Raw genomic sequence first — 55,328 nt, forward strand, 5'->3', positions numbered from 1 at the left:
GTTTTGTAAATCAAAAATATAGTTGTACTTTTGCGCACCTTTTGGCGAATAGCGTTTCCATTAGGAATCAATTATTTATGTAAAACACTGTTGATGTTTTCTCTTCGCATTAAGAAACGCAAGAAACCCAACATACAAATTTTTAATCAGCATGTCTGAAATTAACAAAACACAAGAAGAGTTTTTAGCGAATTTTAACTGGCATAATTATGCAGAAGGTATTGATCCAGTAGACGAAAAAAACTTACAAGAATTTGAAGATCTAGTAACTAAAACATTCATTGCTACAGACCAAGAAGAAGTAGTAGAAGGTGTAGTTGTTAGAATTACTGAGAGAGATGCAATCGTTGATATCAACGCTAAATCTGAAGGTGTTATTTCTTTAAACGAATTCCGTTACAATCCTAACTTAAAAGTTGGTGATAAAGTAGAAGTATTAATTGATGTTCGTGAAGACAAAACAGGTCAGTTAGTATTATCTCACAGAAAAGCTAGAACTATCAAAGCTTGGGATAGAGTTATCGCTGCTAATGAAACAGGAGAAATCGTTAATGGTTTCGTAAAATGTAGAACTAAAGGTGGTATGATCGTTGACGTATTCGGAATCGAAGCATTCTTACCAGGTTCTCAAATTGATGTAAAACCAATCCGTGATTACGATCAATATGTGAACAAAACTATGGAATTCAAAGTAGTTAAAATTAACCACGAATTCAAAAACGTAGTAGTATCTCACAAAGCGCTTATCGAAGCTGATATCGAAGTTCAGAAAAAAGAAATTATCGGTCAGTTAGAAAAAGGTCAAGTATTAGAAGGTGTTGTTAAAAACATTACTTCTTACGGTGTATTTATCGACTTAGGAGGTGTAGACGGATTAATCCACATCACTGACTTATCTTGGTCAAGAATCAACCACCCATCTGAAGTATTAGAATTAGACCAAAAATTAAACGTTGTAATCCTTGATTTCGATGATGAGAAAACAAGAATTCAATTAGGTTTAAAACAATTACACGCTCATCCATGGGATGCTTTAGGAGCTGAATTAAAAGTAGGTGATAAAGTTAAAGGTAAAGTAGTTGTTTTAGCTGATTACGGTGCTTTCATCGAAGTTGCTGAAGGTGTTGAAGGTTTAATCCACGTTTCTGAAATGTCTTGGTCTACTCACTTAAGATCAGCTCAAGATTTCATGAAAATTGGTGATGAGGTAGAGGCAGTTATCTTAACTCTTGATAGAGATGAAAGAAAAATGTCTTTAGGTATCAAACAAATGACTCAAGATCCATGGACAGATATCACGGCTAAATATCCAGTAGGTTCTAAACACACTGGAATCGTTAGAAACTTTACTAACTTCGGAATTTTCGTAGAGTTAGAAGAAGGTATCGACGGTTTAGTATATATCTCTGATTTATCTTGGACTAAGAAAATCAAACACCCATCTGAATTTGTAAACGTAGGTGATAAATTAGACGTAGTTGTTTTAGAGTTAGATGTTGAAGGTCGTAAATTATCTTTAGGTCACAAACAAACAACTCCAAATCCTTGGGATAAGTATGAAGATGCTTTCGCTGTTGGAACTATCCACAACGGAACAATTTCAGAAATCGTTGACAAAGGAGCTACTGTAGAATTTGGTGACGATATCGTTGCTTTCATTCCTACACGTCACTTAGAAAAAGAAGACGGTAAAAAATTGAAAAAAGGAGATACTGCTGACTTTAAAGTTATTGAGTTCAACAAAGAATTCAAAAGAGTAGTAGCTTCTCACACAGCTATCTTCAGAGAAGAAGAAGAGAAAAACGTTAAAACTGTAGCAGAAAACACTTCAGCTCCAGCACAAACATCTACTTTAGGTGATAACAACGATATTCTTGCTGAATTAAAAGCTAAAATGGAAAAAGGAGGCAAATAATCTCTAATTTTCTAAATATTTTAAATCCCGAAAGAAATTTCGGGATTTTTTATTGTGTATTATATTGGTTTATCGTAATATTGCAATATAATAATTTAAATAATTATGGGAGCATCAAAATCAGATTCTTTTTCAATAGAGCAAAACGAAATGGCAACTTTATTCAAAGCTTTGTCACATCCTGCTCGTATAGCAATTGTAGACTATTTATTAACCGTCGATACTTGTATTTGTGGTGATATTGTAAACGAATTGCCATTAGCGCAACCTACAATTTCACAACACTTAAAAGAATTAAAAAACGCCAACATCATCAAAGGGACTATCGAGGGAACCGCAATCTGTTATTGTATCAATCCAGATACCATTGATAAAATTGAAAATCACTTTGGTATGATTCGTCATAAGTTAAAAAACAAATGTTGCTAAGTGAAGCAACGTCACTTCGAGTGATTTTTAAAAGAGAAAATGCTAATTTTTGCTTTTAAAAATTGTATCGAGAACTTTTGAAAACAATTTATAAAACACAACTATGAGATTATCAGAAATCAAATCCGAATTAAAACAGCTTTCTCAAATAGCTTTTCAATTGCCTAATGGCGATTTAGTACCAAGTCATTTCCATGTTACGGAAGTAGGAAAAGTATCCAAACATTTCATCGATTGCGGTGGAACTGTTCGCACAGAAGAAGTAATCAACTTTCAACTTTGGGAAACCAATGATTACGACCACAGATTGCATCCAGAGAAGTTAATTCACATCATAGAACTTTCAGAAAAAACCTTAGACTTACCTGATTTAGAGATCGAAGTCGAATACCAAATGAAGGAAACCATTGGGAAATTTAATTTGGATTTTGATGGAACAAATTTCTTACTAACGACAAAACTTACGGATTGCTTAGCAAAAGACAATTGTGGAATTCCTCCAGAAAAGATGAAAGTTAAAATAGGCGAGTGGAAACCCAAACAAACTTCTTGTTGTACACCCGATTCAGGTTGTTGTTAATTTTAAAAAGCTAATCACTAATTACTTATCACCAGTCAATCGGATAACTATGTTAGAAAATTTATCAAAAACTATCAAGTCAATTGAAGAAATTGCAGTTTCAAACGAAAGAAAACAAGTGTTGAATCCTTTAGTAGATTACATTCAAAATAAAGTCAATGCTAACGAAGAAATTCGATTGAATTTCATTTGCACGCACAATTCTAGAAGAAGTCATTTATCCCAAATTTGGGCACAAACGATGGCATTTCAATTCGGAATAAAGAATGTATTTTGCTATTCTGGCGGAACGGAAGCTACAGCGATGTTTCCAAGAGTAGTAGAAACATTAGTGAATCAAGGATTTCAAATTCAGAAGTTAAGCGAAGAACAAAATCCCGTTTATGCGGTGAAGTTTGATGATAATCAACATCCTATAATCTGTTTTTCAAAAACGTATTTCAATGATTTTAATCCGAAGACTAACTTTGGCGCTATCATGACCTGCAATAATGCTGATGAAGGTTGTCCAATGGTTTTTGGTGCAGAAGCGAGATTCCCAATCAAATACGACGATCCAAAAGCATTTGACGGAACGGATGTAATGAACGAAAAATATGCAGAAAGAAGTTTGCAGATAGCTTCTGAAATGTATTATGTATTCTCACAAATTAAAAAATAATATCATGAGAACAATTAAAATTTTAGGAACAGGTTGTGCTAAATGCAAAGCCACCGAACAAGCAGTTAGAGATGCAATTGCAAAAAATAACATCGATGCAACGGTTGAAAAAGTAGAAGATATTCAGCAAATTATGGAATATAATATATTGTCAACCCCAGCAGTTGTAGTAGATGAGGTTGTCAAAATAAAAGGAAAAGTTCCATCTGAATCAGAAATTTTAGAAGCACTTTCATAAGATGTTCGACTGGCTACAAAACCTTTCTGATTGGCTGATTTACTCGGTTTTTAACATTGCTCAAGGCACAAAATTGGGCGATGCACTCAACTTTTTTGTATATGATACGATAAAGATTTTAATCTTATTGTTTATTATCACAACGGTTATGGGTGTTGTTAATTCTTATTTCCCAGTAGATAAAATAAGAAACTATCTTTCTCGAAATAAATTATTTGGCTTAGAATATTTGTTTGCCTCTACGTTTGGAGCCATTACGCCATTTTGTTCTTGTAGTTCGGTTCCGTTATTCATTGGTTTTGTGAAAGGAGGAATTCCACTTGGAGTAACCTTTGCATTTTTAATAACATCGCCTTTGGTAAATGAAGTTGCAATTGCAATGTTTATCGGTATGTTTGGTTTAAAAGCAACCTTAATTTATGTTTCTAGTGGAATTTTACTAGGTATGATTGGCGGATATATTTTAGGAAAACTAAAGTTAGAAAAACATTTATCGCCATGGGTGCAAGGAGTTTTAGCAAATGCCGAAAAGGAAAGTGATTTACAAGAAGAAAAACTGACTTTTTCAAAACGTTTACCTTCTATTTTTAGAGAAGCATTTTTAATAATTAAAGGTGTTTTTTTGTACATTATCATCGGAATAGGAATAGGAGCCATGATGCACGGATTTATTCCAACAGGATTTTTTGAAGCCTATATTAGTAAAGAGAATCCGTTTGCAGTTCCTATTGCTGTAATACTCGGAGTACCCATGTATAGCAATGCAGCTGGTGTTTTACCAATAATTCAAGTATTTGTTCAAAAAGGAATTCCTATAGGAACAGCAATTGCCTTCATGATGGCAGTTGTAGGCTTATCCATTCCTGAAGCTACAATGCTTAAAAAAGTGATGACTTGGAAATTAATAGCTATTTTCTTTGGAGTAGTGGCAACTTGCATCATAATTTCGGGTTATGTATTTAATTTAATTTTATAAAGATGAAAACAAAAATTATCATAGTGTTTGCGGTATTTACAACCTTTTTTTCGTGCAAAAACGAAGTAAAAGAAGATGTAAAACCAATTGTTGAAAATTCAAAAACTACTGAAGTTCAGTTAATTCAATTTCATACCGAACATCGTTGTGTAACCTGCAATAACATTGAAAAATTAAGCAAAGAAACTATCAAAGGAAATGATGCAATTTCTTTTGTTTTGTATAATGTTGACGACGAAAAAAACGCCAAAGTTGCCGAACAATTTGAGGCTACAGGAACGTCTTTATACTTATATAATTCGAAAACGAAAACGATTAAAGATCTAACTGAAATGGCTTTTATGTATGCCAAAAATGAAGGCGAAAAGTTTAAAACCGAACTTCAAAAGGAAATTTCCGAATTCAAATAATCTATGGATTTCATTCAAACCTTTGCCGAAAATAAAGAGTTTCCAGTTCTTGCCGCTTTTGCCCTAGGTTTATTGACTGCAATAGCTCCGTGTCCGTTGGCGACGAACATAACGGCGACCGCTTTTATTGCAAAAACCATCAATAACAAAAGAAAAGTAGTTTTAAGTGGATTGCTTTATACTTTAGGAAGAATGTTTTCATATACCTTTATTGGAGCATTGATTTATTTTGGAGCAAGTAAATTTCAAGTAGCAAAATTGTTTCAAGGAAATGGTGAAAAGTATATTGGTTATGTATTGATAATCATAGGATTAATTATGTTAGATGTAATCAAGTTGAATTTTATAAAAGGATTTAATTTAACAGAAAAACTATCAGAAACCTTCAAAACCAAAGGGTTGTTAGGTTCATTTTTATTAGGAGCTTTGTTTGCCATGGCATTTTGTCCGTATAGCGGAGCTTTGTTTTTTGCGATGTTGATTCCAATGACATTAGCATCGAGTGAAGGGTTATTATTACCTGTAGTTTTCTCAATTGGAACAGGATTACCCGTAATTTTCTTCGCTTTTGTGATTGCTTTTAGCATGGAAAAACTAGTAAATTATTTCAAAACCATTACTAAAATTGAAAAAGTAATGCGAATTATTGCCGCGTTAACTTTCATCATAACAGGACTGTATTACATTAATATTTATTTAAAAATTGTATAAATGAAAAAAAGATTAGGATTTTTAGACCGCTATTTAACGCTTTGGATTTTCTTAGCGATGTTAATTGGAGTAGGAATAGGCTATTTCATTCCCAATTCAGCTAATTTTATCAATTCCTTTTCATCAGGAACTACAAATGTTCCGTTGGCAATTGGTTTGATTTTAATGATGTATCCACCATTAACCAAAATCGATTTTTCTAAAGTGCCTCAAATGTTTGAAAAACCAAAGTTATTATCCGCTTCGTTTTTCATCACTTGGATTGTAGGGCCGTTTCTGATGTTTTTATTAGCGACTTTTTTCCTGAAAGATTATCCAGAATACATGATGGGATTAATTATCATAGGAATTGCGCCTTGTATTGCAATGGTAATCGTTTGGAATGAATTAGCAGAAGGAAACCGTGAATTAACAGCAGGTTTAATTGGAATAAACAGTTTGTTACAGGTGTTTTTTTTCAGTTTGTATGCCTATTTCTATTTGGAAATCATGTTGCCTTTATTCGGAATCAAAGGTTTAGAATTAAATATCACGATTGCCGAAATCGCTAAAACGGTTGGAATTTATTTAGGAATTCCGTTTGCATTGGCTGTGATTAGCCGTTATGCAATCAAAAAGTATTTGGGCGATAAGTTTTTCAATCAGAAATTCATTCCGTTTGTTTCTCCAATTACTTTGATAGCGCTACTTTTTACCATTGTAGTTATGTTTAGTTTAAAAGGCGAAATGATTGTTGATTTACCAATGGATGTGGTAAGAATTGCAATTCCATTAGTCATTTTCTTCGTAATTATGTTTTTCTTGATGTTTTTTGTAGCTAAGAAAATTGGAGCTGATTATAGAGACACAGTTGCATTATCGTTTACCGCTTCAGGAAACAATTTTGAATTAGCAATAGCAGTATCTATCGGGGTATTTGGAATTAATAGCGGACAAGCCTTTGCTGGTGTGATTGGCCCTTTAGTAGAAGTTCCCGCTTTGATAATTTTAGTGAATGTAGCTTTCTGGTTAAAGAAGAAATATTTTAAATAAAAAAACGCTCTGTTTAAGAGCGTTTTTTGTATTATTCTTTAATCACTTTTATTGTTTTTTGTTGGGAATCGTTTTCTAATACAATTAAGTAGATTCCGCTTTCTAAACTAGACAAATCTAATGTGTTAGAAGTTGCGTTTTCAAAAGTTTTAGTTTCTATTAATTGTCCTAATACACTATAAACGGTTGCTTTTGATAAAGTTATATTTTCTAAATTCAAAATATCTTTTACAGGATTAGGATAAAAAACAAATGATTCAAAACTAGTATCATCGGCACTTAAAGTAGTGGTAATGTTGAATTGGTAAGGTGTTGTATAATTGGTATTAGTTGGATTTGTGCTTGTAAGTTTTAAATAGTAATCTCCGGGTGCAAGCGTTCTTGTAAAACTAATTGTAGCACCACTATTATTTTGGGATGCTCCAACAGCTGTTCCTGCCGAATTTAAAATTGTACCGTTCATAGCTGAAGTTACAATACTACTTACATTTACTATCGCATTTACATTATCAGTTACTGTAAATTTAAAATAATCATTGTCTGCACCTGTTGGGTTTTGAACCGTTGTGTAGCCTATGTAGTTTTTATTTGTTTGGATTCCATAAGCTAATTCTTTGAAATTTGGTTCGTCTAAACCTTGCATCATTTGGTATGGATAGCCTGGTAATTCTGTATGATTTTCAATTAAGTCATAACCAGAATTAAAATAGAATAATTTGGCAGGATAAGTTAATCCGGTTAGATAAGTATTCATATTTGAAGATGGTTCAGGAACAACTCCGTCTGTGGTAACATTACTTCCGAAAGCATTGGTAATTCTTCCAATAACACATGAAAAATCAATAAGATTATCAATTGGTTTTTGGTTTAAACCTTGTATGTTTTCCCCTAAAATACCATTGCAATTTATGTCAGAATTGAAAAAATCTGGAGAATTTGAATTATCGTTCATGCTAGCACTATTCTGTACTTCTAAACCTCCAAATAAGAAATGACTACCTTCACCACTGTAATAATAGGTAGTTTTTAAATCTCTAATAGCTTCAGATTGAGGACTAACACTTGTAAAAAAAGCAATTGGATTGTCACTAGCGTTACTTCCTCCATGAGGAGTTCCAAGAGTCAATAGTTTGGCTACGTGATGTTGGTTATCCGATTGCCAATTATAGGAATTTTGGATATATTCTCTTGAAGCTAATCCCCCCATACTATGTCCTACTAAAATTACTTTATCTTTACCTGTTACTTCCATAACTCTTTGAACAGCAACTCTTACCGCAGTACCTTGTTTAGCAATTGCCGATTGGTTACTGAGTACTGTTGTTCCCACAGCTCCATTTGGGTTTACGTTGAAGTTTACATAATAATAATCACCATTTTGTACTAAAGATTCAAATGCAGCAATATCAGCTCCAGCTGTTGGGTAGAAATTTTTATTTGTTGTAGTGTTATTGTTGTCAGCATTTAAACAAAAATCAAAACGACCACCAAAAGTAAAACCATATTGGGTGTCATAATAATCAGTTGATGTATTCCAAGTTTCTGAACTTGAATTTAATCCGTGTATAAAAATAATAGGGTAGGGTAGTTTGCTTTCAAAAACTCTACTTGTTGTGTTTTGAATAGGAGTTTTTAAAGAGAAAATACTATCGTTTCTGTACTCAAAATATTCAAAATCTGCAGACCTTGGTTTGAATTCGATTCGCTCATTTTGAGAAAAAACGATCGAGGATATAAACATTAAGGCAAATGATGCAAACAAAGTAATTTTATTCATACACATTATTTTTGATTTAATAATGCGCAATATATAAATAAATTGTTAAATTACTATGAATGCATATAATTTTTGTTTTATTTGTTTGTTTAAATGAAAAAAGCTCTATGTTTTTCACATAAAGCTTAATATATTCATTATTTTAAAATAGTATTATTTGTCTATCGAACCTAAAACACGCTTCATAAAATCGTTTAAAGCGGTTTTTTTATCAGCGCCATTTTTGATGGCTTGATTCACCTCTAAGGCTCCATACATATTAGATATTAACTCAGCAATTACATCTAATTCTTCGTCTTTTAGCGATGAAACTTCACAAAGATTTTCTAAAACTTCTATAGTTTCTACTAAATAATCTTGATCGTTATCTTCAATAAATTGAGTTAACTGTTTTATAACGGGTAATTTCATAATTAAACTACTTCATTTACTAATTCCGCTAAAACTTCAGCTTTATTAGTTTGTGTTTGATTTACTAAAACACCATTTTTGAAAGTAGCAAACGTAGGTAAATTATCCACTTTTGCTAATTTTCTTGATTCTGGAAATTTTTCGGCATCCACCATTACAAAAGGAACTGCTTCGTTTTGAGAAGCCATCATTTTGAATTTTGGTTTCATAATGCGGCAATTTCCACACCATGATGCTGAATATTGCACTACAACTGTTTCGTTTGATGCAACAATTTCCGCTAAATTATCTTGTTCTATTTCTGTAAACATTTTTTTTAGTTTTCAATTAGACAATATATCAATGTGCCAATTATTGTCTAATTGACACATTGATTATTGACATATTATTTTAGTGAGAAGCTAAATAAGCAGCTGTAGATTTTCTATCAGCGTTCATTGCATCTTTTCCTTCTTCCCAGTTAGCAGGACAAACTTCACCTTTAGTTTGAACGTGAGTGTAAGCATCGATTAATCTTAAGTACTCGTTTACGTTTCTTCCTAATGGCATATCGTTAACGCTTTCATGGAATACTTTTCCATCTTCGTCAATTAAATAAGTAGCTCTGAAAGTAACGTTTGAACCTTCTAAGATTTCGTCATTTAAATCTTCGTTGTAAACCCATTCTGCATCTAAAATATCTAAAGCAGCAGCTAAATTTCTTGTTGTATCAGCTAAAAGTGGGTAAGTTACTCCTTCGATTCCACCGTTATCTTTAGCCGTATTTAACCAAGCAAAGTGTACTTCGTTTGTATCACATGAAGCACCAATTACCATTGTGTTTCTTTTTTCAAATTCTTGTAAAGCAGCTTGAAAAGCGTGTAATTCTGTTGGGCATACGAAAGTAAAATCTTTTGGATACCAAAATAAGATTACTTTTTTCTTGTTGTTAGCCGCTTCTTCTAAAACATTGATTCTTAAATTATCTCCCATAAAAGAGATCGCGTCTACTGTAATGTTTGGGAATTTTTTTCCAACTAATGCCATGATTTTGTATTTAAAATTATTGTTATTTTTCTGAGTGCGAAATTACAAATAGAAACAACAAAAAAACATGATATTTATTATATTTTTAGATATTGTGATAGATAAAAATTATGGAAGATTTTTCCATCAAAATTTAAAGCAATAAAATAAAAAAACCACCTGAAATTAGGTGGTTTTAGTGACTTTTATATTGCAATTATTTCAAATCAAATCGGTCAGCGTTCATTACTTTTGTCCAAACATTGATGAAATCATTTATGAATTTCTCTTTGTTGTCGTCTTGTGCATACACTTCAGCATAAGCACGAAGAATTGAATTTGAACCAAAGATTAAATCTACTCGTGTGGCGGTCCATTTAGTAACACCTGTTTTTCTGTTTACGATGTTATAAAGATTATCTCCAACAGGTTTCCATGAATAGTTCATGTCTGTTAAGTTCACGAAGAAATCATTTGTAAGCACACCTTCTTTATCAGTAAAAACACCATGTTTGGTTCCTCCAAAATTAGTTCCTAAAACACGCATTCCTCCAATTAAAGCTGTCATTTCTGTAGCGGTTAAGCCTAAAAGTTGCGCTTTGTCCAACATTAATTCTTCTGGTTCCACAACATATTTCGCTTTCATGAAGTTTCTGAAAGCATCGTTTGTTGGTTCTAAAACTTCGAATGATTCGGTATCTGTCATTTCTTGTGAAGCATCGCCTCTTCCTGCATGGAATGGAACTTTAACGTTAAATCCGCCTTCTTTTGCAGCTTGTTCGATTGCGGCACTTCCTCCTAAAACAATTAAATCTGCTAAGCTTACTTTTTTCGATAAACCAGCTTGGATTTCGACTAATTTATTTAATACTTTTTGCAGTCTTTGAGGTTCGTTGGCTACCCAATTTCTTTGTGGTTCTAATCGGATTCGTGCTCCATTAGCACCACCTCTAAAATCGGAACCTCTGAAAGTTCTTGCGCTGTCCCAAGCGGTATTGATTAATTCGGTTCTAGTTAATCCAGAATTTAATAATTTTACTTTTAAATCTTCAATTTCTGAATCTGATAACGTATAATCTGCTGTTGGAATAGGATCTTGCCAAATTAATTCTTCTTTTGGAGCATCAGCACCTAAATAACGAGAACTTGGACCTAAGTCTCTGTGTGTTAATTTGAACCAAGCTCTTGCGAAAACATCTGAAAAATAAGCAGGGTCTTTATAAAAACGCTCTGAAATTTCTCTGTAAGCGGGATCCATTTTCATAGCCATATCGGCATCTGTCATAATCGGATTTCTTTTTACTGAAGGATTATGTGCGTCGATTGGTTTGTCTTCTTCTTTAATATTAATCGGTTCCCATTGATTTGCTCCAGCCGGACTTTTCTTTAATTCCCAATCGTAGTTTAATAATAAATGGAAATATTCGTTGTCCCAGCGCGTTGGATGCGTTGTCCAAGAACCTTCTAAACCACTAGTAACAGCATTTGCACCGCCACCTTTTGGGTTTAACCAACCAAAACCTTGATTTTCAATTGGACCTGCTTCTGGTTCTGGACCTAAAGTAGAGGCATCGCCATTTCCGTGTGCTTTTCCAACGGTGTGGCCACCTGCAGTTAAGGCTACGGTTTCTTCATCATTCATTGCCATTCTTTGGAAAGTAATGCGAACGTCATGAGCGGTTTTTAGTGGGTCGGGCTGTCCGTCAACACCTTCTGGGTTTACATAAATTAATCCCATCATTACAGCTGCTAACGGATTTTCTAAATCTCTTTCTCCTGAATATCTTGTGCCTTTACTTCCTGATTTAGCTAACCATTCTCTTTCTGCTCCCCAATATATATCTTTTTCAGGGTGCCAAATATCTTCACGACCACCAGCGAATCCAAATGTTTTCAATCCCATCGATTCGTAGGCCATATTTCCTGCTAAAATCATTAAGTCAGCCCAAGAAATTTTGTTTCCATATTTCTTTTTGATAGGCCATAATAATCTTCTTGCTTTATCTAAGTTTCCATTATCAGGCCAACTATTTAACGGTGCAAATCTCAAATTTCCTGTTCCAGAACCACCACGACCATCTGAAATTCTGTAGGTTCCAGCAGAGTGCCATGCCATACGGATAAATAGACCACCATAGTGACCCCAATCGGCTGGCCACCAATCTTGACTTTCAGTCATTAAGTTTTTTAAATCGGATTTTAAGGCTTCTAAATCTAGTTTTTTGAATTCCTCTGCATAATTGAAGTTTTCTCCTAATGGATTGGTTTTGGTATCATGTTGATGAAGAATATCCAAATTCAATGATTTTGGCCACCAATCGTGATTTTTAACACCATCACTTAATCCTTTTTGGTTTTGATGAAATGGGCATTTGCTAATGTCGTTTGAGTTTTCCATATTCAATAATTTTAATTTATAATTGTAAGTGTTTGTTTTTTAATTTTCTACACTTGCTAATTTACGAATAAAAAAACCACTACCTTGTTAAAGTAATGGTTAAATTTTATTTAAGTATAAATTAAAATTATAGTGAATCTATTCTTTGATAGCATTAATCAATTGTCTGATTTTAATATTGAATGCTGCGAAAATTAACGTCATTAATGGACTCAGAATATTAAAGAAGGCATAAGGTAAATAATCAAGAGTTGAAACGCCTAGAGTTCCCGCTTGATAAGCACCACAAGTATTCCAAGGCACTAAAACCGAAGTTACCGTTCCGGTATCTTCTAGAGTTCTACTTAAGTTCTCAGGAGCTAAACCTTTATCTTTATAAGCTTTTGCAAACATTTTACCTGGCACTACAATAGCTAAATATTGGTCAGATGCCGTAATGTTTAATGCTAAACAACTTCCAACAGTTGAAGCGAATAAACCAAAAGTAGAATGTGCTAATTTTAATAAGGATTCACTAATTCTTGATAAAGCTCCAATAGCATCCATAATTCCTCCAAAAACCATTGCGCAAATAATTAGCCAAATAGTAGGCAACATTTTAGCCATTCCACCAGAAGTAAATAAATCTATTAAAGTTTTATTTTCTGTTGGCACTACTACTTTAGATGTAATAGCTTCCATGACTCCTTTATAAGCTGATTTAAAAGTCATGCTGTCAGCACCTGTGATTCCGTTAACAACTTCAGGTTGGAAAACAATAGCAAAAATTCCAGCTAATAAAGTTCCAACTAATAGCGCAACTAAAGGTTCTGTTTTCTTTACGATTAATCCAATAACAATAATTGGAACTAAAAATAACCAAGGCGTTACGTTAAAACTTGCCGTTATTGAATTTAATAAATCATCGGTATTAGCTTCACCTGTTACATCTACTGAAAGTCCTAAAATAATGAATAACAATAAAGTGATAATGTAAGTAGGAATTGTAGTTAATGTCATATATTTAATATGAGTAAACAAATCAGTTCCCGCCATAGCAGGAGCAAGGTTGGTTGTGTCTGACATTGGCGATAATTTATCTCCAAAATAAGCACCTGAAATTACTGCTCCGGCAACCATTCCTAAATCAAAACCTAAAGCACCACCAATTCCAATTAAAGCAATACCTACCGTTGCAGATGTTGTCCAAGAACTTCCGGTTGCAATTGAAATTACCGAACAAATAATTACAGTTGCAGGTAAAAAGATTGCAGGGCTTAATATTTGTAATCCATAATAAATCATGGAAGGAATAATACCACTAACCATCCAAGTTCCGGCTAATGCACCTACCATTAATAAAATTAAGATAGCTCCAGCAGTAGATTTGATGTTATTAGCTACTTCGTCAAGCATTTTATGAAAAGGAACTTTAGAAATATAGCCCATAATAGCGGCAACAGCACCTCCCATCAATAAAATAAATTGATTACTTCCACCTAAAGCATTATCGTCGGGTCCGTTATAGGCAAAAAGTACATTGTAAGCAAGCATTCCAATTAGAGCAAAAACAGGAATTAAGGCTTCCCAAAGTTTTAACTCTCTGTTTTTTATGATTTTAGTATCCATTTAGTTTTGTTTGAGGTTGCAATATAGAAAAATGCTTTATATTTTGAAAACTTCTTAAAAAAGAAATCCGCTGATAATTCAACGGATTCGCTTTTTATTTTGTGAAAATTTATTTTTTCAAGTGTAAATCAAAGTAATCTGCAATTTTTGCATACATGTGAATTCGATCTCTTCCACCTACGTTATGTTCGTGGTTTGGATATAAGAAATAATCTACTTGTTTTCCTGCTTTAATGCAAGCCTCAATAAAATTCATGCTGTGTTGCTGAACGACCACAGGATCTTGTGCTCCGTGAATAATTAACAATCTTCCTTTTAAATTTTTCGCTTTGTTTAATAAAGAAGTTTTTTCATATCCTTCAGGATTTTCTTGTGGCGTATCCATATAGCGTTCTCCGTACATGATTTCGTAGTATTTCCAATCGATAACTGGTCCACCAGCTACACCCACTTTAAATACGTCTGAATGATTCGTCATTAATGAAGTCGTCATGAAACCTCCAAAACTCCATCCAAAAACTCCAATTTTGTCTGCATCTACAAATGATTTTGATTTCAAGAATTCAATTCCTTTCATCTGATCGGCCATTTCGTTTACGCCTAAATTTCTATGCGTAACCTCACAGAATTTTTTCCCACGAGAATCACTACCTCTATTATCTAACGTAAAAACTACGTATCCTTTTTGAGCCATGTAAATATCGAAGAATCCAGCACCGCCTAACCAACGATTGTTCACTAATTGTGCGTGAGAACCTCCGTAAACATAAACCATTACGGGATATTTTTTCGTAGCATCAAAGTTACCTGGATAAATTAATCTTCCGTTTAATGGCGTTTGTCCATCAGGAGAAGTTAAGGTTACGAATTCAATTTTAGGTAAATCAATTTTTCCTGTGAAAGGATTTTCGGCTTTTACTAAAGAAGTATTCGCCATTTTATTTTTGATGTTTAAAATCGAAATTTCGTTTGGAGTGGTTAAGTTGCTGTATTGGTCTAAAATCATCGTTCCATCTGAAGAAACAGAAGCTGTATGAGTTCCAGAAACAGTAGTTAGTTGAATGGTTTTCCCTGATTTTAAATCCACTTGAAACAATTGACGGTCTAATCCATTATTGGTTGTTCCGATGTAGTTTATTTTGGTGTTGGTAGCATCAAAACCTAATACGTCTTTTACTACAACATCATTAAAACCTAAGTTTTTCAATAATTTTCCATCGGTATTGTACAGATACATTTGGTTGAAACCATAGAAATCGGTTTGATAAATAAATTGAGTTGGGTTATTTGGTACAAAAGTTAACGCATGTTGTGGTTCTACCCAAGTAGCCGCTTTTTCCATAAACAACGTTTTTACAAAAGTACCTGTTGCCGCGTCATATTTGTTGAATTTCAAAAAATTTTGTTCACGATTTAAAATTCCGATAAAAATATGTTTTCCTGTTGGTTCCCAAGTCACCATAGTTAAATATTGATCTTTTGGTTCACCAGTCTGAATCGTTACTTTTTTACCTGAAGCTACATCGTAAATTACCAAAGTGACATTCTCGCTAGTCATTCCAGCCATTGGATATTTAATATCTTTGTTGGTTGCTTCGCGCTCGTTCCAATTGGTAATCGGATAATTAGCTACCATAGTTTCATCTTTGCGATAGTAAGCTAATTGTGTTCCTTTTTCATTCCACCACATGCCTCGATCGATACCAAATTCTTGACGGTGAACATAATCAGAACCGTTTACAATTGCTTTGTTTTCGTCATTCGTAACTTCAATAACTTGTCCAGAAGGAGTTGTGATTCGGATATTGTTTTCTTGTAACCAAGCTACATTATTATTAGAAGCAAATTTCGCTTGAGCCCCTTCAATTGCATAGCTAATTACCGAAGTGATTTGTTTTGAAACGACATCATAAGATACTTTGTAATTATTTTTCTTTCCTGTAACTTCCGTTTCAAATGTATTTACGGTTTTCCAATTGATAGTAAATGGAAACGTTCTAATCGCAAACTCATCATTTGAGATTTTCGATTTCAAAGCGGTTTCAAATTCAGCTTTTGTAGCTAAAGTGGAAGCGGTCCAACCGTTTGCAGCGCTTTTTTCAACTAGAGAAGAAAAGTCTGTACTTAAATAGGTGATGGATTTGGAATCTTTACGCCATTGTTGGGCAGTTTGTGTTGTTGGAGCATATTTTCTTGGTCCTAAAACGGTTTCTTCAATAGTCAGATTTTGCGCCACGGCAAAGCTTCCAACCAATAGAAAACTTAAAATATATTTTTTCATTACAGGTAAATTAATTGTGCATTAGAGTTCAAAGTTACGTATTTGTTACAAAAAAAATCCGATTCATTGCTAAATCGGATTTGTTACATTTATTTTGATGGAATTATAAAACTCCTAATTCTACCATACATTGTTTCATCATTTCGTAGGTTCTTTCGATATCGTTATCTAAACCAATTGAAAAACGAATTAAACCATCCGTTAATCCCATTTCTGCTTGTTCTTCCAATGGAATTTCTGATGAAGTTGAAGTTCCAGGAGCACTGAATAACGTTTTGTAAAATCCTAAACTTACCGCTAAATATCCTAAGTTTCTTTCTTGCATTAATTCCATCAACGCGTTGGCTTTATCTAAACTTCCTACGTCAATCGTCATCATTCCTCCAAAACCATATTCTGGATTAATCATGGTTTTGTAAATTTCATGACTTGGGTGACTTGCTAAACCTGGGTAAACCGTTTTAATTCCGTCAGCTTCAAATTTGTTAGCCAAATACATTGCATTGTGGCTGTGTTGTTTCATTCTGATGTGTAACGTTCTTAAGTTTTTCATTACAGAAGCCGAACGCAAACTGTCCATTGTTGGACCTAGAAGCATACTTGCTCCGTCGTTTACATTTTTCAAGCTGTTGATGAATTCTTGAGACGCACAAACCACACCACCAACTGTATCGCTACTTCCGTTAATGTATTTTGTTAGAGAATGAATTACGATATCAGCACCTAATTTCGCAGGAGCAACTGATAAAGGTGAAAACGTATTATCAACTACTAATTTGATATTATGCTTTTTTGCGATTTTTGCCAATGAAGCAATATCAGCTACTTCTAATAAAGGATTACTAACGGTTTCACAATATAAAACTTTTGTATTTGGAGTGATAGCCGCTTCAACTACGTCTAATTTTGTGATGTCAACAAAAGTAGTTTTGATGCCCATTCTTGGAACGAAATTTTTCATGAAAGCATACGTTCCGCCGTAAATAGTTCTGCTTGAAACTATATGGTCACCATTTCCACACAATTGTAAAAGAGTAGGAGTGATAGCTCCCATTCCAGAAGCAGCAACATTTGCCGATTCTGTACCTTCCATTGCTGCCAAAGCTTTGTCTAAATATAAATTACTTGGAGATGAATGACGTGAATATAAATAACAACCTTCAGCATTACCTTCAAAGGTGTCAAACATCGTTTTTGCTGAAAGAAATGTGTATGTTGAACTATCTGAAATCGATGGATTTACACCACCAAATTCTCCGAAATATTGTAAATCTTGAATACGATCTGCCGGATTAAATTTTTCCATAATTTTAAAGTTTAGTTGTTTATTTTAAATCAAAAATATAATTTGACAAACTATTATTCAATACTTGAAATTAAAATTAGATTTTTATTCTAAATTTAGTTAAAGTTGTAGTTTTTATTTCTGTTATTTATTCGTTTTAGTTACATTTGCTGACAACTAAAAAACAAACAACACAACTAACCAATGGACGCAATCGACAAAAAACTTTTAGGTTTTCTGCAAGAAGACACTAAAAGGACAACTAAGGAGCTTTCCTTATTATTAAATCTTTCCGTAACCGCTGTTTACGAACGTATTAAAAAACTAGAAAGAGAAGGAGTTATTACCAAATACGTAGCACTTTTAGACCGAGTTAAATTAGAAAAATCTTTCGTGGTTTTCTGTCACATCAAATTAAACCAGCATACAAAAGACTACATCACAACTTTCGAAAATGAAGTAGTCAAATTAACCGAAGTTTCAGAATGTTATCACGTGAGTGGTGATTACGATTACATTTTAAAAGTAAATGTAAAAGATATGGAAGAATACCGTGAGTTCATGGTTACGAAACTTACCGGTTTACAGCATATCGGAAGTACGCATAGTTCTTTTATGATTGGAGAAGTAAAATATACAACCGCTTTTACTTTAAACTAAGCTATAATAATTTACCAAAAAAGTAACAAAGAATTAATTCAAAAAGCGTTACTTTTGTATCCGAATTTAAGTCGAACAACAAACTTTATATACAATCATGAGTCAATTTGATGTAACCATTATTGGTTCTGGCCCTGGAGGATATGTTTCAGCTATCCGTTGTGCCCAATTAGGTTTTAAAACAGCTATTATTGAAAAATATTCAACTCTTGGAGGAACGTGTTTAAATGTAGGATGTATTCCATCTAAAGCATTATTAGCATCTTCGCATCATTATGAAGAGTTACAACACTTTGCAGACCACGGAATTGAAGTTTCGGGAGATGTAAAAGTGAATTTAGAAAAAATGATTGCTCGTAAACAAGCAGTTGTGGATCAAACTTCGGGTGGTGTAAAATTCTTAATGGATAAAAACAACATCACAGTTTTCAATGGAGTAGGTTCGTTTGAAAGCGCTACTTCTGTAAAAGTGACTAAAGAAGATGGTTCTTCGGAAATCATCGAATCTAAAAATATTATTATTGCTACAGGTTCTAAACCCTCTAGCTTGCCATTTATCAAATTAGATAAAGAAAGAATCATTACTTCTACTGAAGCTTTGAAACTAAAAGAAGTTCCAAAACATTTAGTAATTATTGGTGGTGGTGTTATCGGAATCGAATTAGGTCAAGTGTATTTACGTTTAGGAGCGCAAGTTTCTGTTGTTGAATTCATGGACAGAATTATTCCAGGAATGGACGCTGCTTTATCAAAAGAGTTGACTAAAGTATTGAAGAAACAAGGCATGAAATTCTATACGTCTCACAAAGTTCAATCAGTAGAAAGAGCTGGAGATGTTGTAACGGTTAAAGCAGAAAATGCTAAAGGAGAAATCATCACGTTAGAAGGGGATTATTCATTAGTTTCTGTAGGTCGTCGTCCTTATACAGATGGATTAAACGCTGAAAAAGCAGGAGTAAAAGTTACCGAAAGAGGTCAAATCGAAGTAAACGATCATTTACAAACTTCGGCTTCTAATATTTATGCAATTGGTGATGTAGTTCGTGGAGCGATGTTAGCACACAAAGCGGAAGAAGAAGGAGTAATGGTTGCTGAAATTTTAGCGGGACAAAAACCTCATATCGATTATAATTTAATTCCCGGTGTAGTTTACACTTGGCCAGAAGTTGCAGCTGTAGGTAAAACAGAAGAGCAATTAAAAGCTGAAGGTGTAGCTTACAAAGCAGGAAGTTTTCCATTCAAAGCATTAGGTAGAGCTAGAGCAGGAGGAGACACTGACGGATTTGTAAAAATCTTAGCAGACGCAAAAACAGATGAAGTTTTAGGCGTTCACATGATTGGTGCAAGATGTGCCGATTTAATTGCAGAAGCAGTTACAGCAATGGAATTTAGAGCAAGTGCAGAAGATATTTCAAGAATGTCACACGCACACCCAACGTTTGCAGAAGCTATCAAAGAAGCAGCACTAGCAGCAACAGATAACAGAGCATTACACGTGTAAATAGAAAAGTTATTATATCAAAAAGCCGAAATTTCAATTGAAATTTCGGCTTTTTTTATTTTAAAGATTATGAGGAGTTAAAAATAGATTTTTTAGGTTGGTTTTAATATTTTACCGAACTTCTGTTATATTTAGTTATTCATTTTTCATAATTTCAAATTCAAATTCTTTCTTTATTACAGGATTGATAGTCAAATTGTTATATGTTCCAATTACTTGTAATTCTGTATCCCAACTTCCTTTTGTGAATTTGAATTGAGCTGGACTTTGGACTTTCAAAACAATACTTCTTTCATAATCAGAAGTTTTTTTCATTTCAATTTTGTTAGGATTCCAATCTCCCAAACTTGATTGGTTTCCTGTTATATAAATTGTGTCATTTTTGTTATTAACTTTTACTTTTATCTTGACTTCATAAATTTCCTTGCTTAATTCTCTTTCTTGCTTTTTCTGAATATTTTCAAAGTAGAATTTTAAAGCATTATTCAAACTTGGTGGAAATGTATTCCAATGATTATTTTCAGGATATTCAGCAATTTCAACTGTTAGTTTTTTGCTTTTAATGGAATCTTTGAAAAAAGAGTATACGTTCTCTCTCGCAGGCTTCCATTCTTTCCAATATTCAATACCTTCATTTGCGTTACTTAAATAAATGAAAGATTCTTTTTTTAATTTTGCAAAGTCAAATTTAATAATGTCTTTACTTAATTTGTCATCATCATATGCAAAATTTGGCGAAATTGCTATATAATTTTGAAAAAGATTTGGCTTCTGAATTAAAGAATATAAAATAAACGATGCACTTAAAGAGTGACCTACTGCAATGTTTTGATTTGAAATTCTGTATTTTGAATTTACATAAGAAATTAACTCAGTTTCTACAAAATTCAAAAAATTGTCTGCGTTACCTGAGTATTTACCGTATCTTTTCTTTGATTCTTCTGTTTCCAATATTGGTAATAAATCGTTATTCCTTGAATAGTCAAGTTTTTCATCGAAAGGAGAAGTTATTCCAACTACGATAAAAGATTTATTTCCATCTGTCAAAAAAGAAATTATTGAAGTCGTATAATCAAAAAATTCCCTGTTTTGGCTGTCAAAAACATAAATCACATTAAAATACTCGTTTGTTCTCCAATCATAGTCAATAGGAGTGTATATCAAAACTTCTCTTTCTTGATTTAATGCTTTTGAATGTATTTTAACATTTTCAACCCTTGCAATTGATTGGGCAAAAGTTTGACTAAAAAATACAATGAATAATAATAGTCCAAATTTTAATTTCATTTTGTAGGTTTTATAATAACACACAACTTGTTCATATGTATAACAAAATCATACTTAGCAACCCAACTTTGGGTGTATATGTAAGATAAAATTCAGTTAAATAATTTTAAATTTTACGGCTTTACAATTTCTTTAAAACCATCCCTATTGGCATAAATTAAAAAGATATTAGCAGCTAAAACAAATATAGCAACAGGTAAATCAGATACTTGCGTTACAGTATGAATTAGAAAAATATTCACCGAAATGGGTAACAATAAAAGGGTTCCTAATTTGATAAATTTTCCACTTACAAGCATTAAACCCGCAATTAATTCTATTGATTTTACCAATGGAAACATGTATTTTGAAGCCATCAATCCTCCCATTAAAGTGGCCATATCACCAGTTGGTGCAGGTTGTTCTCCTAAATTGAAGAAATAAGAAATAGAAGCAAAAAGCATCAAAGCTCCTAAAAGCACACGAACAATAATTGTTGCAATTTTCATAATTTGAATAGTTTTTTGATTAGTTATTTCAAAGATACTAAATTATGTAAACAAAAAACTATCGGTTTCCCGATGGCTAATTTCTTACTTTTTCAAAAACTTTTTATATCCCAACAATCCTAAAAACACAATTAAGGCAAAAGGCCAAAGCACCACAATAAACGAAATAATATGTTCCAACATAAACCAACCCGTTTTTACACTATCCCAAATTTGTAAACCAATATTTGGTCGGTAAGCGTTGATGCTTTTTTCATTAGCCACCATTTCTTGTTTGATGCTTTCGTCTTGGTAAATGTTTAGCGTTAAAGTACTAAAGTTGACTTGGTCTTGTAACGATAAATTCTGCAATTTTGAAGCATCATTTTGCTCTTTTTTTGCATCTAAGGTTACTTCGGCATCCACAACTTGATTTAGTTTCTTTCCTTTCGAATCAATTGCATTTGCCAAACGTTTTTCAGATAAATTGCTTCTTTTTTGCGCTAATTCATTCGATAACATTTGTAAGGAAACATCATCTGCTTTTATGATGCGATAATCTAAAAAATGAATTTGTTTTGCTATGGTTTTTATCACCGTATCCATTTTCGTATTCGGAACACGAATGGTAATGTTGTTATCCACTTTATATTTTGTAGTCACTAAAGTACTATCCTGACTAACTTTGGTTCGGTCTTCGCTGTGAATGTTGCTTTGAAGATGGGTATACGTTACAAATCCACCAAATTTCGTTGTCGCATCTTCAATCGCATAAGTCGATTTGGCAACATTCTTGACTTTAAATTTCACATCGGCGGTTCGAACAAATTTCCGATTGCTGTTTTTGTTTTCAACGGCTGCGGAAGAAGAAACAACACTTGTGCTATCAGTTGCAACATTTTCCGAATAATCAGGGGTTTCTTCAGCAACACTTTCTTTACATGCTACTATTAAACCAAGTGCTAGCAAAGTCAATACGATTTTGGTGTTTTTGTTCATAAAAATTCATTTTTAAAGTTATTGATTAATTGTTTTTAATACATGTAGTTTTAGAATCAATACAAATGAATTTTTAATTGGGTTAGTTATTGAGGCAAGAATAAAAACCGTGCCAAATTTTAACATTTGAACCATTTTTCAACAACTATTTTTTTGTTGTACTTTTACGAAGTAAATTTTCCAATTTGAGAACAGTAATTACAAAAGATATTTCGCATTTTTCCGACTTTAAAAACCAACTTTTACATTGGGCGAACCAACACAGAGAAGTTGTGTTTTTAGATTCGAATGACTATCATCAAAAGTATTCCAGTTACGATGTGGTTTTAGCGGTGGATGCTTTTACTTCTATTAAAACCGATTACGAAAACGCGTTTCAAGATTTGTATCAATACCAAAGTCAAACGAAAGATTGGTTGTTTGGTTACTTATCCTACGATTTAAAAAATGATATCGAAGCTTTACAATCTAATAATTTCGATGGATTAGATTTCCCAGATTTGTTTTTCTTTCAACCTAAAAAGTTGTTTTTGATTAAAGGAAATCAGATAGAAATTCAATATTTACGAATGTGTGATGACGAAATAGAATTAGATTTCGTAGAAATAATTCAGTGTTTAGTATTTAGTGTTCCGTCATCTGATGTTGAAATTCAGCAACGTATCTCAAAGGAAAATTACCTTTCCAAAGTTTCCAAAATGCTCGAACACATTCATCGTGGCGACATTTACGAAGCCAATTTCTGCATGGAATTTTATGCCGAAAAGGCTCCAATCGAACCCTTGGAAATTTATCAAAAACTAAATGCTATTTCCGAACCGCCTTTTGCTGTGTACTTCAAGAATAATTTTCAGTATTTGCTTTCCGCTTCACCTGAGCGTTATTTGCGAAAAGAAGGAAATAAAGTCATTTCCCAACCGATTAAAGGAACAGCCAAAAGAAGTCTCGATTTAGAACAAGACGAACAATTAAAATTCGATTTAGCTCAAAACGAAAAAGAGCGTTCAGAAAACATCATGATTGTGGATTTAGTTCGCAACGATTTATCGCACACCGCCACAAAAGGAAGCGTTCAAGTAGAAGAATTGTGTCAGATTTACACGTTTAAGCAAGTACATCAAATGATTTCTACGATTGTTTCCGAAGTAGAAAATTCGACTTCACCCATCGAAATTCTAAGAACCACTTTTCCTATGGGAAGTATGACGGGAGCGCCAAAAATTTCGGCTATGCAAATTATTGAAGACTTGGAAGAAACAAAACGCGGTTTATACAGTGGAGCAGTAGGCTATTTTACTCCAAATGGAGATTTTGATTTCAATGTCGTAATTCGAAGTATTTTGTATAATTCGGAAAATCAATATTTATCATTTTCTGTTGGAAGTGCTATAACATCTCAGGCTATTCCAGAAATGGAGTATGAAGAATGTTTGTTGAAGGCAAAAGCGATGTTTGAAGTGCTGCAATCCAAATAATTCCTTATTTTTGGTCATGCTTACAAAATTTCAAAATCATATAGAACAAAATTTTGCCCAACTAAAAGACAAGAAATTGCTTTTAGCTGTTAGTGGAGGCATTGATAGTATGGTTTTGATGCATTTGTTTCAGCAATTGAATTATGATATTAAGATTGCACATTGTAATTTTCAATTAAGAGGGAAGGAAAGCGATGCTGATGAACTTTTTGTAAAAGTAAAAAGTGAAAAGTTAAAAGTAAAAAGTTATTTCATTCGATTTGATACTGAAAATTATTCTAAAGAAAACAAACTTTCTATTCAATTAGCAGCTCGAAAGTTACGTTATCAATGGTTTCAGGAACTTTTGTTAGAAAATCAATTGGATTATTTGGTTACCGCGCATCATTTGGATGACAATGTCGAAACGTTTTTAATCAATTTTACTAGAGGAACCGGCTTAGAAGGTTTAACGGGAATTCCAGCTCAAAATGGAAACATTATTCGTCCGTTGTTGGCTTTTTCTCGTTTGGAAATTGAAAATTATGCGTTAGAAAATGAAATTCAATGGCGAGAAGATTCTAGTAATGCATCGGATAAGTATTTCCGAAATAAACTGCGTCACGACATTGTTCCCATTTTAAAAGAATTGAATACCGGATTTTTAGATTCGTTTCAAAACACTTTACATCATTTGCAACAAGCTGAAAGTTTAGTTAATGACGCTTCTAAATTGGTTTATGAAAAAGTTGTAGAGGAGAAAGAGAGTCAATTAGAAATTCATTTGAAACCTTTGCTTGAATTCCAAAATTACAAAGCGTATTTGTACCAATGGCTTAAATCATATGGATTTTCGGCGTGGAATGATATTTATGATTTGGTCGATGCACAATCAGGAAAACAGATTTTTTCAGAAACGCATTTTTTGTTGAAAGATCGAGAAAAATTAATCCTTTCAGTAAGAAAATCATCTAATGAAGAAGAAATTTATGTTATTAAGTCGTTAGATGATAAAGTTAATATTCCCTTAAAACTTAGGTTTTATAAAGCAGTTAACATTTTTGAAACGCATTCGAATTGTATATTTGTAGATGAAAGCAAACTCAAATTTCCATTAACCATCAGAAAATGGCAAGAAGGAGATTATTTTTATCCATCAGGAATGAGTGGAAAAAAGAAGTTGAGTAAGTATTTTAAAGATGAGAAATACTCGCTTTTAGATAAAGAAAATCAATGGTTGTTAGGTTCGGAAGACCAAATTGTTTGGGTTGTTGGAAAACGAGCTGATGACCGATTTACAAGTAAAGAAACAACACAAAACATCATAAAAATAGTATTAGAAGAATGAAAAAATATTTTGCCTTAATCGCCTTAATTTTTGGAATTTTTGGAAACGCGCAAATTTTGAATCCAGTACAATGGAAAACAAAAGTTGTTCAAAAATCGGCTACCGAATTTGAATTGATTATGGATGCTACTATAGAAAATGAGTGGCACATGTTTTCGCAATATACTCCAGATGGTGGTTCGCTTCCCACGGTTTTTAATTACAAAAATCAGAAAGGAAATTATCAGTTAGTTGGAAAAACAACTGAGAGTAAATACAAAAAAGTATATAACGATATCTTTGAGGTTGATGAATACATGTTTGAAAACGCTGCACAATTCAAGCAAACGGTAAAGATTACCAATGCCAATCTAAAAGAAATTAAGGTCTATGTGGAATACCAAGCTTGTAAAGAACAATGTATCCAACAAGATGCTACTTTTACTTTTAAATTGCCTGCAATTAAGACAGAGGATGTAGCAAGTACAGTCGTAGAAACTGATTCGACGATTGTTGCTACTGATACATCAGCAGTTGTAACTGCAGTTACAGAAAAATCTACAAAAGAAGTTGTAGCAACTGCAGCTCCAAAAACAGAAGAAAAAGGATTATGGTCGATTTTCTTTTTAGCGTTTTTTGGTGGATTTGCGGCTTTACTTACGCCTTGCGTATTCCCAATGATTCCTATGACAGTGAGTTTCTTCACCAAACAAAGTAAAACCAAAGCAGAAGGAAAGAAAAACGCTATTTTATATGGTGTTTCAATTATATTGATTTACGTTATTTTAGGTTCATTAGTAACAGGTGTTTTTGGAGCGGATTCGTTAAATGCACTATCAACAAACGTTTGGTTTAACTTGATTTTCTTTGGATTATTAGTGTTTTTTGCAGCCTCATTTTTAGGAGCATTTGAAATCGTTTTACCAAATTCATGGGCCAATAAAGTAGACCAACAAGCCGATAGAGGAGGATTTGTAGGAATCCTTTTTATGGCATTGGCTTTAGCAATTGTTTCATTTTCTTGTACTGGACCAATCGTTGGAACATTATTAGTTGAAGCAGCGTCTAAAGGTGGTTTAGCGCCAATTATAGGAATGTTAGGATTCTCATCAGCTTTAGCATTACCCTTTATGTTATTTGCGATGTTCCCAGGTTGGATGAACTCGTTACCTAAATCAGGTGGATGGTTAAATACGGTTAAAGTTTCTCTAGGATTTTTAGAATTAGCTTTAGCATTCAAATTTTTATCGAATGCCGATTTAGTAGTGCAAGCACATTTATTAGAAAGAGAAGTTTTTATAGGAATATGGATTGCGATTTTTGGAACTTGGGCAGCGTATCTTTTTGGAAAATTAACGTTGCCACACGATAGTCCTATGACTCATCTATCTGTTGGAAGATTGTTTATGGCGATTTTCGTTACGATATTTACAATTTATCTAATTCCAGGATTATGGGGTGCTCCATTGAAAATTATTTCAGGATTTCCACCGCCAATGACCTATAGTGAAAGTCCTAACGGAATTGGAACTTCCGGAGGAACCACGCCAGCTGCAGTTGCACTTCCAGAACATGCTCACTCAGGTCCACATGGAATAATAGCTTTTCACGATTATGAAGACGGATTGGCTTACGCTAAGAAAGTAGGTAAACCAATTTTATTAGATTTCACGGGTCATGCTTGTGTGAATTGTAGAAAAATGGAAGATTTTGTTTGGTCTAAACCTGAAATCTTATCGATTTTGAAAGATCAAGTTGTTCTGGTATCGTTATATGTAGATGACAAACGCGAATTACCAAAAGAAGAGCAATACGTTTCAAAAGAAACAGGTAAAGAAATTGTAACGATTGGAAACAAATGGAGCGATTATCAAATTACTCATTATAAAAACAATGCACAACCTTATTACATTATTTTAGATAGCGATGGAAATGATATTACCCAGCAAATTGGATATACACCAGATGCTGAGGTATATAAAAAATGGTTAGAAGACGGAATATCAAAATTCAAAAAATAAATTAAATCCCGAGCAATCGGGATTTTTTATTTCAAAAACTTTTCTATATTTGCATCTATATAAGCCATTTAAAAAGTATAAGCCATGTTAGTAAAAGTATTCGGAAGCGCCGTTTTTGGCGTAGAGGCCACTACAATCACTGTAGAAGTAAACACAGAAAAAGGAATCGGTTATCATTTAGTTGGACTTCCTGATTCGGCCATAAAAGAAAGCAGTTTTCGAATTGCTGCTGCACTTAAAAACAATTCCTATCAATTTCCCGGTAAAAAAATCATTGTAAATATGGCGCCTGCTGATTTACGAAAAGAAGGTTCTGCTTACGATTTAACTATTGCAGTTGGAATTTTAGCGGCTTCTTCTCAAATTACCTCAAAAGAAATCGAAAATTACATCATCATGGGCGAATTATCGCTTGATGGTACTTTACAACCCATAAAAGGAGCATTATCTATCGCTATTAAAGCCAAAGAAGAAGGTTTTAAAGGAATTATGATTCCAATCCAAAATGTCAAAGAGGCCGCAATAGTAGAAAATATTGATGTTTATGGGATTTCAAATGTTACCGAAGTAATCGAATTTTTTGAAGGAAAAGGAAACTTAGAACCCACAAGAATTGATACAACTGAAGAATTTTCAAAAACTCTAAACTTTCCAGAACACGATTTTGCCGATGTTAAAGGCCAAGAAGGAATAAAACGATGCATGGAAATTGCGGCTGCTGGCGGTCATAACATTATTTTAATTGGTCCGCCAGGTTCTGGAAAAACGATGTTAGCCAAGCGATTACCAAGTATTTTGCCACCAATGACGATGCGAGAAGCTTTGGAAACTACTAAAATTCATTCTGTTGCTGGAAAGACAAAAGATGTAGGTTTGATGGCGCAGCGTCCTTTTAGAAGTCCACATCACACCGCGAGTTCAGTTTCCTTAGTTGGTGGAGGAAGTTATCCACAACCTGGAGAAATTTCCTTAGCTCACAACGGCGTTTTATTTTTAGACGAATTACCCGAATTTAAACGAGAAGTTTTAGAAGTAATGCGCCAACCTTTAGAAGATAGGGAAGTTACGATTTCTAGAGCGAAATTTACGATTACTTATCCATCTTCGTTTATGTTAGTGGCGAGTATGAATCCGAGCCCGGGAGGTTATTTTAATGACCCTAATGCACCTGTGAGTTCTACTCCTCAAGAAATGCAGCGCTATTTGAGCAAGATTTCGGGACCATTATTAGATCGAATTGATATCCATATTGAAGTAACACCTGTCCCGTTTGAAAAACTAACTGAAACTCGAAAAGCAGAAAGTAGTGTAGCAATTAGAGAGCGAGTTACAAAAGCCAGACAGATTCAATCGCAACGCTTTGAAAATTTTGAACATATTCATTATAATGCGCAAATGAGTAGCAAATTAATTCGTGAATTTTGTGTTTTAGATGAGGTTTCGTTACAATTACTAAAAACAGCGATGGAACGTTTGAATTTATCCGCTAGAGCGTATGATAGAATTTTAAAAGTATCTAGAACTATAGCTGATTTAGAGAATTCTGAGAATATTCAATCGCATCATATTGCAGAGGCAATTCAGTATCGTAGTTTGGATAGGGAAGGGTGGTTAGGATAAAAAAAAAAGAATTCTTCTTTTTTTTTAAGAAGAATTCTTTTTTTAAAATGAATCTTGTTTGGAACTAATATGTATCCATTTTTTATCACTATTTAATTTAAATGATCCAATAAATTCTTTATTCCATTGCGATGGGTGAATCAAGGATAGGAAATGAGTTCCATCATTTGATTGATATAAATGATACGTTTCACCAATTAAGGGTTCGAAAGAATATTTGGAATTGTAGATAATTTCGTTCCATTCATATTCTTGCATTAACTTCTCATATTCGGCTTTAAGTTCATTGAATTTACTTTCAAATTCTTTGTTAACTTTTCTAATTCCTACACTTTTCCAATCCAAAATATTGTCTATTTTGATTACGGGTGCTCCAACATTAGTTGGATAGGCAAGCATACTAGCATTGTAACCTTCCTCTTCATTAAAAACAACATTATCTGGAATTTTATTTTTCATATTTTTATGATTGAATATTTACCAACTTTTTGTTTAATTAAATTAATTAAAAGTTAAACAAAAGTACAAAAAATATTCAAATAAGTTACTTATAATGACTAAAATTGTTTTAAAAATAAATTATTGATGAAAAGCTACATTTCTTCGGCAAAAGTATCACTTAATCGAATATCACCAGACTTGAATCCTTTCATAAACCATTTCATACGTTGTTCAGATGAACCATGAGTAAATGAATCGGGAACAACATGACCTTGCATTTTACTTTGAATGGCATCATCACCAACAGCATGAGCGGCACTTAACGCTTCTTCAATATCACCTTCTTCTAAATATTTTTGGTTATAATGTGCCCACAATCCGCCATAGAAATCGGCTTGGAGTTCTAAACAAACGGATAATTTATTGGCTTCGGTTTCACTTTTGGTTTGTTGTAATTTTCTAACTTTTCCCGAAGTTCCTAAAATGGTTTGGACATGATGTCCCACTTCGTGAGCAATTACGTAAGCTATTGCAAAATCACCACCTTTAGCTCCAAAACGGGTTTTTAGCTCCTCAAAAAAAGCTAAATCCATATACACTTTATGATCGCCTGGACAATAAAATGGTCCTGAAGCAGAACTTGCCCCACCACAAGCAGTTTCAACGGAACCCGAAAATAATACCATTTTAGGTTGTTTGTAAGTTCCTAAATTATTTTCTTCAAATATTTTAGTCCAAGTATCTTCAGTATCAGCTAAAACGGTTGAAACGAATTCTCTCATTTCCTTTTCTTCAGGAGTAAGTTCTCTTTGTTCTACTTGTTCTGTTTGTTGTACACCTTGACTTTGTTGAATAGTATCAACAAATGGTGCTGCTTCAGGGAAAAACATTTTTACTAGAAAAAATATAATTGCTATGGTACCTCCACCAGCAATTACTTTTCCACTGCCAGACATTCCTCTTCTGTCTTCTACGTTGTCACTTTGACGTCTACCTTTCCATTTCACAATTTCAAATTTTGATTATAACCCAAATCGAATTCCTAAATATAAATCAGCTTGTTTTCCGTTATTAGCTAGTGCAGAAAAAACACTATTAGATCCCATGAAAAATCCACCCACTCTAAATCCAATTCCACTAGTAAACCCAGAAATTTCATTTGAGGCTAAAGGCACAAATGTTTCAAACCATTTAGTAGTGAATCTTGGAATTAATGTATAGGAATTTTGTGTAGTTATAAAATCATTTTTAGAATCATCATTTATTTTTTGATTCACACTTGCTGTAACAAACCATTTTTTTGCTAATCTAACATCTGCATAGGCATTGATAACAGTAGGAAGTTTTACTGAATAATGAGCTGTGTTTGAAGTTGATTGAAAATAATTAGCATTAGCAGGGTCATTAAGAATAGTTTCAATTTCCGATAAACTTTCAGCATTTTCAAATTGGTTTAAATCTAAACTTTCAAAATTTTCAACATTTAAAGAATAATTTTTATTAAGATTGTTATTCGATTTAAAGGTCATAGAACCAATGTTTTTAATTGATAATCCGGTATTTAATTTGTAACTATTTGTATCATTTTCATCTTTTAAACGATAATTAATAGCTAAATCAGCAGCAAAACCATTAATTCCTTGAGAGAAGAATTCGTTATAATTTCCTTGATCATTATAATCATTCGCTAAAACACCAGCGTAAGCAATATTAACATTTGCCGAAGCATTTGTAAGTGATAGATTTCCCATATTATTGACTAAAGTACCACTGAAATTATTTGCAGAAAAATTTGCATAAGCACCTGGAAACAATAATCTTAAGTTTGTACCAATATTTAATTTATGTTTTGGTAAATCTATAATATTTCTTGCTAGAGTAAACCCAAGTTCTCCCCAAGTAGTAGCATTTAATCTTTGGTTTTCGTTAGATGAAATGATTGTTTGAGAAAAAATAGTACTCAAATTTCCGTTTTGTATAGCATCAGCTAATTGAGAGTTTACATTAATTACATTAGCCTTAATGTTGGCAACTGAATATATTCCGAACCCCCATTTATTATATTTAAATGCAAAAGAGGGTCCATATATTTGAGAATCAATTCTTAAATTTACTGCTTCATTTCCTTCAAATATTTTGTCTTCAAGATTATTTCCTTTAATTAAGTCGTTAAAAGATAGTTTGTTATTTGAAATTCCGGCTGAAAAATTAAATATATTGGCTTCAAATTTTGAATTAATATTTGCTAATTCGGCTGGGTTATTTGTTGCATTCAATAAGCCTACTCTTTTAGATGTAGTAATACCATTAAAATGCTCCTGTGAAAATAAAGAAGTTGATAATAGAATAGTTAATGTAATTAGTTGTATTCTTTTCATGTTAGATATATTTATTAATAATAGTTTGTAATTCAATTAATTTGAATGGCTTAGAAATAAAGTCATCCATACCATTTTCAATGCATTTTTCTTTTTCTCCAATCATAATACCCGCAGTTAATGCAATGATTGGTAAATTTTTAAATTTATCATTATTTCTGATTTCAATTGTTGTTTCATACCCATTTTTTATAGGCATTTGAATATCCATTAAAATTAAATTTACATTTTGATTTTCTAATATTTCTAATGCCATTTTTCCATTATAAGCTTCTAAAATTGTACTTTTAGGCAAAATGGAATGAATCATTTTTGTACAAAGTAACATATTTATTTTATTGTCTTCAACAATTAAAATTTTAAATTTTTTACTTAGTTTATTAGATTTATTATTTTTTTTCTCGTCAACATAACCCGAAATTTGTTCTTTAGTGGCAAGACTATTAGCAGTTTCAAAATTAATAGTAAAATTAAAATTACTACCTTCCCCCACAACACTTTTTACATTTATTTTACTATTTAGTTTTTCTAAAATTTGATTTGATATTGATAAACCTAAACCTGTACCACCAAATTTTTTACTTGTGGATACATCTTCTTGAACAAATGATTGGAATATTTTGTTTAAATTATGATTTTGAATTCCAATACCTGTATCAATTACTGAGAAACAAATGGGGACAAATTGGTTTTTATTTTTTTTGACAATTTCAATTTGAAGGAGGACTTCTCCAAAGTTTGTAAATTTTACGGCATTACCAATTAAATTCACTAATACTTGTTTTAGTCTTACACTATCTGTAATAACATATTTTGGAATATTTGGATCAATCATTAAATTTAGATCAATTTTTTTATTAAGAGCATGACTTTTAAATAAGTCTATTACTTGTTCTGCTAATGATCTTAAATTAACAGGTTCAAAAGATAATTCAAACTTTCCAGATTCAATTTTTGAAAAATCTAGTATATCATTAATTATGTCTAGAAGTAAATTAGCAGATTGGTTGATGTTACTCATGTAAACTTGTTGATCTGAATCAAGTTTTGTTTTTAGTAATAAATCAGTAAATCCAATTATTCCATTTAAAGGTGTTCTTATTTCATGACTCATGTTGGCTAAAAAATCTGATTTTGCCTGATTAGCAAGCTCTGCAAATTCTTTTGCTTTTATTGCAGCATCTCTTTCTTTTTGTGCTGTAATATCTCGGGCAACTCCTCTTATTTTAATTACTTCACCTGCTTCGTTTATTACAGGTTCACCAGATCCTAAAAGCCATTTTTTTCTATTTCCAGATAGTGTGAAAGGATGTTCTACTTCGTATGATATTTTTTCTTTAATTGTTCTATCTGCAAGCTGGTCTAAGTGATTTATATCTTCAATAGTTAATCGGCTTCTATATGATTCGGCTAAATTTTCTTTTGCACTTTTATCAATTTCAAAAATGTTGTAAAGTTCATCTGACCAATATAATTTGTTGCTGATTAAATCAAATTCCCAACTCCCAATTTTAGCCATTTTTTGGGATTCATTTAATAATTTTTCACTAAGTATTAATTTTTCTTGGGTGTTTTTAATTCCTGAAATATCCCTAGCTATTGCAAATACTATTTTTGTTTCTAAATTGATAGTTGAAATCCATTGTAACCAAATTTTGGACCCATCTTTTCGTAAGTAACGATTGCTAAAATTGATAGTATTAATTCCTTCACTGAGATTATTTATCTCATTTAAGGTTTTTTCTATATCATCTGAATAGACATAATTGATGAATTTTTTAGTGATTAATTCTGATTCAGTATATCCTAATGTATTAGTGAAAGCGGGATTGATTTTTAAAAAATAACCATCTAAATTGGCTATGCATATTAAATCAGTAGTTTCATTAAAAAAATAGTCAAAATTCTCTTGTAAAGTATCTTTACTTTTGTAGTAGTCTAATTCCGTCTCAAGTTGTTTGATTTTTTGATTAGAAGTAATATGTGAAAGTAGAGTTTTCTTCATTACATCGGAATTATTTGCAATAAATGTAGTGAAAAAACTTTAAAAAAACATGAATCATGTTAAATTATTGAATTCCAAATAACGTTGTTTGGGGTTTTTGCTATAAATGTCAAGTTTTCTTTGGAAACAGGATGGGTTAAAATTAACTTACGTGCATGCAGATGAATCCCTCCATCAGTATTACTTCGGTCAAAACCATATTTTAAATCGCCTTTTATAGGACAACCTATTGCTTGTAGTTGCGCTCTAATTTGATGGTGTCTTCCTGTGTGTAAATCAATTTCTAAAACAAAATAATTATCTAATTTCTTGATGATTTGATAACTTAAACTTGCTTTTTTACTTTCTGGAACCTCTTTCAAATAAGCTTTTGAAGTATTGTTTTTCGTATTTCGTTTTAAGAAATGAACTAAAGTATCTTTTTCTTTTGGAGGACAATTTTTCACAACTGCCCAATAGGTTTTTTGAGTTTCTCTGTTTTTAAACGTTTCATTTAAACGAGTAAGGGCTTTTGAAGTTTTCGCAAAAACAACAATTCCAGTGGTTGGACGATCTAAACGATGTACAACACCTAAAAAAACATCTCCAGGTTTGTTGTATTTTTCTTTGATGTATTCTTTTACTACATCCGAAAGTGGTTTATCTCCGGTTTTATCACCTTGAACAATATCGCCTACACGTTTATTAATTACAATTATATGATTGTCTTCATGCAGAATTTGAAGATTGTTTTTGGTTGAAATTTCTTTAGTAGACACAATTAATATTGCTCATTAATATTAGGAAAATCTTGACTTTTAACATCGGTAACATATTGTCCAATGGCTCTTGTCATTTGATCATATAAATCTAAATAACGACGCAAGAATCTTGGACTAAATTCGTTATTCATACCCAACATATCGTGAATTACCAATACTTGTCCGTCAACACCACTACCAGCTCCAATTCCTATTACTGGAATAGAGATACTTTTAGCTACTTTTTCAGCTAAAGCAGCAGGAATTTTTTCTAAAACTAAGGCAAAACAACCTAATTTTTCAAGCATTTTTGCATCTTCTAATAATTTTTCGGCTTCAGCATCTTCTTTTGCTCTTACGGTATATGTTCCAAATTTATAAATAGATTGAGGAGTTAATCCTAAATGTCCCATAACGGGAATCCCGGCATTTAATATTTTTTTAATCGAATCTTTAATTTCGCTTCCACCTTCTAATTTTACAGCATGTCCGCCACTTTCTTTCATTATTCTGATAGAAGAACGCAAAGCTTCTTTAGAATCCGATTGATAGCTTCCAAAAGGTAAATCGACAACAACCAAGGCTCTTTCACAAGCTCTAACTACACTTGAAGCATGATAAATCATTTGATCTAATGTAATTGGGAGAGTTGTTTCATGTCCTGCCATTACATTACTAGCTGAATCTCCCACCAATATAACATCAACTCCAGCTGAATCAACAATTTTTGCCATTGTAAAATCATATGAAGTAAGCATGGAGATTTTTTCTCCATTTTCTTTCATATCTATTAAGGTTCTTGTTGTTATTCTTTTATAATCTTTCTTTGCTACTGACATGTTTTATCGTATTTGAATCACAAAGGTAGTAAATGTTATTTTCTTTTTTAAAAAGCTTAAAAATATTTATCAAATATTAAATTAATGTTAAATAATGTTTTAATTTAGTGCCGTTTTAAAAATTAAAAAATGATCCCAATATTACTCTTAGTTGCAATTCTTGGCTATTTGTCAGTTATTTTAGAATCTCCTATTCGAATAAACAAAACTATTACAGCATTACTTACCGGAACAGTTTGTTGGGTTGTTATTGCTATTTACAGCCATGACGATCAACATTTAGTTACTGAAAAATTAATGGAATATTTTGGTGAGATTTCTGGTTTGTTGATTTTTCTTATGGGAGCCATGACTATAGTAGAATTAGTGGATCTTCACAAAGGATTTACTGTTATAACAAGTAGAATTAGAACAACATCTGTTTTTAAATTGTTATGGATAGTTGCATTTATTACCTTCTTTTTGTCTTCATTGCTTGACAATTTAGCCACTGCAATTATTATGGTTACTTTGTTAAGAAAATTAATGCCAAAAGGTGAGATAAGAATGATTTTATCAGGTATTGTTGTAATAGCAGCTAATGCTGGGGGAGCTTTTAGTCCAATTGGAGATGTAACAACAACTTTATTATGGATAGGTGGACAAGTAAGTGCTTTTGGAATAGTTAAAATCTTAATCTTACCTTCAATCATGGTTTTATTAGTTCCTGTTATTATTGCAGGTTTTAGAATGAAAGGTTTTGCAGTCCTTAGAGCACAAGTATCCATGGCGCAGGTAAGACAAGAAGAAAAAATGCGAGGTAGTATGAGTGTTTTTATTGCAGGTGTTTTAGGTTTAGTAATGGTGCCAGTAATAAAAGCCATAACTGGATTACCTCCTTTTATAGGAGTTTTAATTTCGCTATCTATGGTGTCTTTAGTTTCAATTGTTTACCATAGAAATAAGTCTCAGGAAGAAAAAGACAAGTTTTCAGTAGCTTATGCATTAACTAAGGTAGATATTAGTTCGATTCTTTATTTTATGGGAATATTATTAATGGTTTTTGCTTTACAAGAAGTTGGAATTTTAAAAGAAATGGCTAATTTCCTAATCACAAACTTACCTAATACAGATTCAATGATTGTTGCTATTGGTGTTTTATCATCAATTGTTGATAACGGAAGTTTAGTAGCAGCAACACAAGGAATGTTTTCTTTGGCAGACTATCCAATAGATAATTCTTTATGGGAATTTATCGCTTTATGTGCTGGAACAGGCGGAAGTATGTTAGTAATTGGTTCTGCAGCGGGTATTGCTGTTATGGAAAAAGAAAAAATAACTTTTATGTGGTACCTCAAGAAAATTACTCCATTAGCAGTTATAGGTTATATAGCTGGAATTGTAACCTATTTAATACAGGTAATGATAATACACTAATTATTATATTATGAATAGTAACTACATTTTAGCACTATTAATATTTTTTAATATATCATTTGCTCAGGAAGCTAACCCTAAGAAAACTGTTGATGACTTTTTTATTGCCTTTCATGCTAAAGATACTACTGCTTTAAAACAATTGTGTCATAATGATATTGTTATGAAAACAATTGCTAATACAAAGGAAGGAAATAAATTAGTTGAGGAAAAGTTTAATGATTTTTTAAATTCAATAGCCAATATTCCTAGTAACGTAAAAGTTTTTGAAAAGTTGATTGATTATAAAATTGAAATTGACGGTAACTTAGCGCATGTATGGACACCTTATGAATTTTATGTTAATGATAATCTAAGTCACATTGGGGCCAATGCTTTTACCTTGTACAATGACAATGGAAAATGGCAAATTATTCATTTAATTGATACGAGAAGAAAGAAATAATTTGTCGAGATAATAAGCCATCAAAGTTCCCACTACATAACAAAGTAAATCAATCCAAAGAAAACCTTCACCTAAAATGTAATGTCCTAAAGTAGTTTTCCGAATGGCAATTAACCAATCAATTTGAACCAATTGTAAGATTTCGATACCAAAGCAAAAAAGTAAACTCAATAGGAGTGAGGTTGATTTTTTCGAATCCATAATTAAAAATCGAAACCCAAAATAAATCAAAACAGCATACAAAATATCTCCAATAAACAATGGAATGTCATTGATTTTTCGAGACAAAATCCCTAAAATCAATGTTATAGTTAGTGCTGATAAATAATATAATCTATTGTTTTTCAATGTCTTTAACAATAATAATTTATTTCGATTGAATGTAAAACACCTTCTTTAAAATAAATAGAGTAAAAACCTGAATCAAAAGAGATATTATAAAAATGAGGATTCTTAAAGCTATATTCTAAATATTGACCATACTTCAAAATGAAATCTTTTTCAGAAATTTGTTGACTAAATATTGATTTTGAATCAAAATAAAATTTAGTATTGGGTTTAAAAAAGATTTCTATCAATTCGGCTTTGTTATTTTCTTGATCTACACTAATAATAAAATCAGAATAATGGTATAAAACATTTGACAAATAAATGCCACACTCATCTTCAACATTCTCTATTTTTGATGGTTTGCCAAATTTTTTCAGCAAATCTGTAAATGAAATCTCGGTATTGTTAAACTTAAAACCATAGATTTCAAAATAGGATGATTGTATTTTTTCTTGTAGTAGTTTAAAGTTTAAATCTGTATGTAATCCTATATTTTTAGCAATTAAGATATTAAACTCTGTATCCTTAATTAATTTTTCATCATTTAATTGTTTGGCTACTTCTAGGTATCGTTCTAAAGCATGCAATTCATTAACATCACCGCTGTTCCAAGTTAATTCTACTAAACGTTCTCCAATGGTTTTTCTATTCGCAACATCAGTTTTTGGTAGTTTATCAAATTGTGCCAATAAATCTTCATAAACAGGTCGTTTCCCTAGATATTTTGCTAAAACAAATTTTGCCGCATTTGGTTCAAATCCATATCCAATATTAACCCATTCTTCTTTATTTAAAGGAAAATAACTAACCGAAACCGCATCACCATTAGTCAGAATTTCTCTTACAGAAGCCAATTTATCAGGTTTACTTCTAGCTTTTAAACCAGCTACGGTAACAAATAAATGATTGCCACCATAATAAGCATCACCACCTTTAATTATTGGGTTAGAAGGATCTTCAATAATTTTATCGTTTCCATTCAAAGTAGTCCGAATAAACTCTTTTTTTACAAAACCAATGGTGAAATTATCGGATTGTACTTTGAGCCAACCATTTTTCAAATCTTCAATGATTTTTATTTCAGCTCCGTATCTAAAATAACCGTAAAATTTACTTTCTATAGATGGTTTTTCAAATAATTTGGTATCATTAATAATCCAATATCTGTCTTGAGCAATTGAATAGACACTCGTAAATAGAAAGGAATAGATAAAAATTAATTTTTTCATATATTAACAATCCGCTAATCCAACCGCAACCGCTAATCCACCTTCTGAAGTTTCTTTGTATTTGGTATTCATGTCTTTAGCCGTTTCCCACATCGTATTAATCACTTTATCTAAAGGCACTTTTGCATGAAGCGCATCGGTTTCTAAAGCTAATTCGGCTGCATTAATAGCTTTAATCGCACCCATGGTATTTCTTTCAATACATGGAACTTGAACCAAACCACCAATAGGATCACAAGTTAATCCTAAGTGATGTTCCATGGCAATTTCGGCAGCCATTGTAACTTGAGCAGGAGTTCCGCCCATCAATTCGCACAATGCCGCTGCTGCCATAGCACTCGAAACACCAATTTCCGCCTGACAACCACCCATAGCTGCTGAAATAGTTGCTCCTTTTTTAAAGATAGAGCCAATTTCGCCCGCCACCATTAAAAATTGCTTGATTTCTTTTTCTCCAGCTTCGTGATTTTCGATTACCAAATAATACATCAAAACGGCTGGAATTACTCCCGCACTTCCGTTAGTAGGTGCTGTAACTACTCGGCCTAACGAAGCATTTACTTCATTTACTGCCAAAGCAAAACAACTTACCCATTTTAAAATCTGACGAAATTTAACTTCGGTTTGTCTGATGATTTGTAACCATGAATAGGGATCTTCATATGGTAAAACCCCAATTAAGTTTTTGTGCATGTCATATGCTCTTCGCTTTACATTTAAACCACCTGGGAGAATTCCTTCTGAATGACAACCAATGTACATACATTCTAACATGGTATCCCAAATGCGAAGTAATTCGTTGTGAATTTCTTCTTCGCTTCGCATGGTTTTTTCGTTTTCGTAAACGATTTCAGAAATCTTCTTTTTTTCTTGAGCACAAAAAGCTAAAAGTTCATCTGCTTTTTCAATGGGAAACGGAAAAGAATGTAATATTTCATCTTTGTGATGGTCCTCTTTTTCTTTTACCACAAATCCACCACCAATGGAGTAGAAGGTTTCGGAATACGTTTCGGTATCGGTTTTTGCTGTAAAAGTTAGTCCGTTAGCATGAAATGGTAGAAAGTTTCTATTGAAAACAATATCGGTTTCAAAACAAAACGGAATGATTTCATTGCCTAAGAAAATTTCTTTCTTGTTTTTTATTGCAGAAATAATCACATCTATACTTTCTACTGGAATGTATTCTGGATCAGCACCACTTAAACCTAACATAACGGCTAAATCTGTAGCATGACCTTTACCAGTTAATGATAAAGAGCCATATAAATCCACTTTGATACTAATTATTGTATCTATTAGATTGCGATTGCGCAATTCTTTTAAAAATTGTTCGGCAGCACGCCATGGTCCAAGAGTGTGAGAACTCGAAGGTCCAACACCAATCTTTAACATATCAAAAACAGAAATACATTCCATAAATAGTTCTTTAGTATAGCAAAGATAGTTTTTAAAATTGAAATTATGCAACACGTAAAACAGTTCAATTGTTACAAATCTTTTGAATTAATAACATAAAATTGGGATTTGATTTCCTTCTTTTTTAGTTCTTTTGCAAAAAAAAGTAATGCCAATAAATAAGTATTTTTTAGCTGCACTATCTGCCTTTATTATTTGGGGATTTTTCAGTTTGGCTTTGAAGCCTTTAACAGATTATGCTTCACTAGATATTTTATTCTTCCGAGTTTTTATTGCTACGGCTTTCTTATTGGGAATTAATTTATTTTTTAGAAAATCAGTGGTTATTGAAGCGAAGAAAACGTTCAATGAACTTTCCAAGAAAAAACAAAAATCAGCTGTTATCATGACGATTGTTGGCGGACTTTTGCTTGTATTAAATTGGTTTTTATTCATTTATGCGGTGAATCATGTGAGTTTGCAATCGGCATCTTTCGCGTATATTATTTGTCCCATTCTAACTACAGTTTTAGCTTTTATATTATTAAAAGAAAGAATAGATGTTTGGCAATGGATAGCAGTAGGATTATGCGTAATTAGTTGTTTGATATTATCTTATGGGAATTTCAAAGATTTAATTTATAGTGTGATAATTGCTTTAAGTTTCGGATTTTATTTGGTTTCTCAAAGAAAGAATAGCGATTTTGATAAATTCTTGATATTGACCGTTCAAATGGTAATTTCTTCAGCTATTTTATTACCGTTTTATCCCAGTTATGGTGGAGCAGTTCCAACCGAATTTTTGTTTTATTCGCTACTTTTAATCATTGTAATTGTCTTCACGATTATTCCTTTATTCCTGAATTTGTATGCATTGAAAGGATTAAATTCTTCTACTGTTGGGATTTTAATGTACACCAACCCATTGATTCATTTCTTTTTAGCCATTTTCTATTTCAAAGAATCGGTTTCGGTTGCCCAAATTGTTTCTTATTCCTTGATTTTGATTTCTATCGTGGTTTTTAACCTGACGAATTTTAAAAATCTAAGACAGAATCGAGTGAAATAATCACAACAAAACGACATTTTGTCAGTTCAAAAAACCTGACAAAAGCTGTTTTCTGTCAAATTTATATATTTTTCGTTATGGCACAATCATTGAATTAAAGTCATCGAGTTTAAAATTGAAATTTAAAATCTAACAAGTATAAAAATGAGCAAAATTATTGGAATCGACTTAGGAACAACCAACTCATGTGTGGCTGTAATGGAAGGTGGAGAACCTGTTGTAATTGCAAACGCAGAGGGAAAAAGAACAACGCCATCTGTTATTGCATTTGTAGAAGGTGGAGAAATTAAAGTTGGAGATCCGGCAAAAAGACAAGCAGTAACTAACCCAACAAAAACGATTGCTTCGGTAAAACGTTTTATGGGTAACAAGTATACTGAAAGTGCAAAAGAAGCTTCAACAGTAGCTTACAAAGTGGTAAAAGGAGACAACGATACACCTCGTGTTGATATCGATGGTCGTTTATATACACCACAAGAATTGTCTGCAATGACACTTCAAAAAATGAAAAAAACAGCTGAAGATTATTTAGGTCATTCAGTTTCTGAAGCAGTTATTACTGTTCCAGCTTACTTTAACGATGCGCAACGTCAAGCTACAAAAGAAGCAGGTGAAATTGCAGGTTTAAAAGTAATGCGTATTATAAATGAGCCAACAGCAGCAGCTTTAGCTTATGGATTAGACAAACAAGGTAAAGACCAAAAAATTGCTGTTTACGATTTAGGTGGAGGTACTTTTGATATTTCTATCTTAGAATTAGGAGATGGCGTTTTTGAAGTATTATCTACAAACGGAGATACACACTTAGGTGGAGATGATTTTGACCAAGTAATTATTGATTGGTTAGCTAACGATTTCAATGCTGCTGAAGGTGTTGATTTACGTAAAGATCCAATGGCATTACAACGTTTAAAAGAAGCAGCTGAGAAAGCTAAAATTGAATTATCAGCTTCTGCTCAAACAGAAATCAACTTACCATACGTAACCGCTACGGCTTCTGGACCAAAACACTTAGTACAAACATTAACAAGAGCTAAATTTGAACAATTAGCAGAAACTTTAGTAAAACGTTCTATGGAACCAGTTGCTAAAGCATTAAAAGATGCTGGTTTATCCGTTTCTGATATTGATGAGGTAATCTTAGTTGGAGGTTCAACTCGTATTCCTGTTATCCAAGAGCAAGTGGAGAAATTCTTTGGTAAAAAACCATCAAAAGGAGTTAATCCAGATGAAGTTGTAGCTATTGGTGCTGCTATTCAAGGTGGAGTTTTAACTGGAGATGTTAAAGATGTATTGTTATTAGACGTTACACCGCTTTCATTAGGTATTGAAACTATGGGAAGTGTAATGACAAAATTAATCGAAGCTAATACGACTATCCCAACAAGAAAATCACAAGTTTTCTCTACAGCAGCAGATAACCAACCATCGGTAGAAATCCACGTATTACAGGGAGAAAGACCAATGGCAAATGATAACAAAACAATTGGTCGTTTCCATTTAGATGGTATTCCACCAGCACCAAGAGGCGTTCCTCAAATTGAAGTAACTTTCGATATTGATGCGAATGGTATCATCAAAGTTTCTGCTACAGATAAAGGAACAGGAAAATCACATGATATTCGTATCGAAGCTTCTTCAGGATTAACTCCAGAAGAAATCGAGAAAATGAAAAAAGATGCTGAAATGAATGCTGAAGCAGATCGTTTAGCAAAAGAAAAAGCAGATAAATTAAACGAAGCGGATTCAATGATTTTCCAAACAGAGAAACAATTAGGAGAGTTTGGAGATAAATTATCTGATGCTAACAAAGGAGCTATCGAAAGTGCTTTAAATGAATTAAAAGCAGCTTACGAAACTAAAGATATAGCAACGATTACACCAGCTTTGGATAAAATCAATGAAGCTTGGAAAAATGCATCAGAAGAAATGTACAAAGCACAAGCTGATGGTGGAGCTGCACAAGCAGAACCTCAAGCAAACGCTTCTGGAGATCAAACGCAAGATGTAGATTTCGAAGAAGTGAAGTAATTTTCAAATCGAAAATAAATATAAAACCGAATCAGCAATGATTCGGTTTTTTTATTTAACATAGTTCGTTTTAATTTTTTTGTATATTGGTAACCTAATTAACAACCTACTATTATGAAAAAACTATTTTTACTTCTTATTTTATCAATATCAACAATCGGAATCGCTCAAAAAGGAAAAACAAAAGCAAAAGCAGCAGCTTCAAAAAATGTTGTTTTAACGAAAGTTGATAACATTTCTGCTGAGGTTATTTCTGATAAATCAGGAAAGCGAGTAGTTCTTTTTGTCAAAAATGAAGATAAAGTAGATACACTAGAAGTAAAAAAACTTGAAAAAACGGATTTTAAACCAACTGGTTTTGTTGTAAAAAGTTTTTCAACGCAAGGAAAAAAGTTTTATCATGTAAACTGGCAAGAAGAAATTAAAATTGATACCAAACTAAAAAAAGAAAATGGTAATGTTACAGAAGATCAACTTTGGGATATTGAATCAAAAACGCTTTTGTTAGGAAATACTCAAAAGTCGAGTCATATTAAGGAAACGGTTTTTTTAGATGCTAACAAAACCGCTTCTCATGATGTTGAAAAAAATAGAAATGAAGGTTTTGAATTTGTGTTGAACGCTGATGGAAGTTTTGCTCTAAAAACGAAAACTCAAAACAGCATTTATGTTTACAATGTAACTACAGGTAAATATGAAATAAAAGGTGCTCCGAAGTCTTCAGGAACAAAAAAGAAAAGATAAATTCTGTTTATTATTAAAATTAAAAAGGGGAGAGCTTTACAACTTTCCCCTTTATCTTTAATATTCAATTTTTATTTTGGCTTCATAGCATTTTCAATTCTCGCAACTAAATCATTTAAATGGAATTTAGTCAATCGATCAGAAGAAGCTGCAGCAGTTGATTTTAATTGATTTTTTAATTCATTTAATTGACCACGAGCAATTGAAGGGATATCGGTATCCGCTAAAACAATTCTTCTTCCATTGAAGAAAGCAACATTGTTTTTATCGCTTGACATTGTTTCAATTAATTTTGATACATATAATTTTTGAAGATTTCTTCTGTAAATATCAATTGGTGCATTTGTTCTTACTTCAGAAAAAATACCTTTTCTTAAATCGCTCATTAATTCATCAACTGAATAATTTGCTTTGCTTTGTGAAGAAGTTTCTAATAATCGAACCAAACGATCTCCAGCCAATAAACTTGATAAAGTACCGTCTTGAATTGACTTAATTACTTCAACGCCGTTTTCTGGTCTAATTTTAGATAAAATATTTTGATCTAATAACCATTTTGGGGTTTTAAATAATTGCTCATTTAAGAAAGCAACAGCTTCATTTTGAATTGATGATGGAACAACTTCGTATTTGTCACCTTGCATGTCGTATGTTTTTGGAGTTTCGTAAATACCACCAACGTTTTTAGTAACATGTCCCATATAACGTCTGTACTGACCAGTTAGCGAGTTGTACAAACCATTTAATTCATCATAATCTTCACCTTCTTCTTTGCTCCATTCAATTAAGTTAGGTAAAATTCTTTTCAAGTTCTTAATACCATATACAGAAGCTTTCATTGCATTATCCCCTAAATCTTCAGTTTGATAGCGTGGGTCATAAGGATTTGTTTCAGTACCAAACCACAAACGACGATTTTTGTATGCGTCTTTAGTCATCTCATTCAATAATGCTTTTTCAGTATCTTCATCTTTAGCATCATTAAAATACGAATATCCCCATTTAATAGCCCATTTGTCATAATCACCAATTCTTGGGAATAAATCTTTTACACCATCTTCTGGTTGCGCTACATAGTTAAAACGAGCATAATCCATGATAGATGAGGTGTGACCGTTTTTCTTTTGGAACTCAGGATCTCTTAATTTTTCTACTGGAGTTGCAAAACTTGCTCCCATGTTATGACGTAATCCTAAAGTATGGCCTACTTCATGAGCCGCTACAAATCGAATTAATTCGCCCATTAATTTATCGTCAAATTTTTTATTTCTAGCTTGTGGATCAACTGCCGCAGTTTGAATTAAATACCAATCGCGCAATAAACTCATAATATTATGGTACCATCCAATGTGACTTTCCATAATTTCACCTGTTCTTGGGTCGTGAACATTTGGTCCATAAGCATTTTGAATATCTGCTGCAAAATAACGTAACACTGAAAAACGTGCATCTTCTAAGCTCATTTCAGGATTATTTTCTGGCCAATATTCCCCACGAATTGCGTTTTTCCAACCAGCAAATTCAAATGCTTCTTGCCAGTCGTCGATACCTTGTTTAATGAAAGGTTTCCACTTGTCTGGAGTTGCAGGATCTAAATAATAAACGATAGGTTTTTTAGGTTCAATTAATTCTCCTCTTTTTTGTTTTTCTGCATCTTCAGCATTTTTAGGTTCTAATCTCCATCTAACAGCAAAAATTTCTTTATCAGCTTTTTGAGAATCTTCTTCAAAAACATCATAATCATTAGCAAAATATCCAACTCGCTTATCAAAAGCTCTTTTTCTCATTGGCTTTTGTGGTAATAATATCATTGAGGTATTAAACTCAAATGTTACAACTCCTGCATCAACTCCTGCTGGCAAATCAGTTCCAATTCTTGGTGTTGGTGATAAAGAGATTTGTCTTGGAACGGTAGTAAAAGTTTTAACCGTTCTAATTTCTGTATTTATTGGAAAACTTTTGATGCTTTGAATAAATGATCTGTCTTTTTGAAATGCTTGTATTTTTAACATTTGCTTATCTAAAGAACCTAAAGAAAAGGTTTGTAAATCGGAATCAAATGCAGAAGTCATATCAATTACATAGCCCACATTTTCTTTACCTTTTGCATCTTTTTTATAGGCTAAGACATCGAAGTTTCCAATAATAGGATCAGCACTTGAGTTTTTTACTGCCTTTGTGATTGGTTTGTCCTCATCAGGAGTTGCTATTACATAAGTAATAGAACGAACTAATATGTTGTGATTTAAGCCTTTTTCAAATTTTATTACCTGACGGTTTACTTCTTCTCCACCAAATATACCACCACCAGCAGGGGTTTTAGAGTATCTTGTAATGGTCATAATTTCTTTGCCGATTAAAGAATCAGCAATTTCAAATAAATATTTATCACCTACCTTATGAACATCAACTAATCCTTTTTGAGTAACAGCGGTAGAATCAATTACTTTCTTGTAAGGTTTTGGTTCTTTTTTGCCTTCTGGTTTTTTTGCATCTGTAGCAACAGTTGCCGTTTTATTACCATTTGTGGTTTTCTTCTTGTTTTGTGTTGCACTACAAGAAAATAGAAATAGTACTAAAAGACTACTCAATAAAGTTAGTTTGTTTTTCATTTTTTTGTTAGTTTATTCAAATTTATTTGAATTCTTTGTTTTATGTATCTCAATTAAGTTTTTATTAAGAATTTTAACATTAAATTTTATAAGTTTTTTTTAAAATTACATTTTAACTTTATTATGCATGCATAGTATTTGCTTTTTTTGTAATTTTGATTTTAAATTTAATTTATATGGAAAAACAATCTTTGACTTCGATTTTACAAATTACTCATCCTGTAATTATGGCTCCTATGTTTTTAGTTTCAAATACTAAAATGGTTATTGAAGGAATGAAGAGTGGAGTAGCAGGTTGTATTCCAGCATTGAATTACAGAACTTTAGAAGAATTAAAATCCGCAATTCACGAATTAAAAGCCTCTAAAGTTTCAGGCGGAAGTTTTGGATTTAATTTAATAGTAAACAAATCCAACGTTAAATACAAAGAACAATTACGTATTTTGTGTGAAGAAAAAGTTGATTTCATTCTAACTTCGTTAGGTTCACCAGAAGAAACTATCAAGGAAGCTCATAAAGTTGGAATTAAAGTTTTTTGTGATGTAACTGATTTAGCTTTCGCAAAAAAAGTAGAAAGTTTAGGAGCTGATGCAATAATAGCAGTAAATAATCAAGCTGGTGGACATAGAGGAAATATTAGTCCGGAAGAATTAATAAAATCTTTAAATGAAAATACTTCTTTACCAGTAATTTCAGCTGGTGGAGTAGGAAGTAAGGTCGATTTAGAAAAAATGCTAAGTTATGGAGCGGTTGGTGTTTCTGTAGGAAGTCCGTTTATTGCTTCAATTGAATCTGGAGTTTCTCAAGAATACAAACAAGCGTGTGTAGATTATGGTGCAAAAGATATCGTAATGACAGAACGAATTTCGGGAACACCATGTACAGTAATCAATACGCCTTATGTTCAAAAAGTAGGAACTAAACAAACGTGGTTAGAAACTTTATTAAATAAAAATAAAAACCTAAAAAAATGGGTCAAAATGATTCGTTTTTACATCGGAATGAAAGCTACTGAAAAAGCCGCAACACAAGTAACTTATAAAACCGTTTGGGTTGCTGGTCCAAGTATTGAAAATACGAAAGCTATTTTACCAGTTTCTGAAATTGTAGCAAAATTGGTTAAGTAGTTAATTTATACATACATTTGCTAAAATAATTTCATTGAAAAGAGTCGCTCATTATATCATAACTATCTTAACCGTTTTTGTATTCGGTTATTTGTTGTTGCGTAGTGATGAAACTTTGTCAATTTCTCAACCTGTAAAAAAGGAATCTACAAAGGAAATTTATTTAAATTTCAGTCAAGGGAAGATCGATTTTAATCAAGATGGAATTCAAAAAGAATCAGTTTCTCTAAAAACGAATCATAATTTTTCGAATTCGAGTGAAAGTGTCAGAAAACAAATTCCTTCATTTTTATTACCAACTTCTTTAATTCAATTGGAGTTATTTAATAGGAATAGTTTTGAAGTTTTCTTTATTAAAAAGAATCTTTTATGTCTGTTTTTAAACACTTCAAGAATTATTTTTCCATTTCATTATTTCTGGTAAAATTTATTTTAAGCTTCGTTAATCCCTTGTAAATAGTATACTTGGGTTGTTTTACTATACACTTAATTTAAAATAAATTCAAAATGGATATTACCAACACTTTTATAGGAATCGTATTCTTTTCCTTAATTATTATTCCTATTTTCATCATCAATAATAATATTAGAAAGAGAAAAAATCAATTATTAAACACGTTAAACGAATTATCATCAGATAAAAATGCTAAGTTTTCAGAAACCGATTTTTGGTCAAACAATTCAGGAATTGGTCTAAAAGGCAAAATGTTAGCTTACTTCAGAAAAGAGGAAGAAACTCAAGACAATGAAGTAGTTGATTTGAAAGAAGTTAAGAAATGTTCTTTAGTTCAATTTGACAGACACGGAAATGTACCAAAAAACAATCATGAAATTAATAAATTGGCTTTGCATTTATCATTAAACAATCACAAAGAAATTCATTTAGTTTTCTTTCATGCTGATGCTAAAAATTTCATCATAGGAGAAGAATTTAGAATAGCAAAAAAATGGTATGATATTATTAATAAGGAAATAATGAATTAAATAAACTAATATTTAAAAGCATTTACAATGACTTAATTGTAAATGCTTTTAAGTTTTTCATTAAAATATTTAATCATAAAATTCTTTCTCTTCCAAAGATTTTGTAACAACAGAAATACCTTTTTGCATTAATAAATTGTTTGGATAGGTAATCATTTCGCCATCTATTGTCCTTAATACAATATAAAAAGCTTTAATATCGTCTATCTCACCTTCAATAGGAAAATCTTTATCATGAATTTTAATTTTATCACCAATTTTAAAAGGATAAGAAAAAAAGATGATAATGCCAGCAGTAATGTTACTTAAAATCGACCATTGCGCAAAAGATGCCACACCCACAACCGCAAAAACTGAAGAAATAAAAAGTAAAATTTGATCTTTTTTAACGCCCCAAATGATAGTTATTGATAACAAAGCTAAAATTACAAGAAGCAAATTTATGTATTTGATAATCAAATTTGTACGATGTTCTAAAACTTCATTTAATTGAGCAAAACGCTTAACAACTTTAGCAATGCTAATTCGTAAAATAATATAAAAAAATAATACAACTAGGGTTGCAATTTCTTCATGTAAATACGGATTTTTAATTAAATCAAACATACTGCATCAATTTTTGAAATAACATTTCGGTTGGTAAACCTACCACATTTGTATAAGAACCTTCAATTTTTGAAATTCCGATTAAGCCAATCCAATCTTGAATTCCGTAACTTCCAGCTTTGTCAAAAGGTTGGTAATTATCAAGATAATATTTGATTGCTTCATCAGATAAATTGGCAAAAGTAACTTTGGTCACACAATGAAAAACTTCCGTTTTCTCAATAGATTTCAAGCAAACAGATGTAATCACTTCGTGCGTTTGATTCGCTAATTGTTGTAACATTTGAAACGCGTCGTCATAATCTTTTGGTTTCCCTAAAGCTTTACCGTTTAACCAAACAATTGTGTCACTCGTAACTAAAACATCGTTTTCTTTTAGTTCGTTTTCGAAAGTACTTGCTTTTAATTCGGCTAAGAAATTGGTGATTTCTTCCGCTTGTAAATGTTCTGGATAGATTTCTTCAATTTCTTTTAGGCGAATGGTGTAATGCAAATCCATTTCCTTAAAAAACTGCTGTCTTCTTGGCGAACCCGAAGCTAAAATAATGTTGACTGTATTGAGTTTGTCTTTAAGCATTGGCTAATTTTAAATTGAAAACAATAACAGCAACTGATAAAATTCCAAAAAATAATATGATTTTCAAAACCAAACTCAAATGATGAAATTCTTTTTTCGTTGTGGCATTCAATAATTTCACTCCGAAATAAATAAGTGGACCAACGATTAAAATCATCGTATAATATACTACGTAATCCAATTCGAATAAATTAGAATTTACATAATAGGCTAAAATTCCAATTGAAATTACGGTTAAAACACCCACAATTATTTTCGTTTTTTGAACTCCAATAGCGATAGGTAAGGAATTAATTCCTGATTGATAATCGCCATCCATATCTTCCATGTCTTTAACAATTTCACGAATCAAATTGATGATAAAAGCAAAAATGGCATAATGCATTAAAATATCAAAAGCTTCTTTCATTCGGAAACGATTATCCATATCGATTGCGGGTAAAATATCAAATAATCCAATGATGATAATACTAGTGGAAAGCATCAAGGCTACTACCACATTTCCAAGAACTGGAATTTGCTTGAAACTAGTAGCATACATATATAGTAAAGTTGCCACCAAAATAAACATGGAAGCAAAAGTAGGTTTGTAAATCACATTCGATAAATAAAATCCAATTCCAACACCAACAATCGTCAAACCAATGTACCAATTATACGCTACTGTTTCCGAAATAGAAACACCCACCACACGGTTTTGAGGTTTAGCAATTTCATCAGTATCCTGATCCATAATATTATTGATGACATAACCGCCAGCAGCGATGCAAACTGTTGCTATCACTAATAAAATATAATTAAAATCGGTTAAGGCTAAGTCTACATACGATTGTGCTAAAAATAAATAACGAAACACCAATTGCATGAAGGCTAGCATTAGTAAATTTTGGTATCGAATTAGTTTTAAGTATTTCATGTTTCAGTATTCAGTTTTCAGTGTTCAGTATTCAGTTTTCAGTGTTCAGTATTCAGTGTTCAGTATTCAGTTTTTACACCGAATTTTGCTGGATTTAATAACATATAATTTATCAGTTTTCCGACTTCTTTATTCTTCTCGGTTAATTCGATAAAAGTGTTTTCATTAATGTATTTACAAGCGAATGCAAATTCTAACCAAGTTTGTGTTTCTGAGTTTTCGGCATCACTATCTGTTAATTTACTATGAAAGTGTTTTGGGTAAACTCTTTTCCTGTATGATTCAGCAATATTTGCACAAACACTTCGAGATGATCGTCTAATTTGGTCAGTAAGTGAATAGGTTTCTTCTTTTGGAAACGATTTTGAAACTTCAAAAATCTCCATTGCAACTTCAAATCCTTTTTTGTAGGCTAATAAATCTTGATAAATCATTTTAAAGTATTAATAGTCTATATACAATTTATTCAACTGGCCACTCCACACTGACCACTGATTACTTATCATTAATCAAACTTCGCATCAAAATGTTCCATCCATTTGCCTTGTACTTTCATGACTTGTTCAATAACATCACGAACGGCTCCTTTTCCGCCTTCTACGTGCGAAATGTATTTGGAAATTCCTTTGATTTCTGGAACTGCGTTTTGCGGACACGTTGGTAAACCTACTAATTGCATTACATGATAATCTGGAATATCATCTCCCATGTATAACACATTTTCAGGTTGGATATTGTATATATCCGTGAATTCTTTGAAGGTTTCTACTTTGTTTGGAACACCTAAATGAATATCAGTAATTCCTAAATTTCGTAAACGAACGCGAACCCCTTCATTGCTTCCTCCCGAAATAATACAAACGGTGTAGCCATTTTCTACAGCGGCTTTCATAGCATAACCATCTCGAATGTTCATGTTGCGAAGCATTTCACCTGTTGGTGTTATGTGAATACTTCCATCGGTTAACACTCCATCCACATCGAAGATGAAAGTGGTAATTTGATTCATGAGTTCTTTATAACTTTTTGACATGTTGTATCGATTGTGTAAGTAATTGATATAAGTTTTTATATTCGGGATTTTCTAAGAAATCTAAATGTTTTTCGATGGTTTTGGTATCGTTTCGCAAGGCCGGACCCGTTTGTGCTTCTTTTGGCGAAAGTTCCGTGATTTTATGAGCCGTTTCTTGAATTAACGGATGCAATACTTCAAAAGGAACGTTGTTTTCTTCGCAAATTTCATTNNACTTTTTGGGAAATGCAATTTCCTAGTTTTTCTAAAAGTTGGTAATCCGATTCCTTTTCAGCTTCTAAACAAATGGGAATAGGAGCGAAGTCGATTTCTTTTCCTTTAGTAAACGTTTGTAATGGATAAAAAACGCCTTTTCTGTTCTTGTCATTCAAAACAGAAATATCTGAGGAACCCGAAGTATGCACCACCAAACGATTTTCAAATGGTAATTGCGCAGAAACTTCCGTAATAGCATTATCCGAAACTGAAATAATATACAAATCTGCTTCTGTAATTTTTTGATAATCAGCTGTGATTTTAGTTGAAGGAAGCAAATGCGATAAATGACTAGGGTTACGAGCAAACGCTTGTGCCAAATCCACATTTTTAGCTCGCAATAACACTTGAATTAAGTGTTGCGCCACATTTCCTGAACCGATTAAAACGACTTTTATCATGGGGTAAAAATAGTGAATTTTGAGGAGAATTTGCAATAAAAACGCCTGATTCATTTGAATCAGGCGTTTTTATATACTGTAAACTGAGACTGTAAACTGAACACTATCTCAAGCTCGCTCCTAACTGAGTTTCAAAATTACCCTGTAACTTACTCATAATTTTATCAATTTGAGTATCGGTTAGCGTTTTTGAATCGTCTTGTAGAATGAAACTTATGGCGTAGGATTTTTTACCTTCTGGCAAGTTATTCCCTTGGTAAACGTCAAATAGATTAACATCTTTCAATAAGCCTTTTTCAGTTTGTTTCGCAATATTATAGATTTGTTCGAATTTCACGTTTTCGTCTAATAATAAGGCTAAATCTCTACGAACTTCTGGATATTTTGGAATATCAGTGAATTTAATTTTCGTAGAAACGTATTTCTGAATCTTATCCCAAGCAAAATCAGCATATAATACTTCTTGCTTAATATCAAAGTATTTTAAAACCGATTTTTTAACGGTACCGAATTCTACAATTACTTCTTTTCCAACGGCTAACGCTAATCCTTCAGCGAAAACATCATTTTCAAACGGTAAAGAAGTTACTTTTTTATCCAATCCTAAACGACTTAAAATGGTATTGATATAACCTTTAAATAAGAAGAAATCGGATTTTGATTGTGGATTAGTCCAACTTTCGTTTTGTCTGTTTCCAGTTACTAACAATGTTAAGTGTTTGTTTTCATCATAACCACCTGGCATTTTGTGGTAACTTTTTCCAAATTCGAAGAATTTTAAATCGCTTCTTTTTCTGTTAATATTGAAAGAAACCGCTTCTAATCCTGAGAACAATAAGGACTGACGCATTGCTGATAAATCGCTACTTAACGGATTTAACATCATTACATTGTATTCCTCTTTTAAGTTTTCAGATAATTTTACGTAATCTGGCGTTGTTAATGAATTTGCCATCATTTCGTTGAAACCTAACGAGCACAGTTGGTTGGCAATGACATTTTGTACTTTATATTCTTCCGTTCTAGAAGAATAAGCAGTTGTAGCATTTACTTTTGATGGAATTTTGATGTTGTTGTAACCATAAACTCGTAAAATTTCTTCAATAACATCAATTTCTCGAGTTACATCTACACGATAAGAAGGAATTGTTAATCCTAAACCGGCTTCGGTGATACTGTTAACTTTGATGTCTAATGAAGCTAAAATCTTCTTAATCGTTTCAGGCTTGATTTCTTCTCCAATGATTTTATTCACTTTATTGAAATGAATAAACACACTGAAATCTTCAATCTTTTTAGGATAAATATCAATAATATCCGAAGTAATTTCGCCACCCGCTACTTCTTGAATTAACAAAGCAGCACGTTTTAAAGCGTATTCGGTAATACTTGGATCGATTCCTCTTTCAAAACGGAAAGAAGCATCAGTACTCAATGTGTGTCTTTTAGCCGTTTTTCTCACCGAAACCGGATTAAAATAAGCACTTTCTAAGAAAATAGCCTGTGTTTTTTCAGAAACTCCCGAAGTTTTTCCTCCGAAAACACCCGCAATACACATTGGGCCACTTTCATCACAAATCATTAAATCTTCTTCGTGAAGTGTACGTTCGATATCATCTAAAGTAACAAATTTAGTTCCAGCTGGAACCGTTTTTACTACTACTTTATTTCCTTTTATTTGAGCGGCATCAAAAGCATGTAACGGTTGACCTAATTCGTGTAAAACGTAATTCGTAACGTCAACAATATTATTTTTTGGAGTTAAACCGATTGCTTTTAAACGGTTTTGTAACCAATTTGGAGATGGTTTTACGGTAACTCCAGAAATCGTAACCCCACAATATCTTGGCGCTAATTTTTCGTTTTCAACTTTTACATCGATTTTTAAAGTACGTTTCTCCACTTTAAATTTACTTACCGATGGAGTAATTAATTCAGAAGAAGTTCCTTTTTGTAACAAACCAGCACGAAGATCACGAGCCACACCCATGTGAGACATAGCATCAGCACGGTTTGGAGTTAATCCAATTTCGAATACTTCGTCTGTTTCAATTTCGAATACTTTTGAAGCTGGCGTTCCTGGTTTTAAATCTTCGTTTAAAATCATAATTCCGTCATGACTTTCGCCTAAGCCTAATTCGTCTTCAGCGCAAATCATTCCGTGACTTTCTTGTCCGCGGATTTTTCCTTTTTTAATTTCGAATGCGTTTCCTTCTTTGTCAAATAATTTTGTACCAATAGTCGCCACAGGAACTTTTTGACCCGCCGCTACGTTTGGAGCACCACAAACAATTTGAACAGGAGCATTTCCGTCACCTAAATCAACCGTTGTGATTTTTAGTTTATCAGCATCAGGATGTTTTTCGCATGTTAACACATGACCAATCACAACGCCTTGTAAACCACCTTTTAAACTTTCGTATTTGTCAACGCCTTCAACTTCTAAACCTAAGTCGGTAAGAATGTCGGCAATTTCTTCAGATTTTAAATCGGTTTTAATGAACTGTTTTAACCAATTGTAAGATATACGCATTTTGTATCGAATTTTAAACGGCAAAGATACTTTATAAAATTAGAATTTAGAAATTAGAATTTAGAAATTTTGAACACTAGTTTGGTGATAAGTTTAGAAAGATTAAATTGTTAATTTGATAAATATTTGAGTTAAAAATTAATAGAAATCATTGTTGTCCGATAAAAAA

General features: G+C 32.4%; 52 protein-coding genes. 23 read left to right on the forward strand and 29 right to left on the reverse strand.

Annotated elements, in window-relative coordinates:
- The first annotated feature begins 151 nt into the window (after positions 1 to 151).
- From rpsA to arsB, 9 genes are all read left to right on the forward strand, one after another.
- Entirely contained in the window at positions 152 to 1,915 is a 1,764-nt protein-coding gene (gene rpsA / locus B4I81_RS02260) for a 30S ribosomal protein S1 (protein ID WP_026726707.1), read from the forward strand.
- Between the two features lie 105 nt (positions 1,916 to 2,020).
- Positions 2,021 to 2,344, forward strand: coding sequence for an ArsR/SmtB family transcription factor (locus tag B4I81_RS02265; RefSeq protein WP_026726706.1), 324 nt, complete (start codon positions 2,021 to 2,023; stop codon positions 2,342 to 2,344).
- A gap of 103 nt (positions 2,345 to 2,447) precedes the next feature.
- A complete protein-coding gene (locus B4I81_RS02270) occupies positions 2,448 to 2,924 on the forward strand; it encodes a DUF6428 family protein (RefSeq protein WP_291106946.1) in 477 nt (158 codons plus the stop codon).
- 49 nt (positions 2,925 to 2,973) lie between these two features.
- Positions 2,974 to 3,585 (forward strand): low molecular weight phosphatase family protein, encoded by a 612-nt coding sequence (locus tag B4I81_RS02275; protein WP_291106948.1) that lies wholly within the window; start codon positions 2,974 to 2,976, stop codon positions 3,583 to 3,585.
- 4 nt (positions 3,586 to 3,589) lie between these two features.
- On the forward strand, positions 3,590 to 3,823 hold the full coding sequence (locus B4I81_RS02280) for a thioredoxin family protein (protein WP_291106950.1): 234 nt from the start codon (positions 3,590 to 3,592) through the stop codon (positions 3,821 to 3,823).
- Between the two features lies 1 nt (position 3,824).
- Positions 3,825 to 4,799: a permease gene (locus tag B4I81_RS02285; RefSeq protein WP_291106952.1), complete on the forward strand. Its 975-nt coding sequence runs from the start codon at positions 3,825 to 3,827 to the stop codon at positions 4,797 to 4,799.
- 2 nt (positions 4,800 to 4,801) lie between these two features.
- Positions 4,802 to 5,209 (forward strand): nitrophenyl compound nitroreductase subunit ArsF family protein, encoded by a 408-nt coding sequence (locus B4I81_RS02290; RefSeq protein WP_291106954.1) that lies wholly within the window; start codon positions 4,802 to 4,804, stop codon positions 5,207 to 5,209.
- 3 nt (positions 5,210 to 5,212) lie between these two features.
- Positions 5,213 to 5,920: an aromatic aminobenezylarsenical efflux permease ArsG family transporter gene (locus tag B4I81_RS02295; protein WP_291106956.1), complete on the forward strand. Its 708-nt coding sequence runs from the start codon at positions 5,213 to 5,215 to the stop codon at positions 5,918 to 5,920.
- Positions 5,921 to 6,952, forward strand: coding sequence for an ACR3 family arsenite efflux transporter (arsB, locus tag B4I81_RS02300; RefSeq protein ID WP_291106958.1), 1,032 nt, complete (start codon positions 5,921 to 5,923; stop codon positions 6,950 to 6,952).
- A 31-nt stretch (positions 6,953 to 6,983) separates the two neighbouring features.
- On the opposite strand, the gene B4I81_RS02305 is transcribed toward arsB, so the two are convergent.
- The 8 genes from B4I81_RS02305 to B4I81_RS02340 form a co-directional block, all read right to left on the reverse strand.
- On the reverse strand, positions 6,984 to 8,729 hold the full coding sequence (locus B4I81_RS02305; RefSeq protein ID WP_291106960.1) for an alpha/beta fold hydrolase: 1,746 nt from the start codon (positions 8,727 to 8,729) through the stop codon (positions 6,984 to 6,986).
- Between the two features lie 153 nt (positions 8,730 to 8,882).
- Positions 8,883 to 9,140 carry a DUF6952 family protein gene (locus tag B4I81_RS02310; protein WP_291106963.1) on the reverse strand — a complete coding sequence of 86 codons (258 nt, stop codon included), beginning with the start codon at positions 9,138 to 9,140 and terminating at the stop codon, positions 8,883 to 8,885.
- Between the two features lie 2 nt (positions 9,141 to 9,142).
- Positions 9,143 to 9,451 carry a thioredoxin family protein gene (locus B4I81_RS02315; RefSeq protein ID WP_291106965.1) on the reverse strand — a complete coding sequence of 103 codons (309 nt, stop codon included), beginning with the start codon at positions 9,449 to 9,451 and terminating at the stop codon, positions 9,143 to 9,145.
- Between the two features lie 79 nt (positions 9,452 to 9,530).
- Entirely contained in the window at positions 9,531 to 10,166 is a 636-nt protein-coding gene (locus B4I81_RS02320; protein ID WP_291106967.1) for a peroxiredoxin, read from the reverse strand.
- A gap of 196 nt (positions 10,167 to 10,362) precedes the next feature.
- On the reverse strand, positions 10,363 to 12,543 hold the full coding sequence (katG, locus tag B4I81_RS02325) for a catalase/peroxidase HPI (protein WP_291106969.1): 2,181 nt from the start codon (positions 12,541 to 12,543) through the stop codon (positions 10,363 to 10,365).
- Positions 12,544 to 12,681: 138 nt separating this feature from the next.
- A complete protein-coding gene (gene nhaC, locus B4I81_RS02330; protein ID WP_291106971.1) occupies positions 12,682 to 14,151 on the reverse strand; it encodes a Na+/H+ antiporter NhaC in 1,470 nt (489 codons plus the stop codon).
- A 109-nt stretch (positions 14,152 to 14,260) separates the two neighbouring features.
- On the reverse strand, positions 14,261 to 16,432 hold the full coding sequence (locus tag B4I81_RS02335; RefSeq protein WP_291106973.1) for a S9 family peptidase: 2,172 nt from the start codon (positions 16,430 to 16,432) through the stop codon (positions 14,261 to 14,263).
- Between the two features lie 103 nt (positions 16,433 to 16,535).
- Complete coding sequence (locus B4I81_RS02340; RefSeq protein WP_291106975.1) at positions 16,536 to 17,738, reverse strand: aminotransferase class I/II-fold pyridoxal phosphate-dependent enzyme; 1,203 nt, start codon at positions 17,736 to 17,738, stop codon at positions 16,536 to 16,538.
- 183 nt (positions 17,739 to 17,921) lie between these two features.
- Between B4I81_RS02340 and B4I81_RS02345 the strand changes: the two genes are divergently transcribed.
- Both B4I81_RS02345 and lpdA read left to right on the forward strand, forming a co-directional pair.
- Complete coding sequence (locus B4I81_RS02345) at positions 17,922 to 18,377, forward strand: Lrp/AsnC family transcriptional regulator (protein WP_291106977.1); 456 nt, start codon at positions 17,922 to 17,924, stop codon at positions 18,375 to 18,377.
- Between the two features lie 97 nt (positions 18,378 to 18,474).
- A complete protein-coding gene (lpdA, locus tag B4I81_RS02350; protein WP_291106979.1) occupies positions 18,475 to 19,878 on the forward strand; it encodes a dihydrolipoyl dehydrogenase in 1,404 nt (467 codons plus the stop codon).
- A gap of 135 nt (positions 19,879 to 20,013) precedes the next feature.
- Here the strand turns inward: lpdA and B4I81_RS02355 are convergent, their stop codons facing one another.
- The 3 genes from B4I81_RS02355 to B4I81_RS02365 all read right to left on the reverse strand — a co-directional run bounded on the left by B4I81_RS02355 (position 20,014) and on the right by B4I81_RS02365 (position 22,631).
- Positions 20,014 to 21,165, reverse strand: a complete 1,152-nt coding sequence (locus B4I81_RS02355; protein ID WP_291106981.1) for an alpha/beta hydrolase-fold protein — start codon at positions 21,163 to 21,165, stop codon at positions 20,014 to 20,016.
- 113 nt (positions 21,166 to 21,278) lie between these two features.
- Complete coding sequence (locus tag B4I81_RS02360; RefSeq protein ID WP_291106983.1) at positions 21,279 to 21,653, reverse strand: DoxX family membrane protein; 375 nt, start codon at positions 21,651 to 21,653, stop codon at positions 21,279 to 21,281.
- 84 nt (positions 21,654 to 21,737) lie between these two features.
- Positions 21,738 to 22,631 (reverse strand): DUF4349 domain-containing protein, encoded by an 894-nt coding sequence (locus B4I81_RS02365; protein ID WP_291106985.1) that lies wholly within the window; start codon positions 22,629 to 22,631, stop codon positions 21,738 to 21,740.
- A gap of 185 nt (positions 22,632 to 22,816) precedes the next feature.
- Between B4I81_RS02365 and B4I81_RS02370 the strand changes: the two genes are divergently transcribed.
- The 4 genes from B4I81_RS02370 to B4I81_RS02385 all read left to right on the forward strand — a co-directional run bounded on the left by B4I81_RS02370 (position 22,817) and on the right by B4I81_RS02385 (position 29,053).
- Complete coding sequence (locus B4I81_RS02370) at positions 22,817 to 24,106, forward strand: anthranilate synthase component I family protein (RefSeq protein ID WP_291106987.1); 1,290 nt, start codon at positions 22,817 to 22,819, stop codon at positions 24,104 to 24,106.
- Positions 24,107 to 24,122: 16 nt separating this feature from the next.
- Entirely contained in the window at positions 24,123 to 25,433 is a 1,311-nt protein-coding gene (tilS, locus tag B4I81_RS02375; RefSeq protein ID WP_291106989.1) for a tRNA lysidine(34) synthetase TilS, read from the forward strand.
- Positions 25,430 to 27,433 carry a protein-disulfide reductase DsbD family protein gene (locus B4I81_RS02380; protein WP_291106991.1) on the forward strand — a complete coding sequence of 668 codons (2,004 nt, stop codon included), beginning with the start codon at positions 25,430 to 25,432 and terminating at the stop codon, positions 27,431 to 27,433. Before tilS ends, B4I81_RS02380 begins: the two co-directional genes overlap by 4 nt.
- 84 nt (positions 27,434 to 27,517) lie before the next feature.
- Positions 27,518 to 29,053 carry a YifB family Mg chelatase-like AAA ATPase gene (locus B4I81_RS02385; protein ID WP_291106994.1) on the forward strand — a complete coding sequence of 512 codons (1,536 nt, stop codon included), beginning with the start codon at positions 27,518 to 27,520 and terminating at the stop codon, positions 29,051 to 29,053.
- 42 nt (positions 29,054 to 29,095) lie between these two features.
- On the opposite strand, the gene B4I81_RS02390 is transcribed toward B4I81_RS02385, so the two are convergent.
- From B4I81_RS02390 to panB, 6 genes are all read right to left on the reverse strand, one after another.
- Positions 29,096 to 29,512, reverse strand: coding sequence for a DUF2452 domain-containing protein (locus B4I81_RS02390; protein WP_291106996.1), 417 nt, complete (start codon positions 29,510 to 29,512; stop codon positions 29,096 to 29,098).
- 134 nt (positions 29,513 to 29,646) lie between these two features.
- A complete protein-coding gene (gene ypfJ / locus B4I81_RS02395) occupies positions 29,647 to 30,501 on the reverse strand; it encodes a KPN_02809 family neutral zinc metallopeptidase (RefSeq protein WP_291106998.1) in 855 nt (284 codons plus the stop codon).
- 15 nt (positions 30,502 to 30,516) lie between these two features.
- The gene (locus B4I81_RS02400) at positions 30,517 to 31,872 is read right to left on the reverse strand and encodes a hypothetical protein (protein ID WP_291107000.1); all 1,356 of its coding nucleotides are present in this window, start codon (positions 31,870 to 31,872) and stop codon (positions 30,517 to 30,519) included.
- A 1-nt stretch (position 31,873) separates the two neighbouring features.
- Positions 31,874 to 33,877 (reverse strand): PAS domain S-box protein, encoded by a 2,004-nt coding sequence (locus tag B4I81_RS02405; RefSeq protein WP_291107002.1) that lies wholly within the window; start codon positions 33,875 to 33,877, stop codon positions 31,874 to 31,876.
- Between the two features lie 59 nt (positions 33,878 to 33,936).
- The gene (locus B4I81_RS02410) at positions 33,937 to 34,635 is read right to left on the reverse strand and encodes an RluA family pseudouridine synthase (RefSeq protein ID WP_291107004.1); all 699 of its coding nucleotides are present in this window, start codon (positions 34,633 to 34,635) and stop codon (positions 33,937 to 33,939) included.
- 2 nt (positions 34,636 to 34,637) lie between these two features.
- Entirely contained in the window at positions 34,638 to 35,456 is an 819-nt protein-coding gene (gene panB / locus B4I81_RS02415) for a 3-methyl-2-oxobutanoate hydroxymethyltransferase (protein WP_291107006.1), read from the reverse strand.
- A gap of 129 nt (positions 35,457 to 35,585) precedes the next feature.
- Between panB and nhaD the strand changes: the two genes are divergently transcribed.
- Together nhaD and B4I81_RS02425 are read left to right on the forward strand one after the other, a co-directional pair.
- Positions 35,586 to 36,872: a sodium:proton antiporter NhaD gene (gene nhaD, locus B4I81_RS02420; protein ID WP_291107008.1), complete on the forward strand. Its 1,287-nt coding sequence runs from the start codon at positions 35,586 to 35,588 to the stop codon at positions 36,870 to 36,872.
- Positions 36,873 to 36,882: 10 nt separating this feature from the next.
- Positions 36,883 to 37,317, forward strand: coding sequence for a nuclear transport factor 2 family protein (locus B4I81_RS02425; protein ID WP_291107010.1), 435 nt, complete (start codon positions 36,883 to 36,885; stop codon positions 37,315 to 37,317).
- Here B4I81_RS02425 and B4I81_RS02430 read toward each other — a convergent pair.
- The 3 genes from B4I81_RS02430 to B4I81_RS02440 are packed head-to-tail and all read right to left on the reverse strand — an operon-like array spanning position 37,291 to position 40,292.
- A complete protein-coding gene (locus tag B4I81_RS02430) occupies positions 37,291 to 37,665 on the reverse strand; it encodes a DUF2809 domain-containing protein (protein ID WP_291107012.1) in 375 nt (124 codons plus the stop codon). The genes B4I81_RS02425 and B4I81_RS02430 overlap by 27 nt on opposite strands.
- A gap of 5 nt (positions 37,666 to 37,670) precedes the next feature.
- Positions 37,671 to 38,876 (reverse strand): SH3 domain-containing protein, encoded by a 1,206-nt coding sequence (locus tag B4I81_RS02435; RefSeq protein WP_291107014.1) that lies wholly within the window; start codon positions 38,874 to 38,876, stop codon positions 37,671 to 37,673.
- A gap of 3 nt (positions 38,877 to 38,879) precedes the next feature.
- Entirely contained in the window at positions 38,880 to 40,292 is a 1,413-nt protein-coding gene (locus B4I81_RS02440; protein WP_291107016.1) for an L-serine ammonia-lyase, read from the reverse strand.
- A 148-nt stretch (positions 40,293 to 40,440) separates the two neighbouring features.
- On the opposite strand from B4I81_RS02440, the gene B4I81_RS02445 reads away from it, so the two are divergent.
- The 3 genes from B4I81_RS02445 to B4I81_RS02455 all read left to right on the forward strand — a co-directional run bounded on the left by B4I81_RS02445 (position 40,441) and on the right by B4I81_RS02455 (position 44,115).
- The gene (locus tag B4I81_RS02445) at positions 40,441 to 41,340 is read left to right on the forward strand and encodes an EamA family transporter (RefSeq protein ID WP_291107018.1); all 900 of its coding nucleotides are present in this window, start codon (positions 40,441 to 40,443) and stop codon (positions 41,338 to 41,340) included.
- Positions 41,341 to 41,484: 144 nt separating this feature from the next.
- On the forward strand, positions 41,485 to 43,371 hold the full coding sequence (dnaK, locus tag B4I81_RS02450) for a molecular chaperone DnaK (RefSeq protein ID WP_291107020.1): 1,887 nt from the start codon (positions 41,485 to 41,487) through the stop codon (positions 43,369 to 43,371).
- A gap of 114 nt (positions 43,372 to 43,485) precedes the next feature.
- Complete coding sequence (locus tag B4I81_RS02455) at positions 43,486 to 44,115, forward strand: hypothetical protein (RefSeq protein ID WP_291107022.1); 630 nt, start codon at positions 43,486 to 43,488, stop codon at positions 44,113 to 44,115.
- A gap of 71 nt (positions 44,116 to 44,186) precedes the next feature.
- Here the strand turns inward: B4I81_RS02455 and B4I81_RS02460 are convergent, their stop codons facing one another.
- Positions 44,187 to 46,727 (reverse strand): zinc-dependent metalloprotease, encoded by a 2,541-nt coding sequence (locus B4I81_RS02460; RefSeq protein ID WP_291107024.1) that lies wholly within the window; start codon positions 46,725 to 46,727, stop codon positions 44,187 to 44,189.
- A gap of 176 nt (positions 46,728 to 46,903) precedes the next feature.
- Between B4I81_RS02460 and B4I81_RS02465 the strand changes: the two genes are divergently transcribed.
- From B4I81_RS02465 to B4I81_RS02475, 3 genes are all read left to right on the forward strand, one after another.
- Positions 46,904 to 47,854 carry an NAD(P)H-dependent flavin oxidoreductase gene (locus B4I81_RS02465; RefSeq protein WP_291107026.1) on the forward strand — a complete coding sequence of 317 codons (951 nt, stop codon included), beginning with the start codon at positions 46,904 to 46,906 and terminating at the stop codon, positions 47,852 to 47,854.
- A gap of 34 nt (positions 47,855 to 47,888) precedes the next feature.
- Positions 47,889 to 48,278 carry a hypothetical protein gene (locus tag B4I81_RS02470; protein ID WP_291107028.1) on the forward strand — a complete coding sequence of 130 codons (390 nt, stop codon included), beginning with the start codon at positions 47,889 to 47,891 and terminating at the stop codon, positions 48,276 to 48,278.
- Between the two features lie 83 nt (positions 48,279 to 48,361).
- Positions 48,362 to 48,838 (forward strand): hypothetical protein, encoded by a 477-nt coding sequence (locus B4I81_RS02475; RefSeq protein WP_291107030.1) that lies wholly within the window; start codon positions 48,362 to 48,364, stop codon positions 48,836 to 48,838.
- Between the two features lie 69 nt (positions 48,839 to 48,907).
- Here the strand turns inward: B4I81_RS02475 and B4I81_RS02480 are convergent, their stop codons facing one another.
- The 8 genes from B4I81_RS02480 to pheT form a co-directional block, all read right to left on the reverse strand.
- Positions 48,908 to 49,444: a mechanosensitive ion channel domain-containing protein gene (locus B4I81_RS02480; protein ID WP_291107032.1), complete on the reverse strand. Its 537-nt coding sequence runs from the start codon at positions 49,442 to 49,444 to the stop codon at positions 48,908 to 48,910.
- The gene (locus B4I81_RS02485) at positions 49,437 to 50,021 is read right to left on the reverse strand and encodes a Maf-like protein (RefSeq protein ID WP_291107034.1); all 585 of its coding nucleotides are present in this window, start codon (positions 50,019 to 50,021) and stop codon (positions 49,437 to 49,439) included. Before B4I81_RS02485 ends, B4I81_RS02480 begins: the two co-directional genes overlap by 8 nt.
- Positions 50,014 to 50,937 carry a geranylgeranylglycerol-phosphate geranylgeranyltransferase gene (locus tag B4I81_RS02490; RefSeq protein ID WP_291107036.1) on the reverse strand — a complete coding sequence of 308 codons (924 nt, stop codon included), beginning with the start codon at positions 50,935 to 50,937 and terminating at the stop codon, positions 50,014 to 50,016. Before B4I81_RS02490 ends, B4I81_RS02485 begins: the two co-directional genes overlap by 8 nt.
- Positions 50,938 to 50,996: 59 nt before the next feature.
- Positions 50,997 to 51,371: a four helix bundle protein gene (locus tag B4I81_RS02495; RefSeq protein WP_291107038.1), complete on the reverse strand. Its 375-nt coding sequence runs from the start codon at positions 51,369 to 51,371 to the stop codon at positions 50,997 to 50,999.
- 71 nt (positions 51,372 to 51,442) lie between these two features.
- Complete coding sequence (locus tag B4I81_RS02500; protein WP_291107041.1) at positions 51,443 to 51,970, reverse strand: KdsC family phosphatase; 528 nt, start codon at positions 51,968 to 51,970, stop codon at positions 51,443 to 51,445.
- Positions 51,954 to 52,142, reverse strand: a complete 189-nt coding sequence (locus tag B4I81_RS11810) for a DUF2520 domain-containing protein (RefSeq protein WP_349678562.1) — start codon at positions 52,140 to 52,142, stop codon at positions 51,954 to 51,956. Before B4I81_RS11810 ends, B4I81_RS02500 begins: the two co-directional genes overlap by 17 nt.
- Before the next feature lie 34 nt (positions 52,143 to 52,176).
- The gene (locus B4I81_RS02505; RefSeq protein WP_422653571.1) at positions 52,177 to 52,680 is read right to left on the reverse strand and encodes an NAD(P)-binding domain-containing protein; all 504 of its coding nucleotides are present in this window, start codon (positions 52,678 to 52,680) and stop codon (positions 52,177 to 52,179) included.
- Positions 52,681 to 52,729: 49 nt separating this feature from the next.
- Positions 52,730 to 55,159 (reverse strand): phenylalanine--tRNA ligase subunit beta, encoded by a 2,430-nt coding sequence (pheT, locus tag B4I81_RS02510; RefSeq protein ID WP_291107044.1) that lies wholly within the window; start codon positions 55,157 to 55,159, stop codon positions 52,730 to 52,732.
- Between the last annotated feature and the right edge of the window lie 169 nt (positions 55,160 to 55,328).

The organism is Flavobacterium sp. UBA6195, assembly GCF_002422095.1.
GTDB lineage: Bacteria > Bacteroidota > Bacteroidia > Flavobacteriales > Flavobacteriaceae > Flavobacterium.

Bases quoted from the DNA above. Each gene is read 5' to 3' on its own strand.
- B4I81_RS02270 (WP_291106946.1), top strand. From the start codon at position 2,448: ATGAGATTATCAGAAATCAAATCCGAATTAAAACAGCTTTCTCAAATA.
- B4I81_RS02295 (WP_291106956.1), top strand. From the start codon at position 5,213: ATGGATTTCATTCAAACCTTTGCCGAAAATAAAGAGTTTCCAGTTCTT.
- B4I81_RS02475 (WP_291107030.1), top strand. From the start codon at position 48,362: ATGGATATTACCAACACTTTTATAGGAATCGTATTCTTTTCCTTAATT.
- B4I81_RS02425 (WP_291107010.1), top strand. From the start codon at position 36,883: ATGAATAGTAACTACATTTTAGCACTATTAATATTTTTTAATATATCA.
- B4I81_RS02305 (WP_291106960.1), bottom strand. From the start codon at position 8,729: ATGAATAAAATTACTTTGTTTGCATCATTTGCCTTAATGTTTATATCC.
- B4I81_RS02365 (WP_291106985.1), bottom strand. From the start codon at position 22,631: ATGAACAAAAACACCAAAATCGTATTGACTTTGCTAGCACTTGGTTTA.
- B4I81_RS02490 (WP_291107036.1), bottom strand. From the start codon at position 50,937: ATGAAATACTTAAAACTAATTCGATACCAAAATTTACTAATGCTAGCC.
- B4I81_RS02445 (WP_291107018.1), top strand. From the start codon at position 40,441: ATGCCAATAAATAAGTATTTTTTAGCTGCACTATCTGCCTTTATTATT.
- B4I81_RS02355 (WP_291106981.1), bottom strand. From the start codon at position 21,165: ATGAAATTAAAATTTGGACTATTATTATTCATTGTATTTTTTAGTCAA.
- tilS (WP_291106989.1), top strand. From the start codon at position 24,123: ATGCTTACAAAATTTCAAAATCATATAGAACAAAATTTTGCCCAACTA.
- B4I81_RS02275 (WP_291106948.1), top strand. From the start codon at position 2,974: ATGTTAGAAAATTTATCAAAAACTATCAAGTCAATTGAAGAAATTGCA.
- panB (WP_291107006.1), bottom strand. From the start codon at position 35,456: ATGTCAGTAGCAAAGAAAGATTATAAAAGAATAACAACAAGAACCTTA.
- B4I81_RS02360 (WP_291106983.1), bottom strand. From the start codon at position 21,653: ATGAAAATTGCAACAATTATTGTTCGTGTGCTTTTAGGAGCTTTGATG.
- B4I81_RS02460 (WP_291107024.1), bottom strand. From the start codon at position 46,727: ATGAAAAACAAACTAACTTTATTGAGTAGTCTTTTAGTACTATTTCTA.
- B4I81_RS02390 (WP_291106996.1), bottom strand. From the start codon at position 29,512: ATGAAAAATAAAATTCCAGATAATGTTGTTTTTAATGAAGAGGAAGGT.
- B4I81_RS02320 (WP_291106967.1), bottom strand. From the start codon at position 10,166: ATGGCATTAGTTGGAAAAAAATTCCCAAACATTACAGTAGACGCGATC.
- B4I81_RS02340 (WP_291106975.1), bottom strand. From the start codon at position 17,738: ATGGAAAAATTTAATCCGGCAGATCGTATTCAAGATTTACAATATTTC.
- B4I81_RS02440 (WP_291107016.1), bottom strand. From the start codon at position 40,292: ATGGAATGTATTTCTGTTTTTGATATGTTAAAGATTGGTGTTGGACCT.
- B4I81_RS02345 (WP_291106977.1), top strand. From the start codon at position 17,922: ATGGACGCAATCGACAAAAAACTTTTAGGTTTTCTGCAAGAAGACACT.
- B4I81_RS02400 (WP_291107000.1), bottom strand. From the start codon at position 31,872: ATGAAAAGAATACAACTAATTACATTAACTATTCTATTATCAACTTCT.
- B4I81_RS02385 (WP_291106994.1), top strand. From the start codon at position 27,518: ATGTTAGTAAAAGTATTCGGAAGCGCCGTTTTTGGCGTAGAGGCCACT.
- arsB (WP_291106958.1), top strand. From the start codon at position 5,921: ATGAAAAAAAGATTAGGATTTTTAGACCGCTATTTAACGCTTTGGATT.
- B4I81_RS02480 (WP_291107032.1), bottom strand. From the start codon at position 49,444: ATGTTTGATTTAATTAAAAATCCGTATTTACATGAAGAAATTGCAACC.
- B4I81_RS02380 (WP_291106991.1), top strand. From the start codon at position 25,430: ATGAAAAAATATTTTGCCTTAATCGCCTTAATTTTTGGAATTTTTGGA.
- B4I81_RS02335 (WP_291106973.1), bottom strand. From the start codon at position 16,432: ATGAAAAAATATATTTTAAGTTTTCTATTGGTTGGAAGCTTTGCCGTG.
- lpdA (WP_291106979.1), top strand. From the start codon at position 18,475: ATGAGTCAATTTGATGTAACCATTATTGGTTCTGGCCCTGGAGGATAT.
- B4I81_RS02465 (WP_291107026.1), top strand. From the start codon at position 46,904: ATGGAAAAACAATCTTTGACTTCGATTTTACAAATTACTCATCCTGTA.
- B4I81_RS02310 (WP_291106963.1), bottom strand. From the start codon at position 9,140: ATGAAATTACCCGTTATAAAACAGTTAACTCAATTTATTGAAGATAAC.
- pheT (WP_291107044.1), bottom strand. From the start codon at position 55,159: ATGCGTATATCTTACAATTGGTTAAAACAGTTCATTAAAACCGATTTA.
- B4I81_RS02280 (WP_291106950.1), top strand. From the start codon at position 3,590: ATGAGAACAATTAAAATTTTAGGAACAGGTTGTGCTAAATGCAAAGCC.
- dnaK (WP_291107020.1), top strand. From the start codon at position 41,485: ATGAGCAAAATTATTGGAATCGACTTAGGAACAACCAACTCATGTGTG.
- B4I81_RS02290 (WP_291106954.1), top strand. From the start codon at position 4,802: ATGAAAACAAAAATTATCATAGTGTTTGCGGTATTTACAACCTTTTTT.
- nhaC (WP_291106971.1), bottom strand. From the start codon at position 14,151: ATGGATACTAAAATCATAAAAAACAGAGAGTTAAAACTTTGGGAAGCC.
- B4I81_RS02485 (WP_291107034.1), bottom strand. From the start codon at position 50,021: ATGCTTAAAGACAAACTCAATACAGTCAACATTATTTTAGCTTCGGGT.
- B4I81_RS02455 (WP_291107022.1), top strand. From the start codon at position 43,486: ATGAAAAAACTATTTTTACTTCTTATTTTATCAATATCAACAATCGGA.
- B4I81_RS02285 (WP_291106952.1), top strand. From the start codon at position 3,825: ATGTTCGACTGGCTACAAAACCTTTCTGATTGGCTGATTTACTCGGTT.
- katG (WP_291106969.1), bottom strand. From the start codon at position 12,543: ATGGAAAACTCAAACGACATTAGCAAATGCCCATTTCATCAAAACCAA.
- rpsA (WP_026726707.1), top strand. From the start codon at position 152: ATGTCTGAAATTAACAAAACACAAGAAGAGTTTTTAGCGAATTTTAAC.
- B4I81_RS02315 (WP_291106965.1), bottom strand. From the start codon at position 9,451: ATGTTTACAGAAATAGAACAAGATAATTTAGCGGAAATTGTTGCATCA.
- B4I81_RS02405 (WP_291107002.1), bottom strand. From the start codon at position 33,877: ATGAAGAAAACTCTACTTTCACATATTACTTCTAATCAAAAAATCAAA.
- B4I81_RS02435 (WP_291107014.1), bottom strand. From the start codon at position 38,876: ATGAAAAAATTAATTTTTATCTATTCCTTTCTATTTACGAGTGTCTAT.
- B4I81_RS02495 (WP_291107038.1), bottom strand. From the start codon at position 51,371: ATGATTTATCAAGATTTATTAGCCTACAAAAAAGGATTTGAAGTTGCA.
- nhaD (WP_291107008.1), top strand. From the start codon at position 35,586: ATGATCCCAATATTACTCTTAGTTGCAATTCTTGGCTATTTGTCAGTT.
- B4I81_RS02265 (WP_026726706.1), top strand. From the start codon at position 2,021: ATGGGAGCATCAAAATCAGATTCTTTTTCAATAGAGCAAAACGAAATG.
- B4I81_RS02500 (WP_291107041.1), bottom strand. From the start codon at position 51,970: ATGTCAAAAAGTTATAAAGAACTCATGAATCAAATTACCACTTTCATC.